Origin of the sequence: Mesorhizobium sp. M7A.F.Ca.US.007.01.2.1, assembly GCF_003998165.1 — a bacterium.
In the GTDB taxonomy this organism is placed as follows: Bacteria; Pseudomonadota; Alphaproteobacteria; order Rhizobiales; family Rhizobiaceae; genus Mesorhizobium; species Mesorhizobium ciceri.
The window spans coordinates 1-44,687 of the sequence record NZ_RZQP01000025.1; the positions used below are offsets into that span (position 1 = coordinate 1).

34 protein-coding genes and 4 pseudogenes are annotated in these 44,687 nt (G+C 58.2%); 27 read left to right on the forward strand and 11 right to left on the reverse strand.

Translation table 11 applies throughout. The annotated features are described in order from the left end of the window. The 6 genes and pseudogenes from EN949_RS36440 to EN949_RS07265 all read right to left on the reverse strand — a co-directional run. A pseudogene (locus EN949_RS36440) lies at window positions 1–110 on the reverse strand (adenosine kinase); the annotation flags it as partial. A gap of 100 nt (window positions 111–210) precedes the next feature. Continuing rightward, a complete protein-coding gene (gene metK, locus EN949_RS07245; protein WP_063169265.1) occupies window positions 211–1,386 on the reverse strand; it encodes a methionine adenosyltransferase in 1,176 nt (391 codons plus the stop codon). 57 nt (window positions 1,387–1,443) lie between these two features. Then, window positions 1,444–2,781, reverse strand: a complete 1,338-nt coding sequence (gene glyA, locus EN949_RS07250) for a serine hydroxymethyltransferase (protein ID WP_063169266.1) — start codon at window positions 2,779–2,781, stop codon at window positions 1,444–1,446. Between the two features lie 37 nt (window positions 2,782–2,818). After that, window positions 2,819–3,163, reverse strand: a complete 345-nt coding sequence (locus EN949_RS07255) for a helix-turn-helix domain-containing protein (RefSeq protein WP_082826567.1) — start codon at window positions 3,161–3,163, stop codon at window positions 2,819–2,821. A gap of 1,056 nt (window positions 3,164–4,219) precedes the next feature. Continuing rightward, window positions 4,220–6,154, reverse strand: a complete 1,935-nt coding sequence (locus EN949_RS07260; protein ID WP_024505366.1) for an HrpF/NolX family T3SS translocon protein — start codon at window positions 6,152–6,154, stop codon at window positions 4,220–4,222. A gap of 301 nt (window positions 6,155–6,455) precedes the next feature. Then, a complete protein-coding gene (locus tag EN949_RS07265) occupies window positions 6,456–7,154 on the reverse strand; it encodes a secretin N-terminal domain-containing protein (protein ID WP_024505367.1) in 699 nt (232 codons plus the stop codon). Between the two features lie 187 nt (window positions 7,155–7,341). On the opposite strand from EN949_RS07265, the gene EN949_RS07270 reads away from it, so the two are divergent. From EN949_RS07270 to EN949_RS07325, 12 genes are all read left to right on the forward strand, one after another. Further along, entirely contained in the window at window positions 7,342–7,851 is a 510-nt protein-coding gene (locus EN949_RS07270) for a nodulation protein NolB (protein ID WP_024505368.1), read from the forward strand. Between the two features lie 9 nt (window positions 7,852–7,860). After that, entirely contained in the window at window positions 7,861–8,724 is an 864-nt protein-coding gene (gene sctJ, locus EN949_RS07275; RefSeq protein WP_024505369.1) for a type III secretion inner membrane ring lipoprotein SctJ, read from the forward strand. Beyond that, window positions 8,669–9,355 carry a nodulation protein NolU gene (locus tag EN949_RS07280; RefSeq protein WP_210326671.1) on the forward strand — a complete coding sequence of 229 codons (687 nt, stop codon included), beginning with the start codon at window positions 8,669–8,671 and terminating at the stop codon, window positions 9,353–9,355. Before sctJ ends, EN949_RS07280 begins: the two co-directional genes overlap by 56 nt. After that, a complete protein-coding gene (gene sctL, locus EN949_RS07285) occupies window positions 9,352–9,975 on the forward strand; it encodes a type III secretion system stator protein SctL (RefSeq protein WP_024505371.1) in 624 nt (207 codons plus the stop codon). The genes EN949_RS07280 and sctL overlap by 4 nt, the downstream gene beginning before the upstream one ends. Further along, window positions 9,972–11,330: a type III secretion system ATPase SctN gene (gene sctN / locus EN949_RS07290; RefSeq protein ID WP_063169268.1), complete on the forward strand. Its 1,359-nt coding sequence runs from the start codon at window positions 9,972–9,974 to the stop codon at window positions 11,328–11,330. The genes sctL and sctN overlap by 4 nt, the downstream gene beginning before the upstream one ends. After that, entirely contained in the window at window positions 11,306–11,818 is a 513-nt protein-coding gene (locus tag EN949_RS07295) for a hypothetical protein (RefSeq protein ID WP_063169269.1), read from the forward strand. Before sctN ends, EN949_RS07295 begins: the two co-directional genes overlap by 25 nt. 89 nt (window positions 11,819–11,907) lie before the next feature. Further along, window positions 11,908–12,936: a type III secretion system cytoplasmic ring protein SctQ gene (gene sctQ / locus EN949_RS07300; RefSeq protein ID WP_095769044.1), complete on the forward strand. Its 1,029-nt coding sequence runs from the start codon at window positions 11,908–11,910 to the stop codon at window positions 12,934–12,936. Next, complete coding sequence (gene sctR, locus EN949_RS07305; RefSeq protein WP_029354851.1) at window positions 12,929–13,594, forward strand: type III secretion system export apparatus subunit SctR; 666 nt, start codon at window positions 12,929–12,931, stop codon at window positions 13,592–13,594. The genes sctQ and sctR overlap by 8 nt, the downstream gene beginning before the upstream one ends. 2 nt (window positions 13,595–13,596) lie before the next feature. Continuing rightward, complete coding sequence (locus EN949_RS07310) at window positions 13,597–13,872, forward strand: EscS/YscS/HrcS family type III secretion system export apparatus protein (RefSeq protein WP_024505375.1); 276 nt, start codon at window positions 13,597–13,599, stop codon at window positions 13,870–13,872. Between the two features lie 8 nt (window positions 13,873–13,880). Next, window positions 13,881–14,699 carry a type III secretion system export apparatus subunit SctT gene (gene sctT, locus EN949_RS07315; RefSeq protein ID WP_063169270.1) on the forward strand — a complete coding sequence of 273 codons (819 nt, stop codon included), beginning with the start codon at window positions 13,881–13,883 and terminating at the stop codon, window positions 14,697–14,699. After that, window positions 14,696–15,733, forward strand: a complete 1,038-nt coding sequence (locus tag EN949_RS07320; protein WP_024505377.1) for an EscU/YscU/HrcU family type III secretion system export apparatus switch protein — start codon at window positions 14,696–14,698, stop codon at window positions 15,731–15,733. Before sctT ends, EN949_RS07320 begins: the two co-directional genes overlap by 4 nt. Before the next feature lie 355 nt (window positions 15,734–16,088). Then, complete coding sequence (locus EN949_RS07325; RefSeq protein ID WP_024505378.1) at window positions 16,089–16,892, forward strand: hypothetical protein; 804 nt, start codon at window positions 16,089–16,091, stop codon at window positions 16,890–16,892. Between the two features lie 525 nt (window positions 16,893–17,417). On the opposite strand, the gene EN949_RS07330 is transcribed toward EN949_RS07325, so the two are convergent. Further along, window positions 17,418–19,532 (reverse strand): hypothetical protein, encoded by a 2,115-nt coding sequence (locus EN949_RS07330; protein WP_224570035.1) that lies wholly within the window; start codon window positions 19,530–19,532, stop codon window positions 17,418–17,420. Between the two features lie 1,348 nt (window positions 19,533–20,880). On the opposite strand from EN949_RS07330, the gene EN949_RS07335 reads away from it, so the two are divergent. The 6 genes from EN949_RS07335 (at window position 20,881) to EN949_RS07360 (ending at window position 26,789) form a co-directional block, all read left to right on the forward strand. Then, window positions 20,881–21,210, forward strand: coding sequence for a hypothetical protein (locus EN949_RS07335; protein WP_081714433.1), 330 nt, complete (start codon window positions 20,881–20,883; stop codon window positions 21,208–21,210). Between the two features lie 71 nt (window positions 21,211–21,281). Continuing rightward, window positions 21,282–21,524, forward strand: coding sequence for a nodulation protein NopA (locus EN949_RS36445; protein WP_224570034.1), 243 nt, complete (start codon window positions 21,282–21,284; stop codon window positions 21,522–21,524). 117 nt (window positions 21,525–21,641) lie between these two features. After that, window positions 21,642–22,532: a hypothetical protein gene (locus tag EN949_RS07345; protein ID WP_024505382.1), complete on the forward strand. Its 891-nt coding sequence runs from the start codon at window positions 21,642–21,644 to the stop codon at window positions 22,530–22,532. Window positions 22,533–22,764: 232 nt separating this feature from the next. Continuing rightward, window positions 22,765–24,828 (forward strand): type III secretion system export apparatus subunit SctV, encoded by a 2,064-nt coding sequence (sctV, locus tag EN949_RS07350; protein ID WP_063169272.1) that lies wholly within the window; start codon window positions 22,765–22,767, stop codon window positions 24,826–24,828. Between the two features lie 53 nt (window positions 24,829–24,881). Next, window positions 24,882–25,424 (forward strand): tetratricopeptide repeat protein, encoded by a 543-nt coding sequence (locus EN949_RS07355; protein WP_082826568.1) that lies wholly within the window; start codon window positions 24,882–24,884, stop codon window positions 25,422–25,424. Window positions 25,425–26,318: 894 nt separating this feature from the next. Then, window positions 26,319–26,789, forward strand: coding sequence for a MucR family transcriptional regulator (locus EN949_RS07360; RefSeq protein ID WP_024505385.1), 471 nt, complete (start codon window positions 26,319–26,321; stop codon window positions 26,787–26,789). 228 nt (window positions 26,790–27,017) lie between these two features. Here EN949_RS07360 and EN949_RS07365 read toward each other — a convergent pair whose 3' ends face one another. Both EN949_RS07365 and EN949_RS07370 read right to left on the reverse strand, forming a co-directional pair. After that, a complete protein-coding gene (locus tag EN949_RS07365) occupies window positions 27,018–27,230 on the reverse strand; it encodes a cold-shock protein (RefSeq protein ID WP_008874821.1) in 213 nt (70 codons plus the stop codon). Between the two features lie 1,543 nt (window positions 27,231–28,773). Next, the gene (locus EN949_RS07370; RefSeq protein WP_063169274.1) at window positions 28,774–29,895 is read right to left on the reverse strand and encodes a DUF418 domain-containing protein; all 1,122 of its coding nucleotides are present in this window, start codon (window positions 29,893–29,895) and stop codon (window positions 28,774–28,776) included. Between the two features lie 751 nt (window positions 29,896–30,646). Between EN949_RS07370 and EN949_RS07375 the strand changes: the two genes are divergently transcribed. The 7 genes and pseudogenes from EN949_RS07375 (at window position 30,647) to EN949_RS07405 (ending at window position 40,807) form a co-directional block, all read left to right on the forward strand. Further along, window positions 30,647–31,105, forward strand: coding sequence for a response regulator transcription factor (locus EN949_RS07375; RefSeq protein WP_224570033.1), 459 nt, complete (start codon window positions 30,647–30,649; stop codon window positions 31,103–31,105). A 244-nt stretch (window positions 31,106–31,349) separates the two neighbouring features. After that, a pseudogene (locus EN949_RS07380) lies at window positions 31,350–31,782 on the forward strand (helix-turn-helix domain-containing protein); the annotation flags it as partial. A 619-nt stretch (window positions 31,783–32,401) separates the two neighbouring features. After that, window positions 32,402–33,061, forward strand: a complete 660-nt coding sequence (locus EN949_RS07385) for a response regulator transcription factor (RefSeq protein WP_024505389.1) — start codon at window positions 32,402–32,404, stop codon at window positions 33,059–33,061. After that, window positions 33,058–34,386 (forward strand): HAMP domain-containing sensor histidine kinase, encoded by a 1,329-nt coding sequence (locus EN949_RS07390; RefSeq protein WP_063169275.1) that lies wholly within the window; start codon window positions 33,058–33,060, stop codon window positions 34,384–34,386. Before EN949_RS07385 ends, EN949_RS07390 begins: the two co-directional genes overlap by 4 nt. A 1,950-nt stretch (window positions 34,387–36,336) precedes the next feature. Beyond that, a pseudogene (locus tag EN949_RS07395) lies at window positions 36,337–37,641 on the forward strand (pitrilysin family protein); the annotation flags it as partial. 549 nt (window positions 37,642–38,190) lie between these two features. Beyond that, window positions 38,191–38,916 (forward strand): annotated as a pseudogene (locus EN949_RS37225) (pitrilysin family protein); the annotation flags it as partial. A gap of 415 nt (window positions 38,917–39,331) precedes the next feature. Then, window positions 39,332–40,807: an NAD-dependent succinate-semialdehyde dehydrogenase gene (locus tag EN949_RS07405; RefSeq protein WP_095769043.1), complete on the forward strand. Its 1,476-nt coding sequence runs from the start codon at window positions 39,332–39,334 to the stop codon at window positions 40,805–40,807. Between the two features lie 784 nt (window positions 40,808–41,591). Here the strand turns inward: EN949_RS07405 and EN949_RS07410 are convergent. Continuing rightward, on the reverse strand, window positions 41,592–42,107 hold the full coding sequence (locus tag EN949_RS07410; protein WP_224570032.1) for a DUF2285 domain-containing protein: 516 nt from the start codon (window positions 42,105–42,107) through the stop codon (window positions 41,592–41,594). Window positions 42,108–42,900: 793 nt separating this feature from the next. On the opposite strand from EN949_RS07410, the gene EN949_RS07415 reads away from it, so the two are divergent. Continuing rightward, window positions 42,901–43,356 (forward strand): transposase, encoded by a 456-nt coding sequence (locus tag EN949_RS07415; RefSeq protein ID WP_256748481.1) that lies wholly within the window; start codon window positions 42,901–42,903, stop codon window positions 43,354–43,356. Window positions 43,357–44,236: 880 nt separating this feature from the next. Next, window positions 44,237–44,365 carry a hypothetical protein gene (locus EN949_RS37065; protein ID WP_135907184.1) on the forward strand — a complete coding sequence of 43 codons (129 nt, stop codon included), beginning with the start codon at window positions 44,237–44,239 and terminating at the stop codon, window positions 44,363–44,365. Here EN949_RS37065 and EN949_RS35795 read toward each other — a convergent pair. Further along, window positions 44,331–44,687: hypothetical protein (locus EN949_RS35795; protein ID WP_164758107.1), on the reverse strand; the 357-nt coding region annotated here is incomplete at its 5' end. The genes EN949_RS37065 and EN949_RS35795 overlap by 35 nt on opposite strands.

Sequence of the window (44,687 nt, forward strand, 5' to 3'; positions counted from 1 at the left end):
AGGTTCATCGCGCCCTTGATGATGCCGTTGGTCTCGAGGAATTCCTCGTCGCACTGGGCGATGATGTCGACAATGGCATTGCCGATGCAAAGCACGTCATAATCCGGCATCAAAATCTCCGCCAAAACCCGAGCCGGCTTCTTGCCACGCCGGCCGGGCGTGGTCTCGCGAGTTGAAATGGGTTGCCGCATGCGCTTGATCCAGCCGCCCTCACGCAGCTGCCGGTCCGGCTTCACGCAGCAAATCGTCAGCTTTGTCCGTCTTCTCCCAAGTGAACTCAGGCTCTTCACGCCCGAAGTGTCCGTATGTCGCCGTCTTGCGGTATATCGGCCGTAAGAGATCAAGCATCTTGATGATGCCTTTCGGTCGGAGATTGAAAACCTCGAGAACAAGGCGCTCGATCCTTTTTTCCTCGATCCTTGCGGTTCCGAAGGTATTGACCATGACAGAAACCGGACTGGCCACGCCGATCGCGTAGGCAAGCTGAACCTCGCAGACCTCCGCAAGGCCGCTGGCAACGATGTTCTTCGCGACATACCGGGCGGCATAGGCCGCCGAGCGGTCAACCTTGGATGGGTCCTTGCCCGAAAAGGCACCGCCGCCGTGACGCCCGGTCCCACCGTAGGAATCGACGATGATCTTCCGTCCTGTGAGGCCGCAGTCGCCGGCAGGCCCACCGACCACGAACCGCCCTGTTGGGTTGACCAGAAATCTGATCCCCGAAGTATCCAGGTGGGCCGGCAGGACCGGTTTTATGATCTCCTCAATGACGCCTTCGCGGACCGTGGCTTGTGAGACCGCTTCGTCATGCTGCGTTGACAGGACTATGGTATCCAGCGCCACCGGGCGGAGCCCTTCGTAGCGTACCGACACTTGAGATTTCACGTCCGGACGCAGCCAGCCAAGCTGTCCCGCTTTCCGGACCTCGGCCTGTCTTTTCGTCAAATGGTGAGCGAGTTGGATCGGCAGGGGCATCAATGTATCCGTCTCGTTGCATGCGAATCCAAACATGATGCCCTGATCCCCTGCCCCTTGCCCGAGATCCTGCCCTCGTCCTTCATCAACGCCCTGGCTTATGTCGGGCGACTGCTCGGTGAGGGCCAGAACGACGGCGCAACGTCGACCATCAAAGCCAATCGCATCATCGTCGTAGCCAATATCGAGTATCGTATCGCGGGCGACTTGGCTGTAATCGATGTGGGCATGGCTGGTGATCTCGCCAGCCACAACGACCATCCCCGTCTTCACCAACACTTCACAGGCGACGCGCGCCTTCGGATCGGTGCGCAGGACCGCATCGAGAATGGCATCGGAGATGTTGTCTGCCATCTTATCGGGGTGTCCCGCGCCGACGGATTCGGAAGAGAACACGAACTGCCTGGTCATAAAAATGCCCTCGCTTCAAGTGCTGGAGTTAGTGAGGAGTTTCTGGATTGGGGTGGCTTATCGGTCGGGGATGCCGGGAACATCGAACGCAGTGCAGAAGTCGGCAACGTCTCTTCGTACGCTCGCATGAACTTCCTGGTCATCGGGCTGGCGGCAGACCGAGTCGATGAAAGCGGCGATCTGCACCATCTCCGTTTCGCGCATGCCCATGGACGTCACCGCTGGTGTCCCTAAGCGGATGCCGCTTGTCAGCGCCGGATGCCGCCGGTCGCCCGGGACCATATTGAAATTCGCAATGATGCCTGCACGCGATAAGCGCTCCGCATAGGCTTTGCCTGACAGCGACCGGTCCCGAAGATCAAGGATCAGCATGTGATTGTCAGTGCCCCCGGTGACGAGTTCATAACCTCGCTCCAGAAGTGCCTGGGCCAGAGCCTTGGCGTTGTGGACGATCTGCTGACCGTAGACACGAAAGGACGAGTTCGCTGCTTCCTGCAAAGCGACGGCAAGCGCGGCGATAGTATTCATATGCGGTCCGCCTTGCAGAAGAGGGAACACGGCGCGGTCTATACGTTTGGCCAGATTGTGTTTGCTCTTCGGATGATGGAGGGGCTGATAACGGTCTTCATTCCTTGATAAAATGAAGCCACCCCGGGGACCGCGGATCGACTTGTGAGAGGTGCTGGTGACCACATCGCAATGGGACACGGGGTTCGGATGCACTCCTGCGACAACCAGGCCGCAGATGTGGGCGATGTCAGCCACCAGATACGAGTTCACCTCCGAAGCAATTTCGGCCATTGCCGCGTAGTCAAAAATACGCGGATAAGCAGTTCCGCCGACCCAAATTAGCTTCGGGCGTTCCCGCTTGGCGGTCTCGCGCAAGTGGTCATAGTCAATTTGCTGTGTCTTTTCGTGCAGCCTGTACGGGACGCGCTGATAATCGCTGCCGGAAAAATTGACGGACCAACCGTGAGTCAGATGGCCGCCTTCGGGTAAAGGCAAGCCCATGACTTTGTCACGGGGGCTCAAAAGCGCGCGATAGACAGCCTGGTTGGCTGGCGAGCCTGAATAAGGCTGGACGTTGGCATGTTCACTGCCAAATAGCGCTTTCAGGCGCTCGATCGCGAGGGTCTCAAGCTCATCGACGATCTCGTTTCCGGCGTAGTAGCGCGCACCGGGGTATCCCTCGGCATACTTGTTGGTGAAAATCGACCCGGTCGCTTCCAACACCGCCGAGGAGGCAAAGTTCTCGGAGGCGATCAGTTTGAGAGTTGTCCGCTCCTGACGCTCCTGTCTTAGAAGCAGTTCGTGAACGCGGGAGTCGACGGCGGCTAAGTGAGGCCGCCCGTAAGTGTCGGGCTGCGCGATGGCGCCGCCGGCGGAGTTATCCATGGTAGTCGCGCTCCATTTGGACTGATCTATTTCACGATCAAGCAGGCGGTCCCTTCAACCGCGCGTCTTGTATTGCTTCCAGGCGTTGTAGGTCTCTTTTATGATGGCCATCATCGTGGGGCAGGAGATCGACCACCAATTGAGCCAGCTCGCCATCCTTGCCTCCTGCTTGCATATGGTACGAAGACTGCGGACGTTGTTCGTTGCAGCAAAGAAAGTTGGCTCTGACCAGCCGCCGAACGTGGCGTCGAACCTGCTCGCGAGGCAGACCGGTAATATCGGCCAGCTCGCCGACGGTTAGATCCGCATGCGCGCAAAGGCCCAGGATTCGAAGGCGATCAAGATGCGCTGCCGTCCTTAGGCGATTTACCAGTGTCAACATTGGTTAGCATCAACCCGGACGGGATGCAGCAAGCCGCTAGCCCTTCTATCCCCATCAATCCGCATGAGACCTCTCTCGTCATTTGCTGTAAATCCGCTGGTATGGATGCTAATGGAAGATAGATCACAGTCCTTTCTACGACTAAGACGCCAGATATTGGGGCTAATGTACCACCTGACAGGAGACTACACTCACGAACATTATGTGAATTTTTTTTAACGTTGCTGAGAATCAAGGGGGAGGTTTGGCGAATGTCTCGCCGTCGACTGTCGAATCCTGCCCGACGGGATTATAGGGTGCGTAGCCTGCTTGTCCTTTCCACATGACCAGCGACGATGGGGCGAAGGCGGCAGACATAGCTCTGGAGCATGCTGCGGTATCTTTGGCCTGAAGCCGAGGAAGGCGGACCGTGGCTTCCGCGCCGCTGCCGGGAGCCCGCGAACAGGCCAAGTGGATCAGCCGGGTGTTGCCGTCATAGAGCGTGAGACCCAAAGCTGGCCAGCCGCGCCCTGAGGCTGACGCACCGCTCAGCGTCCACCTTGCTCTCGAAGCCCATCGGCATAGCGCCGATAACGACTTGACCGCGTGCGTGTCGACGAGCGATCGGTGAGCGCAAGGATCGAGGGTGCAGTGCAGGATAATGCTGTTTTAAATCAGCGCTGTTTTCAGCCGACTGCCTTGAGCGTGGCACGAGGATATAGGCCCAAGGCAGGAGATCATCGTCTGCTGTTCGGGAGGCCGCCCTGGGCGCGCGACAGCCGTTCCTTCGGCTGCGCCGCTCCGCCACCATCCGCGCCGTGCCTTCCGGAGACCATTCCCGCTACCGGCCGGCGCCCGTGAAAACCTCGACCCGGCGCACCGGCTCGAGATGGCTGGGCTCAGCGTAACTCTGAAGTCGTCATATACCGAAGTCTTCACAGACTTCGGACATCCCCCTCACAGTCCGATCCAGATGGCGTCAGGAACACCGCTTGCGTTGATGCGGATGAACCCCTGCTTGTGCCACAATGACCCTTATGTCAGCGCGCGAGCCAAAGCTTCCGCGCAAGGCGACGGCTAGGATAAGGCAATGCCGACGAAGGGCACATTGCTTGCCACACTCTGGAATGATGGCATGCTCGGAAGGCCTAGGCTTTGCTCAGGGCCGCCTGCAAGGCGCGCTTTGAGGTTATTCACATAGCCTTCTGCGTAGTCCTGCGCCGTCGAGACCGAAAGATCAATGCCTGCCGCCAAGGCCTCTTCCATCAGGTGCTTTACGAGCCCATTTCGAATGGCCAGCTTGACCTCGGGGCCTGCGATAAGGCCGATCGCCTGCGCGGCCATATTGAGGCCAGCTTCCTCCAGCGCTCGCTTCATATCGCCTCCGTTAATGGCCGTACGCAGGAGATTGGCTGCTTGCGACTCAGCCTCGAGAACCATCGAGGCAAGATCGGCTACTTGTCCGAGGCCCGGAATGAAGCTGAGCAGTCCCACCGCCGTTGCCGCCAAGTCGAGCACTTTCGTCTCGATTTTGAGCACGGAGTCGACGACGTGCATGACGGCCCCGCCGTTCTTTTTGGCTGACTTAATGTCAGGCTGGTCCATCAGGCCCATCTTCATGTCCGCGACGGCATTCTGCTCTTCTGCGGTTTGGGCGCCGTGGGTGATTGGCTGCTGAACGTTGCGGTTCGCAGACGACATGTTTGTGCAAAAATGGGCAAAGTCTTTTTTGCTGATATTGCCGGAATCAACCGTATGCCCGCCGCCAAAGTCGAAGAATTTATGATGGGTCTTATAGCCCGTGATCGAATTGTTCAGGAGGCCAAACAAAAGAGGATCTGAAAGGAGCTGAGAGGCTGCTTCCCGCACTTTCGGATCAAGGCTCTTGTCGTCTTTCATTTTCGCCAGTTTGTCGCGAGTCAGAACACCGCTTCCAAAGAACGTGTCCTGATGGTCCTTGATCATCTCGACCGTATTCAGCTCAGTTTGCGTGAGGCTCATCGACGATGAGGCGACTTGCAGGAAATCCTCTTTGTGCATCTTCCCTTTCGAGCCACCGCACAACTGGTTCCAAGCATCGGGGTGATCGAGGAAATATTGCGCCGCCGCAATGACCTGGGGCGGAAATTTGCCGTTTTTCGATTCGCCGCCGACCATTTTCTTGAACTCATCCAGACTCAGGTCCTTGGACAGATTTTCGGAGTACCGGTAAAACTCCCGCAAGGCATCGCTCAAGGTCATGACCGAAGGCTGCAAACCTCCGCTGCCGTCGGATGGTATGTAGTTCTGCTCGTAGCTTCGCGCTTGGGCTTCCTGAAATGCAGCAACTTGTGGGTGGTGGTTTGAAAATCCGGCCAAGTCCTTGGCGTTGATCTTGCCTCCACAGCGGCCGTCGCCCTGCGAGCCAATCGCATAAAAAAGTCCCGAATCCTGCTGCAGTCCCTGGATCGCCGCTTTCAGATCCGGTGGCGTAGAGGGATCATTGGCTTTGTCGGTCAACGACTTCCAAGTAAGCGGGCATTGGTCCTTGTGACGGTTGAGTACCGCAACAATCTGCAACTCAGCCGTGGTCAGCGACCCACCGTTCCACGTGATTCCGGGGCTCGGCCTGGGAGCCGGCTCGATCTTCGGAGTGACGCCGAGCAGATGTTGGGCTTCAGTCGCCTTGGAGCGTTGCGATTGGTCCTCCTTGAGAGCCGCCCTCATATTTGGCGGCAGCAGATCCAGTGGGTGTTGCTCCAAGCCATTCAATGTCAAGACATCCGGTGCCAGATGGCCCAAAGGGTCCTGCCGCAATTTATCCATTGTCGAATCAAGATTCGACGCTGGCAGATCCCCTTGCGCGAAAGAGCCGGGCTTGTCTGCCAGCACACAAGTGGACAGCATCGCTTCGAAGCACGATGCACTTTGCTGATGCTGGGTCGCAAAATGGGAAACTTTCAGGCCCGGCCAACCCCTTGCGGACTGTAGCGAATTTGAGCGGTAGAAAGTTGAAAGATTACTGGCCGACATTATGCATCCTCAGACGTGACGTTGAAATCCCCACAAGAGACCCCGACAGAAGATCCCTTGCGTTTCACAAAATTCGACAATTCCAAGCGTCGGCAGGTCACGAATGCGCCTGCCCTGCCTTCAATTGCTGTGTTCCGGGCCGGCTCCAAGGTTCGGTCCAACACAATGGCCGGAGTCACCGCGAGAGCTGCCGGGACTCATCATGAGCGGATTAGCTTTCGAGAAACTGACGAGTTTGCGAAGAGTTCACAAAGGGGTAGCCGCAGTCATGTTCTTCAGAGCTGCGGGAAATCCTCAATGTTCATTTCTTGCCCAGCTCAGGCTTCCCGCCAACGCTATCCTGTTGTGGGATGTCAGAAGAATAAGAAGCATCCGGTCGTCCGTCGCGAACGACCGTAGTGGAGGAGCCGCGAAACAAGATCAGCACTGATTCCTTTGGCGTTGCCGCTATGTGAGTCTGCGCCTGCGCCTGCGCCACCAAGCCGTTAAAGGTCTGCTCCACGAGTGCGACGAAGCGCGGTGGACCGGAAACGAAGACGAGGCCATTGCCTGGCACGGGTTTGACCACATAGCGCTCGTCGGAGATATCAAGCTTGTCGAGAGCCCCCTTGAACGCATCGAAGCGAATCGACGTCATCAAAAGCATTCGAGTTTGCGATTCTTGTGCAGCAGACACATAGAGCACAAGGCCGTCATAGTACCATTGTAGACCGTAAAGGTTCGTCAAGCGGTCGAGGAACGCGCGCGGTGGCAAATCAGGCATACGTCCGCGAATTCGCCCCTTCACCGCAGGACTGATGTTGACCCTGATATTCAGGTTGTTGCCGAATTCCTGCAACGCTGCAGCGAGCTCCTGATCCAGAACCGTGTATCTATAGGGTGTCGCCGGAAGGGACAGCGGGACTGCATGCGCCGGGTGAATCCCGGTGGACAGAAAAAACCCGGCACAAAGAAGTCTCAAAACATGCAGGGTGACGGGTTGGATAAGCGTTCTCGGCATGTCGCACTGATAAACCAAACGCTGAAATCATCACAAGTGACTAAATTGCCGAAGAGATTTTAGATTGTCGAAATGACGCCGCCGTTAGTCAGCTTGTTGTCAGCTTGCCCCCCTAGGAGTGTTGCGCCGACACCGGGTGATGAATGGGCGGGGCTCGCCCGGTCAGAGAGAGCAACCGAGTCCTTACATGATGATGCCTGTCACGTCGATCTCTGCCACTCTAACGGCTGGCCTCCCCAGGGTCGGATCACCGTCGATTGTCGAGCAGGCCCAGTTTGAGCGCGCCTTAGGGCATGCAGCCGACTCGCTGAAAAACGATGCCGCCGCGGGGCCAGCGAGTGCGGCGCCAGTTGCTGCGGCGATGGATGTTCAGCGCGCGGCTGCGCCGACGAGCGGCATGGGCGATCGCGTGTTGCAGACGATTTCCTCCCTATATCCACACAACACTGTTTCCTTCCCCGCGCTCGACCATGACATAGCCCTTTCGAAGGGCGCTCTACCGGGACCGGCGCAGAAGCTTCCCGTTCCAGGTGAGGCGGGAACCGGAATCTCGGGCATTCCCCAACAAGGGCAAGACTTCGAAACGATGATGGCTGGTCTTCGGGATGTTTACAACGGCGTCACCCAGGTGGCGCTTATCTCCAAAGGCGTCAGCGGCGTCACATCATCCGTGAATAAACTTTTGAAGGAAGGCTGAACCGCGCGCATGATTGGCTTGGCCGAGGGCGAAATCATGCGTGGCCTGTCAGGGTGGCGGTCGGTTAGACTTGTCATGCTGCCAGTTCTCGTCGCCCTCACTGCTTGCAAAGCCGACCTCTACACGCAATTGCAAGAGCGTGAGGCAAATGAAATGCTCGCACTTCTTGAAGACAACGGGGTCGCCGCGATCCGGGTGGTCGCCAAGGATGGAACCAGCACGATCCAGGTTGACGAAAAGCTGCTCGCCTTCTCAATCAACCTTCTGAACGCCAAGGGGCTGCCGCGCCAATCCTTCAAGAACCTCGGTGAGATATTCCAAGGATCAGGCCTGATTGCCTCGCCGACCGAAGAGCGTGCCCGTTACGTGTATGCCCTGAGCGAAGAGTTGTCGCGGACGATCAGCGATATCGATGGCGTTTTTTCTGTACGTGTTCACGTCGTGCTGCCGCATAACGACCTTGTGCGAGCCGGTGCCACGCCATCCTCGGCCTCGGTGTTTATCAGGCACGACGCAAAAACAAATGTCGCGGCTCTGCTGCCAAAGATAAAGATGCTTGTAGCCGACAGCATCGAAGGCCTGTCCTACGATAAGGTGGAAGTGGTTTTGGTGCCGGTAGAACGTTCCGCACACGAGCAACGGCCCGATCCGACTGCTGTTTTGCCACAAGCATCACTACCTCTTCCTGCGCCACTTCTGGCGACCGTAACAGGTTTTGCCGCAGCCGTATTCGCCGTGGCCTGTTATCTCTTGATCGGCGTTGTTACGCGTCGGCGCAAGCAATCAACCGGCGTTTCCAAGGTCGAGGGGCGCCGGGATGCTTCTGCTGTCGAGGCCATTCGCAAAAGAATGCCTGCAATTGGACGTGGGTGACATCTCATTGCCAATGCCTATACAGACCGCCCGACCTGATGGTCCGCACTTTCCGGGCGCGAGCGAGCTTGCGGCTTCGGCCCATCCAACCCGTCTTGCGGCGCGTCTTGATCCAGCGTTATCGGCCGAAACGTTAGTGAAGTTGCAGAAGTGTTCCAGACTGCATCCAAGGCTGGCAGAATTGCTGGGCAACGATGACGTGGATCTGAACCACATCGGCTGCAGGCCGGACCTTCTACGCGGGCATGATCCATATCGAGCGACCCTTCTTGCTGGTAGTATCTGGCATGCCCGTTCGCTGGTCGCGTTTGTCTCTCAGCCTGAGCTTGCCATCCTTGTTAAACGCATCGGCGTGGATGCACACGCATTCGGAATCCGACACCTGCTGCATGCTGTTGACAAAAGACTGATCTCGGACCCAGAAAAACTCGCTCAGCAAATCGAATACGATGGACACGCATGTCTTGGAGCTTGGCTCCAGGACAGTTCAGCGACCGAGCGTAACCGCGTGCTTCTTCGATTGCCCGAGGGGACTGCCGCGGAGACTCCAGCACATGAGCATTGGACCGCCGCCGGCCAATTGCTTTCACTTGTAGTAGCTCATTTTGAGACAGAGACCCCGGTGAAATGACAGTCGAACTTTCCGAGGGGCCAATAGCGCCGCAGATGCGTCCAGTCGGACCACTGATACCCGCGAGCGAGCTCGAAACCTGGCACAGCGCCGCGCAAGCCCTTGCCGCGGCAGAACGGCATCGGCAGCGCGTTCGAAACTGGGCACGCGCGGTTTACCAGCGGGCGTGGGCGCGCGGCCACATGGAGGGCTCGAATGCAGGCACCGAGGAGATGGCAGGGTTGATTGCGGAGACAATCTCCGAAATCGCGCGACGAAAGGCGGCTCTGGAGCAGGAATTGCCGCAGCTCGTGATGGAAATATTGAGCGATCTTATCGGCGCTTTCGATCCGGGCGAGCTATTGGTGAGGGCTGTTCGTCACGCCATAGAGTGTCAATACAGCGGCGCCGACGTTTGCCTTCATGTTTCTCCCATGCAAGTCGACATGCTTGCACGAGAGTTTGCTCGATGCGACGGCCAGGATGGTCGACCAAGGGTGCGGATCGAGCCCGACCCGACATTGTCGCCGCAACGCTGCGTGCTGTGGAGCGAGTACGGCAATGTTGACCTTGGACTTGACGCCCAGATGCGCGCGCTGCGCCTTGGTTTCGGGACGCTCTGTGAGAAAGGCGAGCTATGAGAAAGCCCGTCCCAGAACATAACGCTGACGCCCACACTCGAGCTCTCGTTCCAGCAATCTCGTCTTTGAGGGCTGCGGCCAAGCGAATTGACACGCGTGCGGTGCGCGGTCGGATCACGCGGGCTATCGGCACACTGGTTCATGCCGTCTTGCCAGACACTCGTATTGGGGAACTTTGCCTCCTAGAGGACCCGCGAACCGGGCTGTCGCTCGAGGCCGAGGTGATCGGCCTGTCGGGTGATGGTGTATTGCTGACACCGATCGGGGACTTGGTGGGCCTATCCAGCCGCGCAGAGGTCGTGGCCACTGGCCGAATGCGTGAGGTGCCCGTCGGCGGCGATTTGCTCGGTCGCGTGATCGACAGTCGTTGCCGCCCATTGGACGGCAAAGGCGAAATCAAGACCGTCGAAACTCGGCCCCTGCATGGCAGAGCCCCCAATCCGATGACGAGGCGCATGATTGAGCGGCCATTCCCGCTTGGGGTCCGTGTCCTCGATGGTCTGCTGACGTGCGGCGAGGGCCAGCGGATCGGGATTTATGGCGAGCCAGGTGGTGGCAAGTCGACGCTGTTGTCACAGATCGTAAAGGGTGCCGCCGCTGACGTCGTCATAGTGGCGCTCATAGGCGAACGTGGACGGGAAGTTCGTGAATTCATCGAAAGGAATCTTGGTGAAGAGGGCCTTCTCCGTACGGTCGTCGTGGTTGAAACATCCGACCGCTCGGCGGTAGAGCGTGCGCAATGCGCTCCAATGGCGACTGCGCTCGCGGAATATTTCCGCGATCAAGGCCTACGCGTTGCTCTCATGCTGGATTCGCTGACGCGCTTCTGCCGCGCTATGCGCGAAATAGGCCTTGCTGCGGGTGAGCCGCCGACGCGACGGGGCTTTCCTCCTTCCGTTTTTGGCATGCTGCCAGGCCTGCTCGAGCGCGCCGGCATGGGTGAGCGGGGCTCAATCACGGCCTTCTATACGGTGCTTGTAGAGGGTGATGGCACGGGTGATCCAATCGCCGAGGAATCGCGTGGTATTCTCGATGGCCATGTCATCCTCTCACGCGCTATTGCGGCGCGATCGCATTTCCCCGCTATTGATGTGCTGCAGAGTCGCAGCCGCGTCATGGATGCAGTCGTTTCGGGGACACATCGCAAGGCAGCATCCATTTTCCGCGAGCTCCTGTCGCGCTATGCCGAGACCGAGTTCTTGATCAATGTTGGCGAATACAAGCCAGGTGGAGATCCCCTGACTGACCGGGCTGTCGCGTCAATCGACGAACTGAGGGAGTTTCTGCGCCAGAGCGAAGATGACGCGTCAGATTTCGAGGAGACGGTCGCATGGATGTCGCGTCTGACCGCGTAAACTGGATTCAGTCTTCGAGTATACGGCTTCTGAAGGAAATGCAAGAGCGTCGTGCCCTTGGCGAGCTGTCCAAGAAGGAAGCCCAGCGCGATGTGGCCGCCTCAGCCGTACAAAATGCCTCTAGGGAGCTTGCAATGATACAGCAACATTGTTCAAGAAAAGAAGCAGCGCTCTATCAGCATCTGATGTCACTCGACAACTTGTCTAGCGCAGCGCTCGACCGTCACCGCCTTCACACTGAACAACTTGCCGCTGAGATCAATTCCAGACGGCAGATGCTTGATGATACCCAAATCGCTCAAGAGGAGGCTGAGATGGCGGCGTCCAGGACGAGGGAGCTATGGGTCATATGTTCGGCGGCAAGGGACAAATGGCAACAAATCGAGGACGACGTGCGGCGCGCCGTCGAGACTCATTCGGAGGCCGCAGCCGAGATCGAGGCCGACGATGAGATACTGCTGAAATATGCGAGGGGGTCGCTTGCCTAAATGCCGCGCAACCGGATCCGACGGTCGCAAGAGGTCGTCCGAATGACACGACCGTGCAGTCTTTGATAGGCGCTGCGGTCACACCCGCCATGTTCGAACCAGTTCTGAAACTGTCCCACACGGTTGTCTCGTGGCTCAATGATACAGCAGCGCCGCGCACGCCGTTTCAAAGCCGGATCAACGAGGTGCCGCTATCGGTGCGAACGGCAGGGCTTGTCTGGCAGCAGGAACCTGCTGCCATTCCGATGCTTGACTGCGTCTGGAGAGTGGGAGCCGAAACGGTCATCTTGTCACTGTCGCGCCCGCTCGTAGAGGAGTTCATCACGACAGTGCAGAACGGCTTGGCCTTCCCTTCCGAGCCAACTGCTTCGCTAATTCTCGAACTCGCTCTGGAGCCGCTTGTCACTCGACTGGAGGAGACGACGCGTCTGAACGTGCAACTCGTGCGGGTATGCGAAGCCACGATGCTGGCTCCTCATCTTGAACTCGACATCATTTTCGGCGCGGTCAAGGGCAAGGGCCGTCTATTCCTGTTCACGCCACTTGACGGCTTAGTACCGCCTGCGTTTCGCGCGCTAGGCGAACTGCTTGCCCAGTTGCCGCGGCAGCTGGGCGGGCTGCCTCCAGAGCTCCCGCTCATTGTTGCAGGAGAGGTCGGCACGCTTCGCCTTCCTGCGGCGCTTCTTCGAAGCGCATGTGTCGGTGATGCATTGTTGCCCGATATTGCGCCGTTCGGCCGCGGCCAGATCACCCTAGCTGTCGGCCAGTTGTGCGCCGAGGCGGATCTTGACGGCGATGAATTAATCTTGCGGGGGCCTTTCCGCCCGCGACCGTGTCCTTTGGAGAGTGCGCATATGACACAACCCGGATCGCAACTGGAGCTTACTAAGGATCTCGACGATGTCGAGATCGTGCTTGTCTTTGAATGCGGCCGCTGGCCTATTTCTCTTGGGGAATTAAGAAGTGCCGGCGAAGGGCATATTTTTGAACTTGGATGGCCGATCGACGGCCCGGTCGACATAGTGGCCAATGGTCAGCGTATCGGGCGTGGCGACATTGTCCGCATCGGAGAAGAGCTGGGCATCAGGCTCCGTGGCGGGTTTGCATGCAATGAGTGAAGCTCAGCCGACAATCCTGGCGCTTCTTGCGGTTACCGCCGGACTCGGTCTGCTGGTTTTAGCAGTTGCCACGACAACGGCCTTTGTAAAGGTATCAATTGTTCTTTTCCTCGTCCGCAATGCGCTCGGGACCCAGACCATACCACCCAATGTGGTGCTGTACGCCGCGGCGATGATCCTCACTATGTTCGTTAGTGCGCCCGTTGCTGAGCAGACCTATGACCGCATGTCGGATCCCAAGCTCCACTATCAGACATTCGACGACTGGGTAAGCGCCGCTAAAGCCGGAAGTGAGCCCTTGCGCGAGCATCTCAAGAAATTCACAAATGAAGAGCAGCGGCGATTTTTCCTATCTTCGACAGAAAAGGTCTGGCCAGAGGAAATGCACGCTGCAGCCACGCCTGATGACTTTGCAATACTTGTACCATCTTTCTTGCTATCAGAATTGAAGCGCGGATTTGAGATAGGATTTCTACTTTATCTGCCTTTTATTGTTATAGATCTGATAGTGACAACTATCTTGATGGCAATGGGTATGTCGATGGTCTCACCAACTGTTATATCTGTTCCGTTCAAGATCTTCTTGTTTGTTGCCATTGATGGTTGGTCAAAATTGATGCATGGGCTTGTGCTGAGTTATACGTTACCGGGAGGCTGATCATCACTGAATCCAGCATCATTACTCTTATGAGCCAATCACTGGTGGTTTTCATGATCTGGATTCTACCGCCGCTCATTGCATCAGTGGTTGTCGGCCTCGTCATCGGCATCCTCCAGGCGGCGACGCAGATCCAGGATGAAAGCTTGCCGCTCACCGTGAAGCTTCTGGTCGTTGTCGCGGTGATTGGGCTGTTTGCTCCTGTGCTAAGCGCCCCGCTCATAGAGCTAGCCGATCAGATCTTCACCGAGTTTCCCGCAATGACACTTAGCTACTAGTCCGCCCCATGGACGCGCCATCGGCCGATATTCAAATTCTGATCCAGACGGCTTTCGAACTCGTCGTTGCGGCAGGTCTTGGGGCAGCCCGCGCGATGGGCATCATGCTGATCTTTCCCGTATTCACACGCTCGCAGATCAGTGGGCTGATCCGGGGCTGTTTGGCTGTTGGCTTCGCACTACCATGCCTGGCACACGTCAGCGGCGGATTGCCGGCGCTGGATCCTGATACGCGCCTGATCCAGCTAACCCTGCTCGGATTCAAGGAAGTTTTTGTCGGTGTACTCCTTGGCACTTTTCTTGGCATTCCGCTTTGGGGCCTTCAGGCTGCCGGGGAGCTTATCGACAACCAACGCGGCATCAGCAGCCCGACCGCTTCGGCCGATCCCGCGACGAACAGTCAGGCTTCCGCGATGGGCGTTTTTCTGGGGATCACTGCGATTGCCATATTCGTCGGATCAGGAGGCCTGGAAACTTTGATCAGTGTCCTGTACCGCAGCTACTTGATCTGGCCGGTGTATCAGTTTCACCCGACACTGAGCGGGCCAGGAGCAATGGAGTTGTTGGGGCTTCTCGACAGCATAATGCGCACGGCATTATTGGTTTCGGGGCCTGTCGTGTTCTTCCTGATACTGATTGATATATCGATGATGCTGCTGCGTCGCTTTGCCCCGCAATTTAAGGCGAGCCAACTGTCTCCGGCAATCAAGAACATTGTCTTTCCAGTTCTCATGGTCACCTACGCTGCCTATCTGGTGGAGAGCATGAAACTGGAGGTCACACGTGCCAACGGCGTGCTGGAGTGGTTCGACAAATTGCTGCCATGAGCGACACAAGTGAAGAGAAGACACACGCCGCCAGCCCGAAGAAGTTAAGTGAAGCGCGCAAAAAAGGACAGCTGCCACGTAGCTCCGATTTCGTCCGCGCGGTCGGGACTTGCGCTGGGCTCGGCTACCTTTGGCTAAGAGGCAGCGTGATCGAGGACAAATGCCGGGAAGCGCTCCTATTAGCCACCAAGTTGCAGAGCCTACCTTTCGATACCGCGGTGCCGCAGGCATTGGTTGTGCTCGTCCAACTCACAGTCGCGGCTGTTGGCCCGCTGCTTGGAACCCTTGTCGCCGCGGTGATTTTGGCCAGCCTGCTAGCCAATGGTGGATTTGTCTTCTCTCTGGAGCCGATGAAGCTCAGCTTTAAGAAAATTGACCCCTTTGAAGGGCTGAAGCGCTTGGGGTCTGCTCGTTCCATGGTCGAAGTCTGCAAGACCATGTTCAAGGTATTGGTTCTCAGCGCAACCTTTTCCATTGTCCTTCTCGGGATGTGGAAGACAATGGTCCCTCTGCCGATCTGCGGCATGGGCTGTGTTGGCCTCATCTTTATGGAGACAAAATTGCTGATGGGAATTGGCGCCGGCGCACTGCTGGTCGGCGGACTGATCGATCTTCTGCTCCAGCGCGCGTTGTATCTGCGCGAAATGCGCATGACCAATACCGAAGTGACGCGCGAGTCGAAGGATCAGCAAGGAGCGCCAGAGTTGAAAGGTGAACAGCGTCGCATCCGCGAGGAGGCGGCCGACGAGCCTGCGCTTGGCGTGCATCGCGCCACGCTGGTCTTAACAGGAAGGGCGGTCCTGATCGGTCTGCGTTACGTTCGCGGTGAAACCGGGGTGCCGTTCTTAGTTTGCCGTGCCGAAGGTGAGCGCGTTTCACATGTGTTGAGCGAGGCGCGGGCACTACGCCTGACGATCGTCCATGACCATGTCTTAGCGCGTCAGCTGATAGGCACTACAAAACTCGGCCACGCGGTTCCTATGCAATATTTCCAGCCTGTCGCGAAAGCATTCTTTGCCGCAGGCTTGGCCTAGTCATGGAAGTCCACGACTGCCCAGTTCAAAACTGACCTGGCTCCATGCTAGTGGCAAATGTCGGCTGGCCATCCGTGCCCCAGTGTCTCTGTCAGGCCAACCGCGCAACCGCGGGCCTGGGGCAATCACTCCCCTCGGATCTGCCACCCAGCAACTACGGCAAGTCCTCCGGGCATGACCTTGCAGCCTCTGCTGGCCGGTGCGTGGCGCAGTCCGAGGTTTTGAGGCCGGCAGTGCGGATTTGATTGGTGCAGCCGTTGGAATGCCCTCGTCAGCTAGTCGTCAACTAAGCGCCCTATGTTGAACAGCCGTGCTAACTTGAGCTCGGTTGCGAAACATAGGAGTACGAATCGTCATGTATGGTCGAATTGGTGGCTCATCCGATAGTTACCGCGCGCATAATGCCGGCGAGCAATCGGATGCAGGAAGCGAAGGGTTCGCGGACACATTTGCCCGAATGCACTTATCCGGATCGGAAGGTAGCGGCGCCTCATCATCGGCGGCTCCCCAAGCATACTCCCTCAATTCCCGACCTCCTGTGGTGGAGATCAACAGGACTTCCTTCAGGAGACAGGTGAGGCAATTTCATGGTGATGAAATCACGCACATCGCCGACAATCCTCAAGAGTATTCGGAGTTCGTATCGTCACGAGCCAGGCGCACCGCGGACGTTGCTCAGCAATATGGCATCCGTCGAGATACGGAGCACGCGCGATATTTCAGTTACCAATTGGGAGACCGGAGTGCCGGACTGCTGAGAATGGAAGGCGGATTCAGCATGAACGAGTTCGAATCGGAAAGTTGGCGGGAACAATTTCCTGGTCGAACTGAGGTCACTTCCATAGTGGATCTTCAAGTCGCCCATCCGCTCGTCGAAAATGCGGGCGATATTCTGCTGGAGCATCAACTTCGGATAGACGGCGACCGACCGTTGCTGAATTGGCGTGCGGCTAATCCGGAAGCACAAGCGCGCGCGCAGACGATGGGGTTTGTTGAAGTGGATCATGGCGACCTGGTGCTTGACCCTACGCAGCATCCCGACAAATGGACGAAGAACAGTGCCGGTGAGTGGCAGCGTGCAGGCAAACCTCCACTCTATCTCCACAAAACCGAGGATAGCGACAGCAGCGATAGCGGGTCCGACGACGATTTCATGTGATTTGTCGACCCGCCGCCGAGCCTTGCAACTGGTGACGGTTGCAAGGCTGTTGGCAGTGAATGCTAATTGTCCGGCGACAGCCCCGCCTTAGCGCCAGCGCCGCCGAGCAATCCAGCCCATCTCCCAGACAATAAACTGCGGATGCGCATCGTGGGTGCTTGCGAGCGGATTGTATTCGGGCCGGAACTCCGCCTCTTGGAACCGAGCTCTCCCGAATCCAATTTTCTCCACCACACCGTTGGGTCGTTGCGATGCGCCGATCCCGATCGGATCGGCTATGCCTGCTCCGCGCTCGCAGGAAGACCTTCCGCCTCGATCTTGGCGGCGCGATCTCGGCGATAAGTTGGATGGGAGGCAAGATACGCCGCCACGTCAACAGCCGGTAACGCGACATCGCAAATCGGCCCTGACGGTAGCCGATCGACTCCAATCGCCGGACCGCAACTCGCGCAGCGGCATTCGCGGTTTGGCCAGGAGAAATGCTCGCTGACTCACAGCGTGGCCGGCCGCATTCTGAGTGCCCTGTCATGCAGCCTGCGCCGACGGGAGCTCGGCACGCGAATGGCGTGGTTGGCGGCCAAGCCCTGAGGTCAACAAGGACTTACAGAAAGCGGGGGTGAGTTTGCCGCGATGAATTATGACCTTCTCGCGACCGGACCTAGCATCGGCTTCCTCTCGCTCTCGATTGTAGCCGCGCTGTTCGTTGGATTTAACGTGGCAAGCGGTGAATTCGGAATCAGCCAGCCCTTCCAAGTTTCTGGCCATGACGGGGCGACTCGTGTGGATGTGCACCCACATCGGGCTCGGCATCGCACCATTGACCAGCATCTTGGGCTGCAGCTTCATCTCAAACAGCTTTCCTGGCTCGCCACGCAGCGCGACCGGTGCCTCCGGCGGCATCAATTCGTCGGCATTGCACAAATGTTCCAGGTATTTTTGCGCCGGAAATGCGTAGGTCTTCATGCAATCAGTCGTAATGCCGGCTTTTCCTTCATTCAATGCGTTGGCCTGTCCCAGCACCATGTTCAGCAACCCTTTGAGCTGGTCTGTGCGTTCGTGCACTTTGGGTAGCTGGGTGGAGGTGAGTAGCAGGCGTACATTACGCCCCTGCAACCCGGCGAGACAGGTTTGCATCTCAATGGCCTGGGCTCGCAGGTACTGGGCCACATCGTCCACGACCTTACCGGCCTCCTCAGGCTTCATCTGGCGCACTTGGGAGACGACGCTTTGCTGACCGGCCAGATCGAACTGCAAAAGTTCGTCCAATCGTTTGAGCCGCTCCGTCAATACCTCCATTGACAACGCGGCGCCCCCGATTGTCGAGCCTGCCCCCGACGAACTCGCAGCCACCTCTTGCGCTCTCACCTGTGTACTCGCAACTTGATCCGAGCGCGCGAGAACCTTGGCTGCTGGCACTGTGCCGGCGTTCGCAGCGACTGGTGTTGATGGCTGCCCGGCGGCAGAAGTCCCGGCGCGAGCTGCCGACTTATGCTTTGACTTCCCTTTCCTTCGCGCTGTAGTGCCTTCTGACACTGCAGCCGTACCAGCAGTGTCAGCCGGTATCGCAGCGCCTGCCCTGGCCGGCATCGCAGCGCCCGCCTGGGCCTGTGGCGCCATGATGGCTGACGGCGGAGACTGCAGGTTCAACAAGTGCATGGCATCGTGCGCAGTGATCCATGCATCGTCCACGATCCGTTCGAACAGTTTCAATGGGAGGCCGGCATCTGGGTAGGTATGGCTTAGCTTGGTATGCACCTCGTGCAACGCCAATCCAAAATCCGAAAGCCGCTCCATGATTTTTTCTACAACCGCGCAATCATGAGCGTTGAGTGTTTTGCCATCATCCATTATGCCCTTCGCCAAAGAGAGGGCGCGAAGAGCTTCTTGAGCGGCGCTTGCCATCAGCTGCACCACTCCATTTCGACCGACGAGGAGTTCCTTCAAATCTGGCTCGAACCTGCTCGCCCGCAGTTCAATCTTGGCCCGCGCAAGACCGATCCGCTCACGGACCAGCCAGATCCTGACACTCAGTACCGAGCCGGCACGCAGCCGCAGTGCGCACCGCTCGGCTTCCCGCATCACGGGCGTTCCACTGGATAGGCTAGCGGTGGCAGCGCAGGCGGATCGCTGCCGTTCGGAGCGCCATGCCTTTTTTTCCCACCACTTAATTGCCGCCGTATGGTGGTTCTCCACATTTAAAATCAACAGCTCCTGCCGGTCCGCCTGGGAGTAGGAGTAGAGTTTATCGACCATACCTGCCGCTTTCTTGGTCTTTTTGTCCAATTTCGTGATCGTCGACAGGCCAAGTTTGTCTACTTCATTCGCGGCGTCGCACACGATCTGGCAACATCTACGCACCTTGTCGTCTGGCATAATTGTCTGCGCCTCAGCCGCAGGCAGGCTAGCGCGGTACTCCAGAATTGCTGAGGCTGCATCGACGACCCCACTGATCAGCTCCACCGCCTCCTCGGGGACGTCGGTTTTCCTGGCCGCAGCCTCGCAATCAGTCAGTTGTTGAACAAGACTGTTCATTCTGAGCTGTGTCGGACTGATATCTTTATTTGACGATGAGCTGGTGCCTTCCACCTGCGCGGTTGATAGTTGGCTACCGACCGGCGCCATGGCTTCGCCCTCAGACATGGAGGGAGAACCGCGCCGCCTTGCGGCTGCGCCACGTGGCGCTACGGTTCCGCGTGGTGGCGCAGCGGCTCCACGTGGCGGTGTGTTCAGGATTTGATCTTCGCCAATCGAGGCGCCTGGCAGACTTTCGCGGGCATCGCCTGGACCGCGCGCAACTGGAAGGGAGGAGGGCCTCCTATCGGCGTCCCCAGAGCGCATCTGCTCCACAACGGAATCGAATGACTGTCCACCTTCTCCCGCAGCAAGACTTGATTGCGAAAGGGAACTGCTCGCCCGCCCCGCGCGGCTGGCTCCAGTTTCAGCCTGCGATTTCCGTGGTCGGCCAATGCCCTTCATATTGCGTCTCCGTAGTAGGCGAGAATGTGCTGCTATTGTGCTGGCGGCTGACGAGACCAGCGGCATCTTTCGGTTAACGTCACGGTCAGCCAGACCCGCGACGGCGTAATGTTCCCGCCAAAGTGCTTCTCAGTAGCAGGCCAAGATTGGCCCGAGCTCACAGGACTTTCGCAACGTTGCCATCGATGTCCTGAGATTATCAGCGCTTCAGTCCGCCGATTTCCAGGAACAGCGAATGAAATCAGACCAACTCGGCTAGCTCCCCTTCCTAGACACGTGCCTGACGATTTTATTGATGCGTCACTCCTCTCGTTCGCCACCGACAAAGTCACACATTTGCTTCAGAGAAGCGTGTGCGTTGCGTATCACGCGGACCATTTCGATCTATAGTTACAAAAAGTGTCGAGACGGGACCTTTGGATCCGAAGGTCAGGCACGGCCGGCCTAGATAGACCGCTTGGCTGACGATTAGCTGACGATGGGAGTTCTCACGAACAGGGCAAGAAAATCCGACCGCTTCAAGCTTTCGATATGGTGAGAAGAGGATCCGCACCGGCCTCCCAAAGCCGGCAGACCATCCCATGTTCGTACGGTCGCCGACCTTCTCGAAGCCAATGAGCTCACCGCGCCGGGCCGTGATGTGCAGGCGAGAGAATGGTGATGCAAAGACCGAGTTCCTGCTCGTTGCGTGCGCCCGTGGAGCCAGCAAGAATACGGTCATTGCGGTCATGCAGCACGTGGACCGTGTCTCCTGTTCGACACCACAGCATCGAGGATGCAAACGAGCTGCTGCGGCTGCCATTCGGTCGCGGCATGCGTGGACGGCGGGATTGGCCGAACAGCCGAGATCGTGGTCGACTGTTCGATGCGAGAGCAACATCCTGCAGAGCATACGTTTTTGCGCTGGCCGGTTTTTGTCAAAAGCCGTCAGGTTCTCGAAAGCTCCCGCCCTTAGCTTGATCGAGGCTAACCTTTAACACGTCGCCGCCAATGGCAAATGCCGGAGTACCTGATGATAGCAGCAATTGGGAGTGGAGTTGGCAACCTCGGGACTTCCTTGATCCGAAAGGGCCATGGGGATTCGAAATCCGAGCATTCTGGTGATGGCAAGCCGGCTGATGGCAATGATGGCAAGCCAGCTGGTGGGAATGATGGCAAGGCAGCTGGCGGGAACGATCGGGCGGATAACCGGACCGTTTCAAATGATCAACTTCAAGACAACTCACAGTCTGCAGCACAAAGTGAAGCCTTCCAAAGTATCCTGCGATCGTTCGCGTTCCAATTCGCGAACGATGCGATGGCTGAGGCCGATGAAGCTTTGGATGACACAGAAGATGCCTGACGCGGGAAATCCGGCGTGAGGTCATACAGGCCGTTATTGACGGCACAACTCCAACAGAAAAAGGAATGATCATGGCTGCAGTTGATAATAATAAAAAATCAGGCAATACCAATACCAGTAGCGCCGGCAATACCGATAAAACTAACAGTGGCACTCCCGGCAATACAAGCGGAGCTGATGCTACTGCTTTTCAGGCGCAAGTGCAGGAACTAACCAATGTTAGCTTGGAGGCGACGAAAAGGAGTGTCCAGTTGCGCACTCTAACGACCAATCTCCAGACCATCAAGAAGGCCGCCGACGAACGCGTTTCGTAATGTCGGAAGCGGGTTTTAGACTGCCCCCTAGCGCGTCTCCTTATTGACGCGACGTAGTCCCGAAATGAGCCGCATGGCAATTGCCATGCGGCTTCTATCCTGTTTGAGAGATGCTCTGTGGATGACGCCGTTTCCCTCCGTTTCGAAGTGCGTTCGGGGCACTATTGCGGTCTGACCGGCAAGACGGATCTTCAAAAGTGTTTAATCGGCAGCGGCTTCGATGCCGATTTGGTCTTTGTCGAGCAGGGACTGGCACCGCATCACCTTCGTGTAACTCTTCTTGGCAAGTCGATCGAACTGGAGGCGCTTGCACCCGGACTCAGTATCGAGGGCAACCGGAATATCGCCGCAGGCCAGTCCGTTGTTGTGCCCCTTCCTGTCGTCCTGCTCGTAGGCGAGATGTCCATTGCTTTGTCCGTGCAGGATGCAGAGCCGCCTGGTTCGACCGGCATACCGCGCCTACCGATCGGTGTGCTCGCCATGGTCATAATCAGCTCACTCGGGATCGGCGCGCTTTCAGGCACGATCTCCTATCTTGGCAATGCAAGTGGATCGAGCCCCAATTCACTTCGGGCTGAAGTCGCGTCCAGAACGATCAGTCACCGCGCTGACAATGAACTTACGGAGGCAGCGGCCCAAGAGCTGCAGGAGGAAGTCGATCGAGCGGGTCTTCTCGACGTCAAGATTGGGTCGGCAAAGGGTGTTGTGACCGCCGAAGGCACCGTCACGTCTGAATCGGTCATCAGTTGGCAGAAGCTTCAGCAATCGTTCGATCGTCGCACCAAGGGTACTCTAACACTGGTGAACGGAGTGCTCATCAAAGAGGAGAAGGCGCCATCCGCAATCGCGGTCGAAGCTGTGTGGCATGGGGTCCAACCATATATTGTCATCGACAGCGAGAAGTATTTTGTCGGCGCCATTTTGGCTGATGGATGGGTGGTCGAACGTATTGAGGACAGCCGTGTGCTGCTGAGCAGGAATGGCCGCATTGCTGCTCTCCAATATTGAAAGCTCGCAGGCCCCATCAAGCAGCACTCTATGGCCAGCCAAACATCCTGTCGCGCTCGGTGCTGACAAGCTGGCTGCGTTGGAAACATTTGCTGCCCAGCCATTTCGCGCCTGCTTGTGGCTCTCATGCAGGGTCACGCGCTGGCCAAGGCTGAGGCGCCTTCGGAGTTCGAAAGCCACGTTTCATGGCGTAACAGCAGAGTAAGTCTCAACCGATTGCAAAGGTGTCTCGATGGCCAACGTCCTGCGTGACTTCATCAAGCGTGCGCCGGCCAGCCCGGATTTAATGGTTGCGTTGATGCTGCTTCTGGCTGTCGCGATGATGGTCATGCCTATCCCGGTCGTGGTGGTCGACGCCCTGATAGGATTCAATATGGGGTTGGCCATACTGCTGATGATGGTTGCCCTGTATGTCAGTACTCCACTTGATTTTTCCTCTTTGCCCGGCGTTATTTTGATTTCCACTGTATTCCGTCTCGCGCTCACGGTCGCAACGACGCGACTGATCCTGGCCGAGGGGGAGGCCGGCAGCATTATTCATACTTTTGGCGATTTCGTCATTTCAGGCAATATCGTGGTGGGTTTCGTCATATTTCTGGTCGTCACCATGGTGCAATTCATGGTCCTCGCGAAGGGTGCCGAACGGGTGGCAGAAGTGGCGGCGCGTTTCACGCTGGATGCTCTGCCGGGCAAGCAAATGGCGGTCGACGCAGAGCTACGCAACGGCCACATCGATGCCAACGAATCCCGCCGGCGGCGCGCCGAATTGGAGAAGGAAAGCCAACTCTATGGCGCGATGGACGGCGCGATGAAATTTGTGAAGGGCGATTCCATCGCCGGGCTGGTGGTTATCTGCATCAACATGCTGGGTGGAATTTCGATCGGCCTGCTCTCCAAGGGCATGTCCTTCGGCGAGGTACTGCATCACTACACTCTGCTGACGATAGGCGATGCATTGATATCGCAGATTCCGGCCCTTCTGCTCTCCATTACTGCGGCGACCATCGTCACCCGTGTGACTGGGACGGCGAGGATCAACCTCGGTACAGAAATGGTCAGTCAGCTCACGGCCAGCACTCGAGCCTTGCGACTGGCGGCCGGCGTCCTGGTTGTAATGGGGTTCGTTCCTGGGTTTCCCCTCCCCGTCTTTCTGATGCTGGCCGCAGTGTTCGCTGCGGTAAGCATTGTCAAGGCTGATGTGCTGGGCGCCGGCACTGCCGATGCGAAAGGTGGAACTGCAGCGGAGCCTAAGCAAGCCGCGCCTGCGAAGGAATTCCCGATCGCATTTTTTCTAGCGCCAGATCTTATGCAGGCGGTCGATCAAGCCGAATTGCAAAAACATATTGGGCGCGTTTCGCTCCTGGTCACAGCCGATCTGGGCATTATCGTTCCTCGCATCCCTGTCTTGGTTGACGAGCAGCTGCCTGAATCGCAATTCCGAATTGATGTCGAGGGCGTGCCAGTCGAACAGGACGCCTTAGATCCAAACCAGATGGCGCTCCGAGCCGATGTAGCGCACGTCGACTCGAGCGGTGTCCCCCTTAGACGTGAGCCGAAAACGGACAGACTCCCGGTTGAACATACCCCTGCAAAGGCCCTTACGGGCGCCGGCACGGAGCATAGGGCTCCCGGCGAACTCCTCGCCTTGCGCGTCCATGCAGCGTTGACCCGCTACGCACCGCGATTGGTGGGCATCCAAGAGACCCGACATTTCCTGGGCCGAATGGAGCAGGAATATTCTGAGCTTGTGAAAGAGGTGCTACGCACGACGCCGATTCCTCGGATTGCCGATGTTCTGCGCCGCCTCCTGGAGGAAGGTATCCCAATCCGCCACACCCGTCTCGTGTTGGAGGCATTGGCCGAATGGAGCGAGCGTGAGCAGAACGTTGCCCTGCTGACGGAATATGTCCGTTCTGGTTTGAAGCGACAGATCTGCCACCGCCATGCCAACACGGAGGGCATCGTGTCCGCCCTGGTCGTCGAGCGCGAGAGCGAGGATGTGATGCGTGGCGCGGTTCGAGATTCGGATGCAGGCCCCTATCTCGCACTGGAGGATCGGCAAAGCGAAGCGATGCTATCACAGATACGTCAGGTCCTTTCGAACGCAGAACCGGGTCAAACCCGCCCTATTCTGTTGACGTCGATGGATGTCCGACGTTTCGTCCGCGGCTTTCTGACGCGAAACGGGGTTGATCTCGCCGTGCTGTCTTATCAAGACCTCGCCTCCGACTTTACAATTCGCCCCGCAGGATCCGTCACACTCCCGCACGGATCGAACAGCGGATTGTTAGAGTAGTCCCACCTTTCCTAACTGAACGCCACGCGCCTCCCCGATAACTGAGAGATAACATGAATAGTAATACAGTTTCTCCATCGCCTATGTTTCTGCGCCGGAACTCACTTCTTTTTGCCGTACTCGCCATTCTGCCTTTGGGCGGTTGCGCCAGCTGGCAAAAGCCGGCTCTTTCCGTGCAGGAGACATCTTCCCCCGAGTTGCTCAGCGCCGATCAAATCGATCCGGCTATGCGCGAACGCATTTTGCGCGAAGTTGGTCAGGATGTTCAAGAGCGGGCTTTGCGGGATGAGGTGAAGCAGCACCCGGACAATGTTGATGCGGCGATACGACTTACAAATGCCTTGGTGGGCCAGAAGCGCCCGCACGAAGCGGTTGAGGTGCTCGACAGCGTCTTGGTTGCAGCCCCAGGAAACGTACGTGCATTGAATGCGAAGGGCGTGATTTTGGACATTGAGGGGCGGCATGACGCGGCACAGGCCCTGTATCGGCGAGCTCTCGAAAACGAGCCAGGCAATCAGATGGTGCAGCATAACTTCAATCTGTCGCTTGCCTTTAACGGCAAGTCCGAACAACCAAGGTTAGCACGATCGCAATAGGTGGGCACAGTGCATGCGCAGCCTGTTCCCCGGCTCGAACACGCGCTCGGCTCCCATCATAGATGGCCCCCTGAAGAGAGCCATATCTATGCAAAACAGTTGCTCCAGATCTGGCCGGCAGAGATCGGCAGGAGAGCCGGATGACATCACGCGGCCACCCGCAAGGCCACCCGCCTCGCTTCGTTGCCAGAGCGCCCTCTCCCTCGCCGGTCACCGTCTCGCAATGCGGCGACCTGGCTTAAGGCGGTCGACCGAGCGCCCGATGCAGTAGCCATGAATACGTAACGCAGCGATGGACCCGCCGGATCGTGTCGCGCTTGTGCTGGCCGTCCCTGCCATTACAGCACGGTGATTGTAGCTGGATCATATTCTAGAGGCATCGATGGTGTGGATGCCTTCGATCCAAACAATCGATTTGTTGAATTCGTCCGCCTGAGGAAATTAGCTGCGGCGATCCGACTTCCGACGCCTGCAGGCGCAAAACCAACAGCGTGAGCGCTGCGGGTCCGGAGGCAGGCTGCAAAGTGCAATCACCAGCGCTGATAAGCGGCAAGTGAAGAATGTATCGCTCGGGCAACTCCTGTGTTGTGCACGGTTGCCCCGCGAGGTGAACTGTAGCAGCTTGGCAGCTCAGCGTTCACGAAAGGAGAAAAGATTTGGGGCCAAGCAAAGACCGGCTTTTTTGATTGTCTTGCTGTATCGCTATGGTGGGGCGGGCGCGACCGCTCCCATAATTCAATACGCTGCCTTTAGCGATGGACGATGACGGGATGCGTCGCCGAGACTTCAATGGTGGAGGAGCAGCGCACCCGTCGATCCATTTGCTTTCAGCGGCAACCGCCACTATGAAGCGACACTTCGCCCAACTGTGTTTCAAGCTGCCCGGAGAAGTTTATGACAGAAGAACCCCACAAGACCGACATCCTCATCGAGCTCACTGCCGATGTTGTATCAGCCTACGTCTCCAACAACCCCGTCCCGGCGGGGGAGCTTCCTGCCCTGATCGCCCAAGTGCACGGGGCTCTAAACGGCACGGCTGGACTCATACCGGCAGAAGAGCCTGTGCCTGTAAAAAAACCTGCTGTCCCGATCAAAAAGTCGATCGAACCGGACTACATCATTAGCCTTGAAGACGGCAAGAAATTCAAATCGCTAAAGCGCCATCTGGCGACGCACTATGGTCTGACCCCAGACGAATATCGCGCCAAATGGGGTCTGCCGTCGGATTATCCCATGGTGGCGCCGAATTACGCCGCTGCGCGCTCCGCCTTGGCCAAGACCATGGGACTCGGCCGCAAACCGAAAGAGCCGGAAGCCCCAGCCACGGCGCCGGCGAAACGGACCCGCAAGAAGGTCGCAGCCTAAATCCGTATCAACAGTCGTTCGGACGCGCAGCAGCCGTTGGCCCAATCTGCGCGGAATCAAAGGGCGGGGATGAGCCCCGCCTTTCCCGTCCAAGAGCCTCATTTCCAGAGTAATTCATGATGGCTCCAGCAATCCCTGCCGCGGCATTAACTTGCATGCTCCGGCCCGGGTTTCGAGCCGTCAATGCGTTCCGGCGATGACGAACCTTGCCAAGGCTTTCCCGGACCGTTAGCCAGCCTTGCTGAGGCTGCCTGCAGAGGACTTTCCCGTGCGGCGATCCTGTTCCACCTCGTAGTTGATCTTCTGGCCCTCATTAAGGGTCGACAGGCCCGCTCGTTCAACAGCGGAAATGTGGACAAAGACATCCTGACCGCCGTTGTCAGGCTGAATAAAACCAAAACCCTTCGTGCTGTTGAACCACTTCACCGTTCCAGTCGCCATATCCATTCCTTTGTAATAAGTCGCAACTTAGGCAGGCCATTCACGCCAGCCTGATTTGTACACGAGACTTTAGGCGCATCAAAATCGGAAAATTGCAAGGCCCACTCGATCGCCTGATCTCCAGCAGCAACTGCAACATATGCGAGGCGCGTGCCAGACGAGGCGTATGCCAGACGTTTCGTCGTGCGCTGTCGCTCGAACGTTGACAGAAACAATGACACACCTTGCAAACTCGGCACATCTTGTGGACGTGCTCGGGTCGCTTCTCGACTGCGATACCCGCTCCTGACCGGGTATCGTCGGCCAAAATGAGAGTTTTTGTCATGTGCCGCCAGACCGAAAGATCAGGCGCGCAGCGACCTGCACATTCAAACCGGAACCCGCGAACCTCGATTAGCTTCTGCCTGCTCCGAAGGGCGGTAGCCTGCTCTGAGGCGGGCCACTGTCGGGTTGAAAACCAACTGTCGGGTTCGGAACCCCAGATTGTCGGCAAGGTACGCGCCGCCCACTGGTTGGCCAAAGGGGCACTGGCTCCTGATCCTGCCGCCATGCTCGCCCGATCTCAACCCGATCAAGACAGGTCTGCTCAAAACTCAAGGCGCGGCTGCGGAAGAAGGCGGCCAAAACTTTCGACGCTCTCTGCGGAACTCTCGGCGATATCTGCCAGCTGTAGGAGCCAAATCAAAAACCATTAATTGCGACAGGTGATTTTATGACATTCATTGCGAAGAGGCCAGAATGAACAGCGGAAGAGAGTAGCAGCTCTCTGGTCGCGGCGAGGTGGATCGTCGACACGATCGGCACCTGGCCCGTGCGGGGATCGCACCGCAGCCAGCACCAGAGCCAGACCTTGACCGCTTGCCTTGCTCAGGCGCCACAACAACGAGTGGCTGGAAGCAGATCCACGTGAACTCAGCGATATCGATCAGACGATGCTTACCCTCATGAAAGCCGATCCCGACGCTGTCCAGCGCCGCGAAATCCTGACCAGCATATGGCGCATCGGATGCCACCGCCTGCACACTCACCATCGACATGCCGGAACTCGGAACCAAAGGCCGCAAGCCTCGCCGGCCTCGGCAAAATGGAGCGGCCGCGCCTTCATCCGGGGCGGCCGGGCCAATGTTCGCCAGGCCCTCTACATGCCCGGCCCTTCGCCCTGCGCTTCAACCCCGACCTCAAGGCAAAATACCAGGCGCTAAAGGCGGCAGGCAAACCCGCAAAGGTCATCATCTTGTTGCGAAAGCTCCTCATCCTAGCAAACGCTCTCCTCAAGGCGCAGCGAAAATGGCCCCTAAAACCCTTGACCGAAACGGATACCTTAGCCTTTCAGGTGAGGCGGGCCGAGATAGACCAACCGCGGGTTTAACTTCGCGAGTTTAAGCTGATTATGCCGATGCAACTCTAGCGCCTGCGCGACCGTTTTAGCTTCCATCAACAAGGCGGCAGGCTGGGAGGAAGTACCCTCCCCTGCCGCGAACAAGCTTTGGACAAAGCCCCACCTTGTCCGTAATGTGATCGGGAGGCCGGGGCGCGGCGGTGCTCAGCGGATGTGACGCGCGAGATCTGCGACCCTACCCATCAGCACTTCCATCGGTCCTCGCTGGAAGATGCGCAGCCAAAGCACCGCAAAAGTGCTGATAACCACAACGAAGCCAAAGAGCGTGGACAGGCTCTCGTCTTTGAAAATGTTTATCTTCATAAGATAGGCTATTCCCGCAATGTGCAGCACATAGGCCGTCAAAGACATCGAGCCGACTGCGATTATTGGCCAGACCAGCTTTCGCAGACGCGGGAGCGCATCCACAGCGAGCATGCAAGCCGCCAAGATGATCATTGCGCAACCGGTGCTGCCCACGATCGAAAGCGTCGTTTCGCTATGAGGTGCGGCTATCCATGACGACTTGACTATAAATGACGACTTGGAAGGCTCAAAAGCGCCGTCAACGTCAGACCACCACAAGGAGGTTTCAGTCAAAGCGCGGGAACTCAGCGCGAGCAAGGATCCCCCATGGCCCAACACGGCCAGCGCGACCCCCGCCAGACCAAGGCGCCAATGCGCTGCTAGCGTATTAAGATTAAGGCGCGCGATGGCCATGCCAGCGATGAGGAAAGGAACCCAGGTCACCGCGGGATAGTAGCCGTTGACCATGAGGTTGAAGACCGGGTCGAGGAGGTTGGGGGCAACCGACAGAAGGGAGGAACGGACTTGCGGGAGAACTAATGCCGTAGCGGCAGCGATCAAGCCCAGCTGATATGCGCTGAGCCGATGGAGCGGCAATACCAACAAGAAGCAAATTCCGTAGTATTCTAGGATGACTTCGACCTGGGTACCGAGGCAGCCCAGGATTGAGCCAAGCGCGAGCAAAACAAGGGCACGAATTGCGACTCTGGCGATGGCCTGTCTACCGGCTATCCCCGACTTCGGCGCCTTGCGACCTGTAATCAGGAGGATTGAAAAACCGGCCAATACGGCAAACAGGGCCGACGGCCGCCCATGGGTTAGTTCCATCAGAAACCCGACTAGTCCTCCTTCGCCGGGGTCGGGACCGAGATGGGCGGCATACATCCCGAAGACAGCCAGGCCCCGAGCGAGGTCGATGCCGACCAGCCGATCTACTACCGACCCATTCCTAGCGTCGGCAACCGGTGCCTTCATTACCATGGTAGATTCCCTTGTTGGGTGTGTGGATCGCGGGAGCCGCGATAGGAGAGCCGGTCGGCTGCTGCCGTCGCCTCGTGAAAGGGTTCAAAACATCGCGCCATCTGGCGCATCGAGCCGGCGACAGAGCTGTTCAGCCATTAGCCTGGGGTAAGAACAACAGATCGGCTCACAAAGCCTGTGTCACGGACCTGAAAAGTGGTGTCGCGGAACCGTCGTTTTTTGCATGATGGCTAAGCCGAGAGATCCACTGCACCGACGAGAGACTCAGCGACGTTAGATATCCGATCAGTACGCCGCGGCTCCGCCGGTGACGATCACCCCGGGTGTCAAGGCCAGGGCGTAAACCTGCCATAATCTGTGGTAGTGCGCCCGCGACCAATCCGTTCGACAAAGCTCGGCGCATGGTCGAGCCAATCATATTCTTCCATGTGGCTGTTGCCTGAAAAACCGAAGACGCCGTTCGCTGGTCCAGCTCCAGACCTCGGCCTGCGTCGGTCATTAGAACCGGCGCGCCTGTTTCCCAAATCAATTTGCTGATGCAGCCGCCGGGGGTCACATTGAGCAAAAGTGCCGAGTTCAGGACGGGTTTCATAGGGGCTCTTCGTTTGGCTTTGTTAACGACCCCTTTCTTGCAAGTTGTAGCTGACAGCAGCCTGAAAGCTCCCCAAATAATTCGCTGCCGCCGGTTCAGCCTATTGTCAGCTTCGACCAATAAGATGGGAGCCTTGCCCTCATACCGGAGCTCGGCAGCATGATGCGAATACTGCTCACTGAAGACGATAAGGACCTTGGAAGTGCTATGCACGATCATTTGGTGGCTGGTGGCCACGCGGTCGACTGGGCCAAGAACCTGTCCGAAGCGCGCGATTATGCAGCTGTGGTCGGCTACGACCTTATTTTGCTCGACGTTCACCTGCCGGACGGCAATGGGATCGACTATCTGCGGGAGCTGATCAAGGAACTTGAATCGGCACCGGTCATCATTCTGACAGCCTGCGATCGGATTTCGCATCGCATCGAGGGCTTCAACGCTGGAGCCGACGACTATTTGGTCAAGCCGTTCGATCTGGGGGAACTCTCAGCGCGTATCCATGCAGTGGCACGTCGCCATGGGCATTTTCCGGAGCCGCAATTTTCGGTTGGGACGCTTTCCATACAGGCAGCCGAGCGACGCCTCTTCCGCGACGGGCAGGAGGTCTACCTGACTTGACGCGGATGGGCGGTGCTCGACTACCGTCTGCCCCAGCCCTGCACGGTCGTTTCAAAAGGGAAGATCGTGGACGCGCTTTTCGGCAGACGGCGCTGATTCATACTCTAAAAGAAAATTCGGCTTCCAGTTGCCTTGGCCATGACTTTCCTTCCCGAGAGATGGGTGACAGTTCATTCCGGATAGATGGGTTACACTTTCGGCCCTTTGCAAGGAGAGCAAGGTGCCTTGGAAGGAGTGTAACGTCATGGAAGAGCGGCTGAAGTTCGTCGCCCGGCTGCTGGACGCGAGAAGATGGCGGTGCTTTGCCGGGAGTTCGATATCTCGCGCAAGACCGGCTACAAGATCCTCACGCGCTACAACGACAGCGGCCTGGAGGGCTGACGGACCGATCGCGGCGGCCCTATCGCCACGCCAATCAGCTTCCGTTTCAAATCGAGAAGCTGATTGTGCGCCTCAAGCAAGACAAGCCGACATGGGGTGCGCCGAAGATACGCGAGCGGCTGGCCCGGCTGTATCCGGATGTGCACCGGCCCGCGATCTCGGCCGTGCATGCCGTGCTCGACCGCCACGGCATGGTCGAGCGCCGCAAGCGCAGGCGCAACAGGGCGACGGGGACACCACTTTCAAACGGCTGTCGCCCTAACGATCTTTGGTGTGCCGACTACAAGGGCGAGTTCGGCAGAGAACACGGCCGGGACAGGGGATCACAAACACTTGACCGTTCCAGACCCTGGCAGTGGCGCATCGATTGACCGTTGGCTCTGTTCGTGGGCACCGAAAATAGGGCCTTCTTGGTCCTCGGCAGAGAATATGGCCCGGACGGGGGATAACAAACACTTGACCGTTCCAGACTCTGGCAGTGGCGCATCGATTGACCGTCGACTCTGTTCGCGAGCGCCGAAAATACGGACGACCCCTATGGTCAAAGTGCACTTCTGACCTGCTAGGCACTGTTCGATAACTGGAGGCACCCGCTACGGTGCCCTCGTATTTAAGACACCTGTCAGTTTCAAGCCTGGACATTGACGCGTGGCGCGGCTGCCATTCGTTGACCGCCACGTCGAATTGCCCGCCAACCAGTGTACAGCCGCCGGTGGTCACATTGAGCAAAAGTGCCGAGATCAGGAGGGGTTTCATAAGGCCTCTTCGTTTGGCTTTGTTAACGACCCCTTTCTTGCAATTGTAGCTGACAGCAGCCTGAAAGCCCCCAGATATTCGCTGGCGCCGGTTCAGCCTACTGTCAGCTTCGATCAATAAGGCAGGAGCCTTGCCCTCATACCGGAGCTCGGCAGCCTGATGCGAATACTGCTCATTGAAGACGACGACGACCTTAGAAGTGCTGTGCACGATCATTTGGTGGCTGGTGGCCACGCGGTCGACTGGGCCGAGGGCCTGTCCGGAGCGCGCGGTCATGCAGCTGTGGCCGGCTACGACGTTATTTTGCTCGACGTTCACCTGCCGGACGGCAATGGCATCGACTATCTGCGGGAGCTGATCAAGGGGCTTGATACAACGCCGGTCATCATTCTGACAGCCCGCGATCGGATTTCGCATCGCATCGAGGGGCTCAACGCTGGCGCCGACGACTATTTGGTCAAGCCGTTCGATCTGGGGGAACTCTCGGCACGCATCCGTGCAGTGGCACGTCGCCAAGGGCATTTTCCGGAGCCGCAATTTTCGGTTGGGACGCTTTCCATACAGGCAGCCGAGCGACGCCTCTTCCGCGACGGGCAGGAGGTCCACCTGTCTGGACGCGAATGGGCGGTGCTCGACTGCCTTCTACGCCGGCCCGGTTCGGTCGTTTCAAAGGGGAGGATCGAGCACGCGCTTTATTCATTCAATTCGGAGTTCGAGAGCAACACAGTGGAGGTTTATGTCAGCCGGCTCCGCAAGAAGATCGGCGGGGATAGAATAGCAACCGTGCGTGGCTCCGGATACAGGCTCGTGGTCACATGACGAACTCGAACAGCATGACGAGAAAGCTGATATCGTGGTTAGGCGGGGCAACGCTCCTGGTTTGGATCGCCGCCCCAACCATTGCTGCGTTCATTTTTTGCAATAATGTAAACGAAAGTTCGGATGACTTGCTCCAGGGGAGCGCAGAGTACAGAGAACCAGAGCTGATCAAGGTCTTGAATGGAAAACACGTTGATCAATACAATAACCACTTGCCAACTTATGAAAAGTACTGGACCTATCGTGAGCAGGTTATTAATAAGTACGGGGTAGTGCTTATTTCTGAACCGGAAGAGGGTCAGCAGCCCTTCCCTGATGCTCCCCTGAGTAACGGCTTTTGGCGAAACGCTGATTACCGCGTCTACACAGAGGAGATCCAAGACGGCGTGTATCATCAGTTGGCCGAACCGCTTGATGGCCGCCGTACCACAATCGCGAAGGGCGCACTTTTTGTCTTCCTTCCGACACTCGTGCTCCTGCCCTTTAGCTTAGCTGTTTGGTGGATCGTGATCCGGCGCTCGCTGCGGCCAATCGAGGTACTGCGACAGCAGATCGGATCGCGCGACGGCGGCAATCTGTCACCAATGGACTTGGGCGATTTCCCGGCAGAGTTGGCTCCAATCGCGGCATCCGTCAATCGGCTTCTCGATCGTCTGCGGGCGGCTCTCGAGGCCGAACGCGAGTTCGCCGCAAACAGTGCGCATGAACTGCGCACGCCGATCGCAGGTTCAATCGCTCAGATGCAGAGATTAGTGGCCGAGCTTCCCAATGGGTCGGCCAAAATGCGTGCGCGCGGCATCGAGCAAGCGCTGTCGAGCCTTGGCCGCCTTGTCGAAAAAGTGCTTCAGCTCGCTCAAGCCGAATCGGGGGTTGGCATGGCGGATCACGCGATCGATCTTGTCCGATCGGTTCGGCTGGAAATCGATGACCTGAGGAAAAAGCCGCAATATGCCGGACGCCTGCATCTTAACGTCGACGGCTGCCCCACTTTGATGCGCAAAGTGGATGTCGATGCGTTTGGGATCCTCCTTCGTAACCTGATCGAGAATGCGCTGATACATGGACTGCCCACTGTTCCGACAACAGTTTCCGTCCAAACTGATGGAACCATCGCTATTGCAAACGCCGGACCGGTGGTGCCCCTCCCCGACCTCGAAGGGCTTACAAAGCGATTTAGTCGTGGTGCTACTCCTGCTGCGGGCTCAGGCCTTGGTCTACATATCGCTAACATGGTTATCCAGCGGATCGGTGGCAGTCTAGAGCTTGCGTCGCCCGCCCGCGGTCGCAATGATGGTTTCGAGGCGATCATACGAATTCCTCAATGACACCGGTGAATTCGACGACAGTTGGACACAGGGCGGATTGCTGGCAAGGCTGCTGACAGGGCGAACTGTACGGCAGTATGTATACGGCGTAGAAATCGTACTTCACACAACGCATTTCGGCCGCGGCAATCAATGCCGCTATCATCGTCTGAGCAGTTCGATCGAAGCGACACGACATGATCGGCAAAATCGAAGGCTCCGCCTCACCGCTCGCTCGATTTCGCCCGGGGAGAAAAAAGGCCATCCGAGAAAGTGCAAGCCGCCGCGCAAAGGCGACGTGTCCAATTGTCTGGGTGCCCCTGTGCGCCGGCCCGATCGGGTTGGCGCAGGTCCAGTAAGGACCCGGACCAACCATTCCATTTAGACGACCGGCAGGTTTTAATCGGCGTCCGGATCGCCGTCCCAAAATGCCCCAAGTATACGGCTAGAAAGGCTGCCAACGATCGAGCTTTGGTCGGAGGCGTGCTTGTCAGCGTCTTGGGTGCTTGACCGGCCTTTGCAATGGCCATCGCCATCGCAAGTATCGTGCGTGGCCAGTGAGACCGCAATTTCATCAGCCTGGAGCCGACCGTATCGGTGCTTTTTTATGATTTAGGGATTTTTCGTTTTCCTCTTGGATCATCACGGGTTTGGAGAGGATCTGGTGTTAAGTGCCATTCGGAGCGCCGGCGAACGGCCCGAAATTAATGTGGTCGAGTGATGAAGCCTCCCGAATGCGTTAAACGAGACCCTTTATGGCGGCCCTGGCTGACAACAGTCTGAAAGCTGCAAGCGGCATGCGAAAATGGGGCGATCCTGAATGACGACAGATGCTATCAACATGAAAGAGGCTCGCCCTGAAAGCTGAGCACGCTTTATGCTCAGGCTGCTGACAAGGCCAAAGCAGCGTAAGTGCGTAGTGAAATCCAAGGTCCACATGGGTCGTCGCGCGTCCCATGCGCCTGGGAAGGCGCCGGCCCGGCCAAGCTTTCCCAGCTCGTCCGCATGATGCTTCGCTGAGCGTCAATGGACGTTGGCGCGAGACCAAGGCGTCGTGCGTTGCAATCCGGACGGTCCAGGGTATCAGGAGTTTCACGGCCTCGGCCCGCTTGGCTGGCCACAGTTGAAGCTCCAACGTACCGGCTGGCACCGGGAAATTGGGCTCTGCGCTGCCTCAACGCTGATGGCACGGTCAATGCTTGCCTACCGATGGGGCCGCCCATGCCGTGATGCTGTCGGTCGACGTTCGCAAACCAGACCCTCGCGAGACCCAGCGAAGGGGCTCGCCGGTACGACGAGGGACCTTACCTCTTTATGCGCGGCATCATTATCGAGGATGACATGTTGCCTTACACGTCGTCCCTCGCGCTCGGGTCTTTGTGGGGCGGATGAAGTCCTGATCGCGGTGGCACTGCTGCATGTTTGCGTAAGACCCATCCAGTCACGATCGCGCTGTCCTTCGATGTCGCGGTGCTGATAGGCGGGCAGATCGGTGTGCGCGGCGCCCGCCAAAGGATCGTCGTCACGCCGGAGGAGGCGAGCGTCATAGCCGGCGCGCCGGCGAAAGGCGCTTTCTGTCGGATGCCCGACAATGTCGGATATCGCAAGTATCAAGGTTGGATCAAACCTTGCGAATCGGGGCTTTCTTACTTGGCACGGGGCATGCTCAGGTATCCGCAAACACCCAATGGATAACGAGCAGACTTCCCATGGCCTCACCATGCCGAAAGTTTCCCGGACGCATCCAAAGATGAGGCTCGCGTCAGGCCCAGCAACACGCTGACGGCTCATGTGGCTCGGCGTCGCGTGCCGATCCACTTTCTCCCAATAGGCGTTCGGGAGACATAGATCCTTCAAAATGAGGAACAGATCACTTTGCCAGGAACGCAGCCCATAACCCCACTCTCCCTACCAGAACTACCAAGCAAGCCCCGCACTCATGGGCTTCGCAGGACGTCCGTTGCGTCCGAGTTGGTCGGCGCGGGGCCGGCTCCGATCCCCGTCGCATGGGAGGACGGCAAGGCGAGGGATTTCGTGCTCGACAACGGCATGGAGGTGGTCGTCATTCCCAACCACCGGGCGCCGATCGTCACCCACATGGTGTGGTACAAGATCGGCAGCGCCGACGAGCCGCCGGGCAAATCCGGCATCGCCCATTTCTTCGAGCATCTGATGTTCAAGGCGACGACCAACCATGCGGGCGGCGAATTCGACCGCGCAGTGTTCGAGATCGGCGGCTCCAACAACGCCTTCACCTCCTCCGACTACACCGCCTTCTATCAGACAGTGGCGCCGTCGGCGCTCGAGCTGATGATGAGCTTCGAGGCCGACCGAATGCGAAACCTCATCCTGACCGACGATGTCGTCAAGACCGAGCGCGATGTGGTCATCGAGGAGCGCCGCTCAAGCACCGACACCAACCCGCAGGACGTTCTCCATGAGGAGATCGACGCGACGCTGTGGCAGAACCACCCCTATCGCATCCCGATCATCGGCTGGATGCAGGAGATCGAGCAGCTGAACCGCGTCGACGCCACCGTCTTCTATGAAAAGTACTACTGGCCCAACAACTCCGTGCTGATCGTGGCCGGCGATGTCGAACCGGACACGGTGCGGGCGCTGGCCGAAAAGACCTATGGCAAGGTGGCGCGCGGACCTGACCTGCCGCCGCGCATCCGGCCGGTTGAGCCCGAGCAGAACACCAGGCGCACCGTCACGCTCTCAGACGCCCGCGTCAGCGTGCCCAGTTTTTCGACGCAGTGGGTGGTGCCGTCCTACCACACCGCCAAGCCGGGCGAGGCCGAAGCGCTCGACCTGCTGGCCGAAATTCTCGGCGGCGGTAACCGCGGCCGGCTCTACCAGGCGCTCGCTGTCCAGCAAGGTATCGCTTCCAGCGCCCGCGTCTATTTCCAGGGCACTATGCTCGACGACACCAAGTTCGCCATCTATGGCGCACCGCGCGGCGATGCCAAGCTGGCTGATCTCGAAGCGGCGGCCGCTGCCGAAGTTGCCCGCATTGCCGAGGATGGTGTCAGCAACGAGGAACTAGGCAAGGCCAAGGACCACTATTTGCTCAATATGATCTTTGCGGAAGACAACCTGGACTGGCTCGCCAGCATCTACGGCTCGACGCTGGCCACCGGCGGTACCGTGAAGGATGTCGAGGAACGGCCGAATCGCATCCGCAAGGTTACCCCCGAGCAAATCAAAGCAGTTGCCGCCCGCTATCTCGCGTTCGACCGTTCGACCACGGGCTATCTCTTGCCCAAGACGGAGAATCAAGAGATGACGCTCGGCGCTCGGCCCCATGCTGCGATGAACATCCAGGAGGTGAAGTCCGAAAAGGGCATCATCGCCTGGCTGGTGGAGGACCACACAGTGGAAATCGTCAACATCGGCTTTGCCTTCAAGGGCGGCACCAAGCAGGACCCGGTCGGGAAGGAGGGGATGGCCAAACTGATGGCCGGCCTGTTCATCGAAGGCGCTGGCCATTACGACAGCGGTGCCTTCCAGGTGAAGCTCGACCATGCCGGCGCCGAAATGAGTTTGGACGCGCAAAGCGACGACATCTACGGATCGATGTGCATGCTTTCCAAAAAGCAGGACGCGGCGTTCGGCCTGCTTCGGCTCGCGCTGAACGCGCCGCGCTTCGAGCAGGGGCCGATCGATCGCGTCCGCGCCGAGATTGTCTCCCGCATCGTCGGCAGCGAGCGAGACCCTAACGCCATCGCTCAGCGCAAATGGCTGCGCGCGATCTATGGCGCGCATCCTTGTTCAAGGCTGGGAGAAGGCACAAAAGAGAGCCTGCCCGGCATCACGCCGTCCGACCTCCGCGCCTTCCACCAGGCCATTTTCGCTCGCGACGGGCTCCATATTGCCGTGGTGGGTGACATTGACGCGAACACGTTGAGGGAAAGGCTTGACCAGCTGTTTGGTGATTTGCCTGAGCAACAAACCCTCGTCCCCGTCTACGATGTCGCGCCGAAACTCGGTCAACTGGTGGAGGAGAACTACGACCTGCCGCAGACTTCGCTGACGTTGGCCTGGCCTGGCGTGAAGCCTAGCGCGCCGGATTTCTACGCGGCCGTGCTGCTGAACGACATCCTTGGCGGCTCATACTTGACTTCCCGCCTTTACGAGGAGGTACGTCAAAAACGCGGCCTTGCCTATCACGTCAGCTCTGAACTAACCCTTGACTCGCTTCTGGTTACGACAGAGACACGCTCGGACTGCGCTGCCCAAACACTGAGCATCGTGCGAGATGTGGTAAAGCAGATGGCGCAGCAAGGACCGACCGGGGCCGAGCTCAAGGCGTCGAAGAAGCACCTGATCGGCGCCTATGCCATCGACCAACTGGGCTCGACCCGCTCGATTGCAGACCGGCTCCTGGATTTGCAGATTCACAAGGCCGACGTCGACTACAACCAGCGTCGCGCCCGCAGCATCGGTCGGGTGACGCTCAAACAGGTCAAGGCGGCGGCCAAAAAGCTGCTTTCGGCCGAGCCCGCCATTTTGGTGGTCGGCCCGCCGCTGGGCGGCAAGGATGAGTAAAGAAACTCATCTCACCTTCCTTCTTCATCGGGGCTTCTCGTGGGAAGAGCGAATGTGGAGGCCCGTGGGCCAAGCAGATCATGCAGACGCGCGGAGTCGTTTTCGCCGACCTTGCGCGGCATTGGCGGTCCGGCGGCCTCTCGCCGAAATGGCGCTCCTCAGCATGTATGCCGCCTTTTTGCAGAATTCAGTCGCATGCCACCAGCAGGCATGGTGGATGAAGCAAACATCCGACTGCTTAATCCATCAATTGATGAACCGCGGGCACTCAAACTAACGAAACTGCTGTCTTTTCATCGGGCTAGCGTGGTCTACCAGCTGCTTTGCCGAGGCCCTACGACGAACCCACTGGTGCAGAATACACACTGACGGCCTGTCGACCTGGATGTTCGCTGCGTTGAGGAGGAATCCGGTATTGCCCCTGTGCCTGCCGATGATCCGCCGTCTGAAATCCCCGCACCTGTTTGGAGCCATCGACCGCCTGCCGGCACTCGGCAGACCAGTTGGCAATAAGACGTTCGAGGTCGTCAATCCGTCGACCGGCGAAGTTTTGGCAGAGCTTCCCGATATGGGCGTGGAGGAGACACGTGCTGCGGTAGACAAGGCCTATGTTGCGCAGTCGGGATGGGCCGCGTTGACGGCCCGAGAACGTAGCGACGTTCTTTGGCGATGGCATCAGCTGATCATCGACCATGCAGGCGATCTCGCCGCGATTCTGACTGCGGAAATGGGCAAGCCGCTTGCCGAAGCCATTTCAGAGGTATCGCATGCGGCGGCGTATCTGCAATGGTATGCCGAGGAGGCCAATCGCGTCTATGGCGAGACGATCTCGGCACCCTCGACAGACCGCCGAATGCTAGTGATCAAGCAGCCCATCGGCGTTGTTGGCACGATCACGCCATGGAATTTCCCGGCCTCCATGGTGGCGCGCAAAATCTCGCCGGCCTTGGCTGCGGGCTGCACAATCGTGCTCAAGCCCGCTGAACAGACGCCGCTCGTGGCTGGCGCAATGTTCGCCCTCGCCCATCAGGCCGGCTTTCCCGATGGCGTGGTCAACCTGATCTATGCGTCCGAAGGTGATCGCGTGGGCCGTGAACTCTGCACCAATTCCAAGATTCGAAAGATCAGCTTCACCGGTTCGACCGAGGTCGGACGGCTGCTGATGCGTCAGTGCTCTGACCAGATCAAGAAGGTCAGCCTTGAACTCGGCGGCAATGCACCTTTCATCATCTTCGATGATGCCGACATTGACGGTGCTGTTGACGGTGCGGTCCAGGCGAAGTTCCGCAATGCCGGCCAGACCTGCGTTTCCGCGAACCGCATTTACGTCCAATCGAGCGTTCACGATGAGTTCGTCAAGAAATTCGTGGAAAGAATCCGGCACTTGTCGGTTGGCGACGGATTCGATGCCGGAGTGGACATCGGACCGCTCATCGACAAGCATGCTCTGGCCAAGATCGAGTCTCACGTCGCAGATGCCATTGCGAAAGGCGGCACAATACGATGCGGGGGCCAGCGTATCGGCAAGAATGGCACGTTTTTCGAACCCACGGTCCTCACCGAGATTTCCAGCGTCATGGCAGTCGCGCAAGAGGAGACATTCGGGCCGCTCGCGCCGATCATTCGCTTCAACGATGCGGATCAGGTCGTGCGCGAGGCCAATGACACGATATACGGCCTCGCCGCATACTTCTATGCCTCAAACCTGAAGCGGGTCTGGCGTGTGGCAGAGGCTCTGGAATATGGCATGGTTGGCATCAACACGGGACGCATGTCCTCGGAGGCGGCACCGTTTGGCGGGATCAAACAATCCGGCATCGGGCGGGAGGGTTCCCGTCATGGCCTCGAGGACTATCTGGAAATGAAATATCTTTGCATGGGCGGGATTTGAAACCTGCTGCACTGTCTCTCCGCCCCACCGGGGGGCGGCCTGCGGTCAATGCCGCCACCTAATTGGAAGTTCCAAACGCCGTTGACCTGAAACACGGATGCCCGGCAGGAGACTGAGCTCGCTGTCGGGCCGGACATGCCTTGGGAGGGCATAAGTCAGCGCTCCTAGGGCCGATGGGCCACTCAGTTCGTGCGCCTTTTGCCGATTGCGTTGCATGTGCCGTGCCAAGCCAAAAAGCATTGATAAACCGCCGATGGATCAGCTTTTGCCCTGTTGCGCATTCTACATTGTGGGATATGCGACAATGCCCAAGCGGTTGAATCGTCGTGTTGCAGAACCCCAGACGGGTCATGACTGCTATTCTTAGGACAGTGCGCAGCAAGCCGCTACTCGCTGCACTCCAGGCACACCATTTCCATAATCAAGCGGTGGGTGCTATGTTGACCGAGCTGTCGACCAGGGAACGGTGTGAGGCCTCAGATCCCTCCATATTGTTGCACCCGCCGGTCCAACAGGACTGCAGGTCCGGCCTCAAAGGATCTTGGCTGCTATGGCGACATTGCGGTGCACGCCGCTTTCCGACCAATGATGTGCGTCCAGGTCGAGGCCGGCCCTAATGAACCACCGCCTTGGCACCCTCGCCCATCTCATTTCGGCATCGACAAGCTAGACCAGAGCGCACTTGCAAGGCGCCATGCAGTCCTGTCGGCGGGCGAACTGTTGGTGACGGGTACAGCTGCGAGCGAACGTTCATCCACCGACGCACAGCGCGGACTGTCGCTTTTCAAATTAGGAAATCTCTGTAGCCACCATTCATGAGCGCGCGGCCACGCGAGACGGCCCGACGGATGCGGTCGCGCAGATGATCGCGAGGATCCGCCCAGTCGGCATGGACGCGCCGTTGACCGATGAGAACTTCGGCGAGCTCGCGATGAGGTGCTCCGGCGAGCGAACCGTCGAGCGCACGAAGAACGAAGGACAAACGAACGCCGCGCTTTTCCGGCGCAAACAAGCGGGGGGGCAACTGTTGCCCTAGACTGAGAGCATTGAGGCACTCCAGTCCCCTCAGTCGATGCTTTAAAAGCACCGCGGGCCAGATGGCTTGCGTATGCAGGCAAACAGGGTGGAGGATATTCGCGCCCGAGACGGCGAGCTGCAGCGCGTGGTCCGCATTGCGAAGAAGAACATGCTGGCTCTTGTCGGGCGCCAGCAGGACGATTGCACGACAGGGCAATGCCGAGAGTTCGAACGGCGGTGTCGGCGACGAGGCAGGCAACCGTTCCGCAATGACCGGCAGCACATGGACGCACCAGAGCGGACACCAGAATACGACCGAAGCGCGGCCACAAGACTCCGCGAAACAGAACACCCCAGCGTGACAGGTCGCCGGCCGACGCGACCATATCGAGAAAGGATTGGAGAGACCAAGTCTTGCAATGCTGGCGCGCAGCGGTCAGATCGCGCTGGAACGCTGGATTGCGGCGTAAGAACTCCCAAGCCCACTCCCGCAGCGTCAGGCCAGCGGTGTAGTCGTATGATCTTTCATCCCGCCAATCGGCCTGATCCGCGCCAGTCAGGAGATTCATGACTGACATCCCCTGCCCGCGCCTGCGTGCGTCGAAACATTATGCCACTTCGCAAAGCATCGGCGAAGGCAGCAGACGTCGAAGACCCCGTTTCGTTGAAGCGTCAGCCATCGCCACTGTCGGCGACAGAAGATGTGCCCAAATTGCCACCAGACCGTCGAACTGGCACAGCGACGGCCAGCGCGACCTGGAATTGATCCCGTAACGGTCATCGGCTCCTGCGTCGCGATCCAGACGTCCCTTGAAGGCGCAGTAGCGCGGCAGTGGATCGCACGCTGCTTGTCGGCAAGTTGTCGTAGCGGCGGCGCCATAGGCACGGTCATCGGAGGGTCTCCTGCGGCAAGCTTTCGCCATTGGAGGCCAATCTCCCCGCTAGGGCAGCCTGTGCAGTTGCACAGGTGAAGCGGATCAATCAGGGGGAGCCATGGCGGAAACTGGATGATGGCGGCTTGAGGAGAGCGGCGTATCGAGGCGGGTGATGAAGCCTGCCAGTACCTCTCAAGGAGAGTGATACGCCATGAACGAGACTATCAACACATTGTTCGCCTTCGTCAGCCCGACGAAATCGATGATACCCTGACGGATGTACTTCGCAGCGGCGCGCGCAAATTGCTTGCGCATGCGATCGAGATGGAGGCCGAGGCGTATGCCAAGGCGGTCGACTGCCTGACGAAAGATCATATTGCGTCGCTGGCGCTCTACGATTTCCCCGCCCAACACTGGGATCATCTGCGAACGTCCAATCCCATCGAAAGCGTCTTTGCAACCGTTCGCTATCGCACGGTGCGTACCAAGGGCTCGCTATCCTCGAAAACCGCCCAGCTGATGGTCTTCAAGCTGTTGGCCGCGGCCAGGAAGTGGCGACGATTGAAAGGACAAAATCAGTTGCCGAAACTCATCGCAGGTGCCAGGTTCCTGGACGGAATCCAGGTCATCGAAACGAAGCCGCAGAGCGCCGCTTGATCAGCCTCGTCACCCAAATTCCAGCATAGCTCCATCGGAACTGCCAGCCTTCCTTGCCGATCAGGCGCATATCAGCGCTGACGATACCGAGGACGGCGATGGCGGTCACCTCCAGGCCGCCGAGTAACGACCCTCAAAACACCGCACTGGTCGAGGCCAGCCTGAACCGGTATCTTGTGCCTGCCCTCGGGAGTCGCTCTATCCACCATGTGATCGACACCGACATTGCTAACATCACCAAGAAGATCGTCGCCGGGGGTCACCCGCAAGCGGCTAACACGGCCTTCTGGTGTATGCGGGCATTTTTCAACTGGTGTCGCAAACCGCCGCAACGGCTCATCCGCGGTTTCCCCGCGAGGGATTGGAAAATCCGGATCCGGCCCCGATCGTCAAGCGCAAGCGAGTGGTGAACGATGCCGAACTGGCGGCTATATGAACGGGCTGTGAGCCCGAACCGGGCGATATCGGCTATTCGTTCGGCTCCATCGTCAAGCTGCTCATTCTGACCGGACAGAGGCGTACGGAAGTTGCCGCGATGCGTTGGTCCTCAACCTTGAAGCCGGAACATGGAACTATCGGGTGACCGCACGAAGAACGAAGAGCCTACGCTTATTCCGCTGTCCACACTGGCGGTGTCGGTCCCCCAGACGGTACCGAAGACCAATGACACGTTTTTTTCCCTGCGAGGGGCAACGAAAGAAGCCACTTCTCAGGCTACGCGAAGGGCAAGAAGGCTCTAGACGGCAAGGTCAATACTGACGGGGTGGCTTTGGAGAACTGGACCCTTCACGATCTGCGCAGGACGCTCGCGACAAATCTCGGCAGGCGGCAGGTATTGCCACACGTCATCGAGCACATACTGAATCACAAGGCGGCGTCCTTGACAGACATTGGCGAAATCTACAATCTCTATAGCAACGTCAAGGAGAAGCGCGAGGTGTTGCAGATGTGGTCAAATCACATCGAATGGCTGATCAAGCAGGCTGCGGATGACGCTCTGGCGGCGTAGCTGCTGGCATGGGCGGAAGATGCGGCGCAACAATCGTCAGAGCCTCATCGAATTGGAGATCATGCTTGACCAGCAAATGCGCGGCCAATGCTTCGATGGCTGACCAGTGATCGAGTACTAGCCGGGCCGTGCGATCTTCGATCCGCCTCCAATCGGGGCGGCGCGGCATCAGGAACCGCAACTCACCATAGATTCGCTTGGCATCCGCGTAGTCGCTGCTCCCCTCATTCCCATCGGACGCATTCATCGCCATATCGCGCGGGTCCAGATAGCCTTCGAATGCGGATTCTGCAAAAGGACCTGCCAGACACGCAACTATCTC

Coding starts and splice junctions, on each gene's coding strand:
- metK (WP_063169265.1), bottom strand. CDS start 1,386: ATGACCAGGCAGTTCGTGTTCTCTTCCGAATCCGTCGGCGCGGGACAC.
- glyA (WP_063169266.1), bottom strand. CDS start 2,781: ATGGATAACTCCGCCGGCGGCGCCATCGCGCAGCCCGACACTTACGGG.
- EN949_RS07255 (WP_082826567.1), bottom strand. CDS start 3,163: ATGTTGACACTGGTAAATCGCCTAAGGACGGCAGCGCATCTTGATCGC.
- EN949_RS07260 (WP_024505366.1), bottom strand. CDS start 6,154: ATGTCGGCCAGTAATCTTTCAACTTTCTACCGCTCAAATTCGCTACAG.
- EN949_RS07265 (WP_024505367.1), bottom strand. CDS start 7,154: ATGCCGAGAACGCTTATCCAACCCGTCACCCTGCATGTTTTGAGACTT.
- EN949_RS07270 (WP_024505368.1), top strand. CDS start 7,342: ATGATGATGCCTGTCACGTCGATCTCTGCCACTCTAACGGCTGGCCTC.
- sctJ (WP_024505369.1), top strand. CDS start 7,861: ATGATTGGCTTGGCCGAGGGCGAAATCATGCGTGGCCTGTCAGGGTGG.
- EN949_RS07280 (WP_210326671.1), top strand. CDS start 8,669: ATGCTTCTGCTGTCGAGGCCATTCGCAAAAGAATGCCTGCAATTGGAC.
- sctL (WP_024505371.1), top strand. CDS start 9,352: ATGACAGTCGAACTTTCCGAGGGGCCAATAGCGCCGCAGATGCGTCCA.
- sctN (WP_063169268.1), top strand. CDS start 9,972: ATGAGAAAGCCCGTCCCAGAACATAACGCTGACGCCCACACTCGAGCT.
- EN949_RS07295 (WP_063169269.1), top strand. CDS start 11,306: ATGGATGTCGCGTCTGACCGCGTAAACTGGATTCAGTCTTCGAGTATA.
- sctQ (WP_095769044.1), top strand. CDS start 11,908: ATGTTCGAACCAGTTCTGAAACTGTCCCACACGGTTGTCTCGTGGCTC.
- sctR (WP_029354851.1), top strand. CDS start 12,929: ATGAGTGAAGCTCAGCCGACAATCCTGGCGCTTCTTGCGGTTACCGCC.
- sctT (WP_063169270.1), top strand. CDS start 13,881: ATGGACGCGCCATCGGCCGATATTCAAATTCTGATCCAGACGGCTTTC.
- EN949_RS07320 (WP_024505377.1), top strand. CDS start 14,696: ATGAGCGACACAAGTGAAGAGAAGACACACGCCGCCAGCCCGAAGAAG.
- EN949_RS07325 (WP_024505378.1), top strand. CDS start 16,089: ATGTATGGTCGAATTGGTGGCTCATCCGATAGTTACCGCGCGCATAAT.
- EN949_RS07330 (WP_224570035.1), bottom strand. CDS start 19,532: ATGTCTGAGGGCGAAGCCATGGCGCCGGTCGGTAGCCAACTATCAACC.
- EN949_RS07335 (WP_081714433.1), top strand. CDS start 20,881: ATGATAGCAGCAATTGGGAGTGGAGTTGGCAACCTCGGGACTTCCTTG.
- EN949_RS36445 (WP_224570034.1), top strand. CDS start 21,282: ATGGCTGCAGTTGATAATAATAAAAAATCAGGCAATACCAATACCAGT.
- sctV (WP_063169272.1), top strand. CDS start 22,765: ATGGCCAACGTCCTGCGTGACTTCATCAAGCGTGCGCCGGCCAGCCCG.
- EN949_RS07355 (WP_082826568.1), top strand. CDS start 24,882: ATGAATAGTAATACAGTTTCTCCATCGCCTATGTTTCTGCGCCGGAAC.
- EN949_RS07360 (WP_024505385.1), top strand. CDS start 26,319: ATGACAGAAGAACCCCACAAGACCGACATCCTCATCGAGCTCACTGCC.
- EN949_RS07365 (WP_008874821.1), bottom strand. CDS start 27,230: ATGGCGACTGGAACGGTGAAGTGGTTCAACAGCACGAAGGGTTTTGGT.
- EN949_RS07370 (WP_063169274.1), bottom strand. CDS start 29,895: ATGGTAATGAAGGCACCGGTTGCCGACGCTAGGAATGGGTCGGTAGTA.
- EN949_RS07375 (WP_224570033.1), top strand. CDS start 30,647: ATGATGCGAATACTGCTCACTGAAGACGATAAGGACCTTGGAAGTGCT.
- EN949_RS07385 (WP_024505389.1), top strand. CDS start 32,402: ATGCGAATACTGCTCATTGAAGACGACGACGACCTTAGAAGTGCTGTG.
- EN949_RS07390 (WP_063169275.1), top strand. CDS start 33,058: ATGACGAACTCGAACAGCATGACGAGAAAGCTGATATCGTGGTTAGGC.